The organism is Devosia limi DSM 17137, assembly GCF_900128975.1.
Taxonomy (GTDB): domain Bacteria; phylum Pseudomonadota; class Alphaproteobacteria; order Rhizobiales; family Devosiaceae; genus Devosia; species Devosia limi.
Genome location: NZ_FQVC01000001.1, coordinates 684643 through 730627, shown reverse-complemented (window position 1 = coordinate 730627; position 45985 = coordinate 684643). Strand labels below are relative to the sequence as shown.

Genomic DNA, 45985 nt, shown 5'->3' with positions numbered 1-45985 from the left:
CCCCAGCCATATCCAGCTTGCGGGTAATGCACGGAATGGATCCCGGCCTGGGCCGGGATGACATCGTGGGTGGGAGGGCTGCTGGTTTGTTCGCAGGGTCATTCCGGCGGAGGCCGGAATCCAGGTTGAAGGCCCCCAGCCACATCCAGCTTGAGGGTAATGCACAGAATGGATTCCCTGAGTTCTCAAACGAAGTGCAACACCCGTTTAGGGTGTTTGGATGGGAACACATTATCGCCACTTCGACCTTGATGAGCGGATTGAGCTTGCCCGCCTATCTGGGGCGGGACACTCGGTCCGGCAGATCGCGTCAGCTCTGGATCGCGCGCCATCCTCGATTGCTCGAGAGCTGAAGCGCAATCGCGGCAGCACGATTGGCTACAAGCCAGTCTATGCCGACCAACAGGCCAGGGCGCGCCGATGGTGCGGTTGCCGGCTGGAGCGTGACGAGCCGTTGCGCAACCAGGTGCTTGGCCAATTGGCGGCCGGCTGGTCGCCCGAGCAGGTGGCGGGGCGCTCCGGCCGGATCGGGGCCGAGAGCATCTACCGCTTCGTCTATGCCCAGATCACCCGCCACAAGGATTATCGCTGGCGCCACTATTTGCCGCGCGCCAAGTCCAAGCGGGGGCGGCGCGCTCGCCGGGGTGGCAGTTCGGTCCTGCATATGGCCCACCGGCTCAGCCTGGCCGAGCGCCCCGCCGAGGTGATGGGCGGGCTCACCCCGGACACTGGGAGGCCGATCTGATGGCCTTTTCGCGCTATGGGCAGAACATCCTGATGCTGCACGAGCGCACCAGCCGGGCGCTGCTGGGGTATCGGCTGGCCTCGAAACAGGCCGATCTGGTGGCCAGCATCATCGGGCGCTCCCTGGAGCGTTTGCCGCAAGCGGCCCGCCGCACCGTCACCTTCGACAATGGAACCGAGTTCGCCCGCCACTACTGGCTGCATCAGCTCGGTATCGCCACCTACTTCTGCGATGCGCACGCGCCCTGGCAGAAAGGCGGCATCGAAAACGCCATCGGCCGCATGCGTCGCTTCCTGCCCAGGAAGACCGATCTCGCCACTATCGCCGACAACAGCTTCAACGCCCTGATTATCCGCTATAACAACACACCACGAAAATGCCTCGGCTGGAAAACGCCAGCCGAGGTCTTCAATCACAACGTGTTGCACTTCGAACGAGAATCCACCTTCCCGCCTGCGCCGGGATGACATCGTGGGTGGGGAGGGCTCCGTGGACGGCCCCCCTACTCCATCCAGAACATCGGTTTGAGGTCGACCGAGATCGGTTCGTTCCGGGCGTTGGTGGCCATGAGGTCGGCCATGTGGGCCCACCAGCGTTGCATGACGGGGTGACTGGGCAGGTCGGCCATGGTGTGGTCGGTGCGGCGCCAGAGGACGCCGAACAGGATGTTGGTTTCCTCGTCGAGATGGATCGAATAGTCGCGGACGCCGGCTTCCTTGAGCAGCGTCACCAGCTCGGGAAAAATCTCGTCATGGCGCTTCTTGTATTCGGCGGCCATGCCGGGTTTGAGCTGCATCTTGAAGGCGTGTTTTTCCTCGTTCATCGACGGCTCCGCAATTGGCGATAGAGGATCGGCAGGGCGATGACGATGATCAGCAGCGCGCCAATGAAAATCGACATGACAATGCCGGGGACGTTGAGCAGGCCGAGGCCGAAGGTGACGAGGCCCATAATCAGCGCGGCGAGGACCACGCCAATGATGGTGCCGGCGCCGCCGAGGATCGAGACGCCACCCAGCACGACCATGGTGATGGCTTCGAGTTCCCAGCCCTCGGCAATGGATGGGCGGGTGGAGCCGAGGCGCGCGGTGAGCAGGACCGCTGCCATGCCGCTCATCAGGCCGGTGAGGCAGAACAGGATGAACTTGACGCGCTCGACGCGGACGCCGGAGAATTTGGCGGCGACGTCGTTATTGCCGATGGCATAGACGCGGCGGCCGAAATTGGTGCGGTGCAGCAGCACGTAAAACACCAATGCGGCAACGGCGAACAGTACCAGTTCGAACGAAATCACCCAGAACACATAGCCCTGACCGAACCAGGCGAAGCTGGCCGGATAGCCCTTGAAGCTCTGGTCGCCCAGGATGATGAAGGAAATGCCGCGGAACAGGCTCATCGTGCCGATGGTGACGACGATGGAGGGCAGCTTGAGCCCGGTGACCAGGAAGCCATTGAAGGCGCCGCAGGCAATGCCGGTGCCGATGCCAATGGCAACGAGAACCGGCGTATCGGCGCCATATTGCAGGGCAAAGCCCATCAGCGTCGAGGCCAGCGCGATGATCGCGGCCACCGACAGATCGATCTCCCCCGAAATGATCAGCAGCGCCATGGCCAGCGCGATCAGCGCCTTCTCGGTGAAGTTGAAGGTAAGATCGCTGAGGCTCCACGCATTGAGGAAATAGGGCGAGGAGAACGAATTGACGATGAAAATCGCCACGGCGACGAGGACCAGCAGGCTTTCCCAACTGAGGATGGCGGATTTCAGCGGGTTGTCGAGCCGGTCGGGGAGATGGCGGTGGGGGGTGTCGGTCATGGCAGTATCTCCCGAAGGCGAGAAGAGACCCCCACCCAACCTCCCCCTCTGAGGGGGAGGGGCTGATGGGTGTCTGCGACGAAAATTGTGCTCGCCTGCTGGGGGGACTCCTCCCCCTTCCAGGGGGAGGTGGGGTGGGGGTTGCTGCAATTTCGCACGATCAGGCCTCCGCCCGCTTGAGGATCACCCGCCCCTGGCGGCGTTCGCCGCGGGCGTTGAGGACGACGGCGAGGAGGATGGCGGTGCCGGAGATGGCCATCTGCCAGAAGGGCGAGATGTTGATGACCGGCAGGGCATTGTTGATGACGCCGAGGAACAGCGCGCCGAGCAGCGCTCCGGCGACGGTGCCGATGCCGCCGGCGATGGAAATGCCGCCGATGACGCAGGCGGCGATGATGGTCAGTTCGTAGCCGCCGGCGACTTCGACCGAGGCGATGACGTAGCGGGAAATCCAGAGATAGCCGCAGAGGCCCGAAACGGCGCCGGCAATGGTGAAGGCGAGGAACTTGGTGCGGCCGACATTGATGCCGGTATAGACCGAGGCCGTTGGATTGACGCCGATGGCATAGAGCGCGCGGCCGAGCGGGGTTCGGGTCATCAGGATGAAGAACAGCACGGCGACGACGATAGCGAACCAGCTCAGAATCGGCAGGCCGAGGAAGGCGCCGCGCTGCAGGGCGATGAAATCGGGGCTCATCTGCGCGGCATTGACCCAGGCGCCGCCGGAAATGACGAAGACCATGCCGCGGAAAATGGTCAGCGTGCCCAGGGTGACGACGATGGGCGGAATGTTGAGCTTCCAGACCAGCAGGCCATTGAAGGCGCCGAGGCCGGCGCCGACGACGACGCAGCCGGCGATCAGCAGCGGGATCGGTACGCCCGGAAAGGCGGCATTGGTCATGGCGACGATCATGCCGGTCAGGGCCAGGTTGGAGGCCATGGACAGATCGATCGAGCGGGTGAGGATGACGGTCATCTGGCCGAGGGCCAGCATCATCAGGATCGAGGTATCGTTGAAGATGGTCAGCAGGTTGCCCGGCTGGGAGAAGCGCGGAAAACGCAGCGTGACCAGAATGACGAGCACGACGATGACCAGCGCCAGCCAGATTTCGCGGTGTTTGGCGAGGGTCTTCATGCGGCCTGCTCCTCGGCGATGCCGGCAGCCAGCCGCACCAGGGTTTCGGGCTGGAGCCCCTTATTGTCGAGGGTGGCGATGAGCCGGCCCTCGCGCATGACGACGATGCGGTCGCTCATGCCGAGCACTTCGGGCAGTTCGGACGAGACCATGATGACCGAAAGCCCCTGCTCTACCAGCTCGCCCATGAAGCCATGGACCGCGGCCTTGGAGCCGATATCGATGCCCTTGGTGGGTTCATCGAGGATGATGACCTTGGGCAGGGTGGCGAGCCATTTGGCGATGACCACCTTCTGCTGATTACCGCCCGAGAGGGTCGAAACGTCCTGGCTGAGCGAGGAGGCGCGCAGGTCGAGGCGCTCGGTATAGGTGCGGGCCAGGGCGAATTCCTCGGCGAGGCGGAGGAAACCGGACGTGCTGGTCTTGTTGAGCGAGGGCAGCGAGACGTTCTGGTAGATGGGCTGGTTGGTGATGACGCCCTGCTTGCCGCGTTCCTCGGGGACATAGACGATGCCGGCTTCGACGGCGTCGGCGGCGGAGCGCGGGGTGATGGTCTTGCCATCGAGCACCATGGTGCCGGCGGAGGGATTGGTCATGCCGAAGACGGCCTGCATGACCTCGCTGCGGCCGGCTCCGACCAGGCCATAGAAGCCCAGGATCTCGCCTTTGCGGACGGAAAAGCTGATGTCGTCGAATTCGGTGGGGTGGCTGAGGCCCCTGGCCTCCAGCACGGTCTCGCCGATCACCGCATTGCGGGCGGGGAAGATGTGATCGACGGAGCGGCCGACCATCATCTGCACGATCTGGCGCTGGCTGGTGTCCGCAATCAGGCCGGTGCCAACCATTTCGCCATCGCGGAACACGGTGAAGCGGTCGGCAATGCGATAGATTTCATCGAATTTGTGGCTGATGAACAGGATGGCCTTGCCGTCCTCCTTGAGCAGTTCGATCAGCACGTAGAGCTCTTCGATTTCCTTCTGGCTGAGGGCGGCGGTCGGCTCATCCATGATGACGACCTGCGCGTCGATGGAGAGCGCCCGCGCCACGGCGACCAGATGCTTCTTGGCGATGCCAAGTTCCTTGAGCTTGATATTGGCGTCGATGCCCGAAGCCATGGAATCGAGGGTTTCCTGCGCTTCGGCGCGCATGGTCTTCCAGTCGATCAGGCCGAAGCGGTTGCGCGGCGCGTGGCCGAGATAGATGTTTTCGGCGACCGTCAGCTCATCGAACAACACGGTTTCCTGATGGATGGCGGTGACGCCGACCTCGAAGGCAGCGTGGGCGGTGGGCAGGGTCACGGGCTTACCGGCGACGGTGATCTGGCCTGCGTCGGGCTGGTAGATGCCGGTCAGGATCTTGACCAGGGTCGACTTGCCGGCGCCGTTTTCACCGATCAGCGCAGTCACCTGCCCGGGATAGAGCTCCAGCGACACATTGTGCAGCGCGCGCACGCCGGGGAAGGTCTTGGTGATGCCGGACAGGGTCAGGATGGGGTCGGTCATGGCAATGAATACTACCGCGGCTGTTTCGCCACCGTGTCATTCCCGCGAAGGCGGGAATCCAGTCTTGTGCCCGAACGCAAAGGCGAAGAGTGGATTCCCGCCTGCGCGGGAATGACGCCGTGGACTGTTACGAGAGCGAGGCCCGGCGCCGAAGCGCCGGGCCGATAGCGATCAGTAAATCTTGGAGAATTCTTCGATGTTCGACTTGTCGAACTGGAAGGGGGCGGCCATGGCACCGGAATTGGTGTCGTCCAGGGTCACTTCACCGACGCGGCCCATGGAGAGGGTCGCGCCGGGCTTGGCTTCTTCGCCCTTGACCAGATCATTGGCCAGCATGACGGCCGAATAGCCGAGATCGATGGGGTTCCACAGGGCCACGGCCTGCGAAGCGCCATTGTCGATGAACTGCTTGAACTCGGACGGCAGGGCGAGACCGGTGACGTTGACCTTGCCGATCAGGTTCTGGTCGGTGACGACCTGGGCCGCTGCCACGACGCCGACGGTGGTCGGGGCAATGATGGCCTTGAGGTCGGGATAGGACGCGATCAGGCCCTTGGCTTCGTCGGTCGACTTGACCGAGTCGTCATCGCCATAGACGACCGAGACGAGGTTGATATTGGGGAACTTGGCGGGAATGGCGGCCTTGGCGGCTTCGATCCAGGCGTTCTGATTGGTTGCAGTCGAGGCAGCCGACAGGATGGCAACGTCGCCGCCCTCTGGCAGGTAATCGGCGGCCAGTTTGATGATGGTTTCGCCGATCAGGCCGATATCGGACGGGTTGAGGTGAAGCTGGCGGCCTTCGGGAGCAACGCCCGAGTCCCAGGAAATCACCTTGATGCCGCGCTCCATGGCCTTCTGCAGCACCGGAACCAGCGCGTCGGGATCGTTGGCGGAAATGGCGATGGCATCGACCTGCTGGGCGATCAGCGAATTGACGACTTCGATCTGGGCCTCGGCGGTGGCGGCGGTCGGGCCGGTATAGATGACCTCGACGTCGCCGAGTTCGGCAGCAGCTTCCTGGGCGCCCTTGTTGGCCGCGTCGAAGAAGCCATTACCAAGCGACTTGACGACCAGCGCGATGCGGGTCTGGGCGTAGGCGGGAGCGGCGAGCAGCACTGCAACGGCGGTGGTCGCAGCCAGAATTTTGAGCAGTTTCATAGGATTTCCCTCCCTGGGACGTTTTGGTCTTGCGATTGGCTCAGGCGACCGTCGATTGCCGGTCGGCCCGCGCACTGGTTTCCGCCACGATGAGCTGCACACCTGCCGTTTCCAGCATCTGGCGGTCTTCGTCGCGGATACCGCTATCGGTGATGACAGCGGCAATCCGGTCGAGCCCGCACAATATGAGGCTCGATCTCCCCGAAAATTTCGATGAGTCAGCAAGGACGATCAGCTCGTCCGCCTGGCCGATGAGGCCGAGTTCGGACTGCACGATCATCGGATCGGTTTCCATTAGCCCGTGGCGGCCAATGCCCTGGCAGCCAATGAACATCTTGCGGGCGAAGAAGTGGCTGGCGACGACCCCGCCAAACGGCGACAGGATGACATTCTGCTCGCGATAGACGGTGCCGCCCGGAATGACGACGCTGTTGCGCGAATTGTGCAGCAGGAACTCGGCGATGGCGAAGGAATTGGTGAATACCGACAGGCGTCGCGCCGTCAGGTGATGCACCATCTGATAGGTGGTGGTGCCGCCATTGATGATAATCGGCTCGCCGTCCTTGCACATCTCGGCGGCGACGCGGGCAATGGCGCGTTTCTGCGCCATGTTGATGGTTTCATTGACTGAAAACGGCCGCCCCATCAGGCCGCCCTGCTCGGGCGGATTGACCGCTTCGGCACCGCCCCGCACCCGGCGCAGCTCGCCGCGCACATGCAGCGCCGCAATATCACGGCGAATGGTCGCCTCGGACGTCCCGGTGATATCGACCAGTTCCGTCACCGTCGCGACGGGGCGCGATTGGACGGCGGCCAGAATTACCCGGTGGCGTTCGGTTTCATGCACAGCTTGCTCTCCCTTGGGTCAATTGAGTTTCATCAAAACCAATCAGTGTCAATCATGATATTGCTGTGTTTGATTGTTTTCACGGCAACATGATTGTTACTGATCGTTTCTGATTGACAGTCATTGGCAATCTATGGCCATGTCCGGCCACACCAGACCACCATTTCCCTCGGGAGGAGCCCCATGTCCACATCCGCGCCCAAGCGCCTCGAAAACCTTTGGGACGACGCCAAGGCGGCGGCGATGAGTGAGCCCGAACGGCTGGTCTATCGCTCCAACCTGCTTGGCTCGGACAAGCGCGTGACCAATTACGGTGGCGGCAACACCTCATCCAAGATCATGCAGCAGGACCCGCTGACGGGCGAGACGGTCGAGGTGCTGTGGGTCAAGGGTTCCGGTGGTGACAGCGCTTCGATCAAGCTCGACGGGTTTTCCACGCTCTACATGGACAAGCTGCGGGCGCTGAAGGGGCTGTATCGCGGTGTGGAGTTCGAGGACGAGATGGTGGGCTATCTGCCGCACGCGACGTTCAACCTGAACCCGCGCGCCGCTTCGATCGATACGCCGCTGCATGCCTATGTGAACCACCCTTACGTGGACCACATGCATCCCGATGCGATCATTGCCATTGCCGCCTCGGTCAATTCCAGGGAACTGACCCAGCAGATCTTCGGCGATGCCATTGGCTGGTTGCCGTGGAAAAAGCCGGGGTTCGAGCTGGGCCTGTGGCTGGGCAAATATTGCGAGGAGAACCCCAATTCCAAGGGGCTGATCCTTGAGAGCCATGGCCTGTTCACCTGGGGCGACACGCCCAAGGAATGCTACGAAACGACGATTTCGGTGATCAACCAGGCGATCGAATGGTTCGAGCAGCAGACGGCGGGCAAGACCATCTTTGGTGGCGCGGCCGTCCAGTCGCTTGATGCTGAACAGCGCCGGGCCATTGCCGCCCAGCTGATGCCGAAAATCCGCGGCCTGATTTCGGCAGACAGCCACAAGCTGGGGCATTTCGATGATTCAGCGGCGGTGCTGGAATTCGTCAATTCCAATGACCTGCGGCCGCTGGCGGCTTTGGGCACCTCCTGCCCCGACCACTTTCTGCGCACCAAGATCCGCCCGCTGGTGATCGACTTTGATCCGGCCAATCCCGATGTGGATGCGGTAATCGCACGGATTCCCGAGGATATCGCCGCCTATCGCGTCGATTATCAGGCCTATTACGACCGCTGCAAGCACGACAATTCGCCCGCGGTGCGCGACCCCAATGCGGTGGTCTACCTGATGCCGGGCGTCGGCATGTTCACCTTCGCTCGGGATAAGGCGACGGCCCGCATTTCGGGTGAGTTCTATGTCAACGCCATCAATGTGATGCGCGGCGCCTCGACGGTTTCTACCTATGTCGGCCTGCCCGAGCAGGAAGCCTTCGATATCGAATATTGGCTGCTTGAAGAGGCCAAGCTCGCCCGCATGCCCAAGCCGAAATCGCTGGCCGGCAAGATTGCCCTCGTCACCGGCGGCGCCGGCGGCATTGGCAAGGCGACCGCAGTGCGGCTGCTGCGCGAAGGCGCCTGCGTGGTTCTCGCCGATATCGACGAGACGGCGCTGGCAGCGGCCAATGACGAACTCAGCGCGGTGTTCGGCAAGGACTTTGTCCGCCCGGCGATCGTCAATGTCACCAAGGAAGCGGCTGTGATCGCGGGCTTTGCCCATGCGGTGGTGGAATTCGGCGGGCTGGATATTCTGGTGTCCAATGCCGGGCTCGCCTCGTCGGCGCCGATCGAGGAGACGACGCTGGAGCTGTGGAACAAGAACATGGACATTCTCAGCACGGGGTATTTCCTCGTGTCGCGGGAAGCGTTCCGGCTGTTCCGCCAGCAGAAGATCGGCGGCAATGTGGTATTCGTGGCAAGCAAGAACGGCCTTGCCGCCTCGCCCAATGCCGCCGCCTATTGCACGGCCAAGGCCGCCGAAATCCACCTGGCACGATGCCTGGCACTGGAAGGCGCGGGCGAGCAGATCCGCGTCAATGTGGTCAACCCCGATGCGGTGCTGCGTGGCAGCAAGATCTGGGCCGGCGAATGGCTGGAGCAGCGCGCATCGACCTACAAGACCGACAAGGATGGCCTGGAGGAAATGTATCGCGTGCGCTCGATGCTCAAGCGCAGCGTGTTCCCCGAGGATATTGCCGAGGCGATCTATTTCTTCGCCTCGGAGGCCTCGGCGAAATCGACGGGCAATATCATTAATGTGGACGCGGGCAACGCTCAGTCGTTTACGCGGTAAGAAGAAAACGGTCCAACCCTACCCACAGTGTCACCCCGGCGAAGGCCGGGGTCCATTCTGAGATCTCAAGATGGATACCGGCCTTCGCCGGTATGACACCGAGTGGGTGGAGGTTGTGGAGGAACAAATGACCGATACGATTATCGACCCATCCGTGGTCGAAGCTGACAATGCCCGGCGCGTGGATGACCTGCACGCGGATTATGACAGCCTGGGCGAGCGGCTGGACCGGCGGGGCATTTCGATTGATGCAATCAAGGCCAAGGTGGCCGGGTTCAATATCGCGGTGCCCTCATGGGGTGTCGGTACGGGCGGCACGCGCTTTGCGCGGTTTCCGGGGCTGGGCGAGCCGCGCGATATCTTCGACAAGATCGAGGACTGCGCTGTCATCAGCCAGCTGACACAGGCGACCAAGACAGTGTCGCTGCATATTCCGTGGGACAAGGCCGACCCCAATCGCCTCAAGCAGGCCGCGAGCCGGTTTGGCCTGGGGTTCGATGCGATGAACTCCAACACCTTCTCGGACGCCAAGGGGCAGTTGCAGAGCTACAAGTTCGGCTCGCTCTCATCGGCCGATGCGGCAACGCGCCAGCAGGCGATCGAGCATAACCTCGAATGCATCGAGATCGGCAAGACCATTGGCAGCAAGGCGCTGACGGTGTGGATCGGCGATGGCTCGAACTTCCCCGGCCAGGTTAATTTTGCCCGCCAATTCGAGCACTATCTCAATTCGATGAAGGCGGTTTATGCTGCGCTGCCCGATGACTGGCGCATCTATACCGAACACAAGATGTATGAGCCGGCGTTCTATTCGACGGTCGTGCAGGACTGGGGCACCAATTACATCATCGCCAAGGAACTGGGCGACAAGGCCATGTGCCTGGTCGATCTCGGCCACCATGCGCCCAACGTCAATATCGAGATGATCGTTTCCCGGCTGGCCCAGTTCGGCAAGCTCGGCGGCTTCCATTTCAATGACAGCAAATATGGCGATGACGATCTCGATGCGGGTGCAATCGACCCGTACCGGCTGTTCCTGGTGTTCAACGAGCTGGTGGATATCGAGGGCCGCGATGCGGATTTCCATCCGGCGCATATGCTGGACCAGAGCCATAATGTGACCGACCCGATCGAGTCGCTGATGCTGTCGGCATCCGATGTTCAGCGGGCTTATGCGCAGGCGCTGCTGGTGGACCGCAAGGAGCTGGAAGCGGCGCAACAGGGCAATGATGCGCTGGCGGCAACGCAGGCGCTGCGTCTCGCCTATCGCACCGATGTGGAGCCGATCCTGGCATTGGCGCGGCTGGAGAATGGTGGCGCTATCGATCCGCTGGCGACATATCGCGCGGCTGGGTATCGCGCCAGGGTTGCGGAAATTCGTCCGGCCGTCGAAGGCGGCTCGGGCGGCATCGTCTGACCAATCCACGCCTCCCCGCGTGGAGCAGCAGAAGCCCGAGGAGCGATCCTCGGGCTTTTTGTTGTGTGGGGTGTGGCAGTCTCCGATGCGGTTGACGGCCAGCCTTCAGAATGGACCCCGGCCTTCGCCGGGGTGACATTGCGGGTGGGTTACACCGTCGATGGAGTGGGCCCTGCCCTACTTCATCGTGGGCATCTGGAATTCGGCGCCGTCCTTGATGCCGGAGGGCCAGCGGGCGGTGACGGTCTTGGTGCGGGTCCAGAACTTGATCGAGTCGGTGCCGTGCTGGTTGAGATCGCCGAAAGCGGAGGCCTTCCAGCCGCCGAAGCTGTGATAGGCGAGCGGCACCGGGACCGGGACGTTGATGCCGACCATGCCGACATTGACCCGGGCGGCGAAGTCGCGGGCGGCATCGCCATCGCGGGTGAAGATGGCGGTGCCATTGCCATAGGGATTGTCCATGGTCAGCTTGAGGGCGTCCTCATAGGTCTTGGAGCGAACGACCGAGAGCACCGGCCCGAAGATCTCTTCCTTGTAGATGTCCATTTCGGGGGTGACGTGATCGAACAGCGAGGGGCCGACGAAGTAGCCGTTTTCATAGCCCTGGAGGGTAAAGCCACGGCCATCGACGGCGAGGGTTGCGCCCTGCTTGACGCCGGATTCGACCAGGGCGGCGATACGGTCCTTGGAGGCCTGGGTAATGACCGGGCCCATTTCGGAGGCGGCATCGGTGGCGGGGCCGACCTTGAGCTTTTCGATGCGCGGCTTGAGCGCGGCAATGATGCGGTCGGCGGTATCGTCGCCCACCGGAACGGCGACCGAGACGGCCATGCAGCGTTCGCCGGCCGAACCATAGCCCGCGCCCATCAGGGCATCGGCGGCCTTGTCCATGTCCGCATCGGGCATGATGATCATGTGGTTCTTGGCGCCGCCAAAGGCCTGGACGCGCTTACCATTGGCGGCAGCGGTGGCGTAGACATAGCGGGCAATCGGGGTGGAGCCGACGAAGGAGACGGCGGCGATATCGTCATGGGCCAGGATGCCATCGACGGCCGACTTGCCGCCATGGATGACATTGAGGACGCCCTTGGGCAGGCCGGCTTCGATCAGCAGCTGGGCCAGCTTCACCGGAACGGAGGGATCGCGCTCCGACGGCTTGAGGATGAAGGCATTGCCGGCGGCGATTGCGGGCGACAGCATCCAGAGCGGGATCATGGCCGGGAAGTTGAACGGGGTAATGCCGGCGCCGACGCCGACCGGCTGGCGCATGGAATACATATCGATGCCGGGGCCAGCGCCTTCGGTGAACTCGCCCTTGAGCAGATGCGGCGCGCCGGCGACGAATTCGGAAACCTCGAGGCCCCGGACGATGTCGCCCTTGGCGTCCTCGATGGTCTTGCCGTGTTCGGCACTCAGCAGGGCCGCCAGTTCATCCATGTCGCGATTGATCAGCGCCACGAAATTGAAGAAGACGCGCGCCCGGCGCTGGGGATTGGTGGCGGCCCATTTGGGCTGGGCAGCGAGGGCGGAGGCGACGGCGGCGTTGAGATCAGCCTCGGTGGCGAGGGCGACACGCGCCTGCACTTCGCCGGTGGCTGGATTGAACACGTCCTGGAATTCGGCTGAATTGCCTGTGGTTTCGACGCCGTCGATGAAGTGGCCGATGGTGCGCATGGTGGTCTCCCTTGATGGGGAGCAGTCATCGCGCTACAAATTGAAGAGCGCAACGTGATAGATTTCGGAGCGGTTGTGCGGAAATTGAAGTGCGTGGAGAGTGCCCCCACCTAGCCTCCCCCTGAAGAGGGGGAGGGACACGGGCGGTGGGTTTGGGTGGATGGTGCCCGACACAGGATCGGGTCCCTCCCCCTCTTCAGGGGGAGGTTAGGTGGGGGTGCTACCCCAGGGAAAAGCATGAACTGGGATGACGTTCGCATCTTTCTCGCTGTCGCCCGAAGTGGGCAGATCCTTGGGGCGGCCAAGGCGCTGGGGCTCAACCACGCAACGGTGGCGCGGCGGCTGACGGCGCTGGAGGAGGCGCTTGGCGCCAAGCTGATGGCGCGCAAGACCAATGGCTCGGAACTATCGGCGGAGGGCGAGCGGTTCCTCGTTCATGCGGAGCGGATGGAAAGCGCCATGTTGGCGGCTGCGGAATCGACCGGCAGCGGCAGCGAGATCGCCGGGACGGTGCGCGTGGGCGCGCCGGATGGGTTCGGGGTGGCGTTTCTTGCGCCGCGCATTGGGGAATTGACCGAGCGGCATCAGGGCTTGCGGATCGAGCTGGTGCCGGTGCCGCGCACCTTCTCGCTGTCGCGGCGCGAGGCCGATATTGCGGTGACGCTGGAGCGGCCGCGCGAGGGGCGGCTGGTGGCGCGCAAGCTGACTGATTATCGGCTGGGGCTTTATGCGGCGCAGAGCTATCTGGACCGGCATGGGGTGCCGGAGGCGCTGGCTGACCTGGCTCGGCATCGGCTGGTTGGCTATGTTGACGACCTGCTGTTTTCGGCGTCGCTGGATTACACTAGCGAATATCTCAGGGAATGGACCTCGACGCTCGCGGTGTCATCGGCGATGGGGCAGACCGAAGCGGTGCGGGCGGGCGCCGGGATCGGGATTTTGCATGGCTTCATGGCGCGACGCGACGCGGCGCTGGTGCCGGTGCTGCCCGAGCACACCTTGACCCGCAGCTATTGGACAGTGGTGCATGAGGATCTGCGGGCGATCCGGCGAGTGGGGCTGGTGGCGGAGTTTCTGGCGGAGATTGTCGGGCGGGATCGGGGGATTTTTGGGTAGGTTCTTGCTCCAGGCCATCTGCGCCCTGAGCTTTAGCCGCAGGCTCGATGGGGTGGCTCACCTTCAGAATGGATCCCGGCCTGCGCCGGGATGACCCAGTGGGTGGGGTGGCATTGGAGCTACGAGATTTCAGCGCTGCACGGGGTAGCGAATGGCTTCCATGGTGCCGCGGAGGGGGGCGGTGGCGGGGATGAGCCAGTCGCGGAAGGCGCGGATCTTGGGGCTGTTGCGGCGGGCTTCGGGATAGACAAGGTAATAACCGTGGCCGTCGGAGGCGAGGATATCGAAGGGCTGGATCAGGCGACCGGCGGCGATGTCGTCGGCGTAAAAGGCCGGCGTGAGCATGGCGACGCCACGACCGGCAATGGCGGCGGCAGCTTCGAGGTTTTGCGCGCCCAGGCGGCTGATCGGTCGCTTTTCAATGCTGTAGTCGGGCACGCCGGCCCGCTCGAACCACATGCTGAACCATGGATCATCGGCATCGACCATTGGCAGTCTTAACAGGTCGGCCGGCGTCTGGATGCCGCCAATGGAGGCGGCAAGGCTGGGGCTCAGCATGGGGGTAAAATCACCCGAGAGCAGGAAATGACTGGCAAGGCCGCGCGGGACGCCATTGCTGCCGCGAAGGCCAACATCGAACTCCTCGGTGGCGAAATCGACGACACCGGGCGTGCTTTCGAGGCGAACGGCGAGATCGGGATGGTCAACCTGGAAGTAGCCGAGATTCTGCACCAGCCAATGGCTGGCAAAGGTGGGGACGGAGGTGATGCTGAGTGTACCATCGATGCGGCCGCGGGTATCGGCAAAGGCGCTGCGCAGGGTTTCAAAGGCGTGGGTCACTTCGGGCGCCAGGCGTGCGCCGGCCTCGGTCAGGGCAATCTGGCGGGGGCGGCGCAGGAACAGGCTGGCGCCGACCCGCTCCTCGAGCAGCTTGATCTGATAGCTCACCGCGGCCTGGGTCATGCCCAGCTCTTCCCCGGCTCTGGTGAAGCTGAGATGGCGGGCGGTGGCCTCAAATGCGCGAATGGCGGTCAGCGGCGGCAACGCGCTCATGGATCAAATCTCCTTATGCACCCTGCCTGAGCTTTAGTTGGAGAAAGGGCCGAATGCCAGCCAAATTGGCACCATGGACTTCACGACAGGAGCCACCAGCATAAGGGTGGTAGACGCCATGACTGCAATATCCAAACCGCTTTTCGCCTATTTTCGTCTGCCTCAGATCCGTTGGACCCGCCCATTGCGGATCTCCCGTCGCCACAAGCGCACGACGATCGATCTCCTCACCAGTTCGCCCTATCTGCAGCGTGATATCGGGCTGATGGACACCCATTGCATTCGCCGCAAGCCCTAGCGGCACTCTTGCCTCGGCGCGGCGATGGCTTAAAAAAGAGCCATGTCCAAAACCACGCCCGCCACACTGGCCCTGACCAAATCCGGCGTCCCGTTCGCCCTCGCCAGCTATGACTATGACCCAGACGCCGACCGGGTCGGGTTACAGGCTGCCGAGGCGATGGGCGTTTCGCCGTCGATCGTACTCAAGACGCTGATGGCGGAAGTCGATGGCAGGCCGGTCTGCGTGGTGGTGCCGTCGGACGAGGAAGTGAACATGAAAAAGCTCGCTGCCGCGTTTGGCGGCAAGAGCGCACATATGATGAAGCCGGTCGATGCCGAGCGGCTGACTGGCTACAAGGTGGGCGGGATCAGCCCGTTTGGACAGAAGAAGGCCGTGCCGACGGCGCTCGAAGAACTGGCGACGCTCGAGGACGAGGTGTTCCTCAATGGCGGTCAGCGCGGGCTGCAGGTGCGGATGAAGCCGGACGACGCTTTGGCTGCACTGGGGGCCAAGGCGGCGGATTTGATCCGGTAGAGGGCGATGGCCCATCGTTGGAACGCGCGTGGGGAAGAATGGATTCCCGCCTGCGCGGGAATGACTCCGTGGGGGTGTGGCGCCCGGTGTTTGCGGGTACGGCGGAGGTCTAGCGCTGTCGCTGCCGCTACGGCCAGCGTAAGGCGCGGTGCGGCTGTCAGCAGGGCGGTGGCTGTCAGCAAGGCACGTGCGGCGGGCACCGAAACAAGCTGCCTATTTGAGCGGCAGAAAAGACAAAAGGCGCCCTGCAGGACGCCTTCATCTTCAGACTGGCAGTTAAAGGCTAGTCTATTAGAGAGTCTTGCCGCGGGCGATATTCTTGATATCGGCGCGGGTAATGCCGAGGTCGGTAAGCTGGCGGCTGTCGAGAGCATTGAGCTCACGGACGGTGCGCTGGTACTGGGCAAACTGGGCGATACGCTGACGGATGTTCATTTGTTAATTCCCCTTCGTTTTGATGACCTATATGTATAGTTGGTCTGTCGTGATTAGAAGATGGACTCTGTGCACATCCGTTATGCAGCCAGCGCAAACGAAATAGGCAAACTGTCATACTCCGTTCAGCTTTACCGGCTGGCCGCTTAGCCCTGCCGCCGCATGCCGAACGCAATCATTACTTTTCAAGTCATTGATTATACATAACAAAATTGCCGGGCACGGGCCCGGCAATCGAAGTTGGTCGAATTGTGAGCGCCGAGCGGACCCATGCGGTCCGCGCAGTGTCAGCCTGCGACAGACGCCTTGCCAGCGCGGCGGGCCTGCAGGGCCAGTCGGCGGTCCTCGCGCATTTCAAACCACATGGCGTTGAGAATGGCGAAACTGCAGGCCAGGCCAAGACCGAGGATCCAGGAAAAATACCACATGCGATTGATCTCCTAGTAGGCGTTGGGGTTCTTTTCCAGACTCTCGGCGGTGACCGGTCCGCGCATGACGCGGAACACCCAGGCGGTGTAGAGCAGGATGATGGGCAGAAAGACCACGGTGACCAGCAGCATGATGAACAATGTCAGGTGGCTGGACGAGGCATCCCACAGCGTCAAGCCGGAGGACAGGCTGGTCGAGGATGGCAGCAGGAACGGAAACAGCGACACGCCGGCGGTGGCAATGATGCCGAAGATCCCGACGCTGGAGGCCAGCAGGGTGGGCACGCCAAGGCGACGCTGCAGACCGACAAAGGCACCTGCCATGCCCAGGAAGCCGAGCACCGGCGCGGCGATGGTCCAGGGATGTGCCGAGTAATTGGCCAGCCAGCCGCCGCGCACCAGTTCGACGCTCTTGCTGAGCGGGTTGATCGGTGCGCTGGTATTGACGACGCTGGTGATGACGTGACCATCCAGGCCAAAGGCAACCCACAGACCGGCAATGGCGAACAGCACGATGGTGGCAAGGGCCGACAGAGTGCCATAGAACCGCGCCCGATCAGCCAGCAGACCATTGGTACGGCCCGTGATGACGGCAGCGCCCTGGGTGACGATCATGCCGAGGCTGACCAGGCCGCACAGCAGTGCGAAGGGCGTCAACAGCATGAAGAAATTACCCGAATAGAAGATGCGCATGGTGTCATCGAGCGCGAAGGGCGCCCCCAGCAACACGTTGCCCACGGCCACGCCGAAGATCAGCGACGGCACGAAACCGCCGATGAACAGGGCCCAGTCCCAGGCCGCGCGCCAGCGCGGATCCTTGATCTTGCCGCGAAACTTGAAGCCAACAGGCCGCAGGATCAGCGCCAGCAGGATGACGATCATCGCCAGATAGAAGCCGGAGAAGCTGACGGCATAGAGCGGCGGGAAGGCAGCGAAGATGGCGCCGCCCCCCAGCACCAGCCACACCTGATTGCCTTCCCAGGTCGGGCCGATCAGGTTCAGCAACTGGCGGCGTTCCTGGTCGGAACGGGCTGCGAAGGGGAGCAAGGCCCCAACGCCAAGGTCGCGGCCGCCCATGATAGCGAAGCCGATGAGCAGGATGCCCAGCAAGGCCCACCAGATAAGGCGCAGGATTTCGTAGTCGAGTGGTATGGAGGTCATGAGCCCAGTCCCTGATTGGCGGGGGTCGGCGGCAGGGCCGCGATAACGAAGTCTTCTTCATCATCGTCGGCAGCCTGCAGCAGATTGTCCTGCGGGCCGGCCTTGATGATCTTGACCATCAGCATGACCATGATGGCCAGGAGGACGGTGTAGAGCGTCATGAAGAAGCCAAGCGAGATGATCAGGTCAGACACCTTGAGACCGGAGGCGGCATAGAAGGTTGGCAGCACCCCTTCCACCGCCCATGGCTGTCGCCCGTATTCGGCGATGAACCAGCCAGCCTCGATGGCGACCCAGGGCAGCGGCAGCGCGACCACGGCCACCCAGAGCAAGGGGCGGTTGGTATCGAGCTTGCCCACCGAGGCGCGATAGAACCAGAAGGCAAAGAAGGCGATGAAGAAGAAGCCCACACCCACCATGATGCGGAAGCTCCAGAACAGGGGCCACACATCCGGCACGGTATCCATCGAGGCCAAGGCGATTTCCTCGCCGGTCGCGTTCTCGATATCGGTGCGATACCGCTTGAGCAGCAGGGCATAACCCAGGTCCGGCCAATGCTCGTCGAAGGTTGCCCTTGCAGCGGCATTGGTGCCGTCGGCGCGGATTTCCTGAAGGGCATTGTAGGCGATGAGGCCAGTCTGGATGCGGCCGGCGGCGTGTTCCACCAGTTCGGTGATGCCGGGCAGTTCCATATCCAGCGAACGCGTGGTGATCAGGCCCAGCACCCAGGGCAGCTGCACCTGGAAGGCGGGCTCACCGGGCGTGCTGCTCGGAATGGCGAACAGGGTCAGCGCGGCGGGGGCCGGTTCGGTGTGATACATCGCCTCCATGGCGGCGATCTTCATCTTCTGATGTTCGGTGGCGACATAGCCGCTTTCGTCACCCAGCACGACGACGGAGAGCGCCGAGGCCAGACCGAAGCTGGCGGCGACGACCATCGAGCGCTTGGCCAGCTCAATATGCTTGCCCTTGAGCAGGAACAGCGCCGAAATGGCGAAGATGAACACTGCGCCGGTGAGATAGCCGGCGCTGACGGTGTGGACGAACTTGGCCTGCGCTACCGGATTGAACACCACCGCGACGAAATCGGTGACTTCCATGCGCATGGTATCGGGATTGAAGATCGCGCCGACGGGATTTTGCATCCAGCCATTGGCAACCAGGATCCAGAGCGCCGAAAGATTGGTGCCCAGCGCCACCAGCCAGGTGACGACAAGGTGACCCACCTTGGAGAGGCGGTCCCAGCCGAAGAAGAACAGGCCGATAAAGGTGGCTTCCAGGAAGAACGCCATCAGGCCTTCGATAGCCAGCGGCGCGCCGAAGACGTCTCCCACATAGTGGCTGTAATAACTCCAGTTCATGCCGAACTGGAATTCCATGACGATGCCGGTGGCGACACCCATGGCGAAATTAACGCCAAACAATGTGCCCCAGAACAGGGTCATCTTGCGCCAGATTTCGCGACCGGTCATCACGTAGACGCTTTCCATGATGGCCATCATCACGGAAAGACCGATCGTCAAAGGCACGAATATGAAGTGATACATGGCGGTGGCGGCGAATTGCCACCGCGAGAGTTCGACAACAGTCATGTCGATCATGGCGCTATTGCCCCTATGCTTTTGGCGGCTCTTGAGTCGTGGCCGTCCCCGCGCACTATATCCCGCGGCAGGGCGACGGCCGCATTGATTCAGATCAAGGGCCTGGAGGGCAACCCCTTATAGGAGAGAGCAAAAGCCTGATGCCAACAGATCGAGAGCCCATGTCGACGCCCGCCCCGCTGCGAGAGAAGGCCCAGACCCGCTGGATGATGGGGCAGCGCCGCCAGGGGGGCATGGCCCTCGGACTGGCCGTGGCTGCGCCGCTGCTCGGGGGGGCATTGCTGCTGTGGCAAGCCTGGACGCTGGCCGATATCCTTGGTCGCGCCGTGGAGATGGGCGAGCCGATGGCGGCTTTGATGCCGGCAATCCTATTGGTCGCGACCCTGCTGGTCGGGCGCACCCTGCTTGGCATGATTGGCGAGCGCGCCGGAGCGGCGGCGGGAGAGGCCATCAAGCTGCATGTGCGCCAGGCGCTGTTCGGCCAGCTGCTGTCGCGCTCGCCACGCGCCGGCGACCAGCCCGCTTCGGGTGCTGCCGCCTCGGTGGTCATCGACCAGACCGAGGCGCTGGACGGGTTCTTTGCCCGCTACTTTCCCGCCATGATCCAGGCGACCATATTGCCGCTGGCCTTTGGTGCGGTGATCCTGCCGCTCGACTGGCTGGCCGGATTGCTGTTCCTGGTGACGGCGCCGCTGATCCCCCTGTTCATGGCGTTGGCCGGCTGGGGCGCGCAGATTGCCACCGAACGACAGGCGACGGCGCTGTCGCGGCTATCGGGGCGTTTTGCCGACCGGCTGCGCGGGATGCTGACGCTGAAACTGTTCGGACGGGCGGACGCCGAGACTGCAGGCATTGTCGCGGCCAGCGACGAACTGCGCCGGCGCACGCTCAAGGTCTTGCGCATCGCCTTCCTGTCATCAGCGGTGCTGGAATTTTTCGCGGCGCTCGGGGTGGCCGGAATCGCGCTCTATGTGGGGCTGACCTTCATCGAGTTCCTGCATCTGCGCTCGACACCCCTGACGCTGCAGGCCGGCCTGTTTCTGCTGCTGATGGCGCCCGAGATCTACAATCCGCTGCGCCTGCTGGCGGCGCACTACCATGACCGGGCGGCAGCCAAGGCAGCAATTGCCGAGATCGAAAAGCAGTTGGGTGCCCTGCCCGAGGCCATCGTGCCGCTGGCTGATGCCAAGGCGCCGAGCCACACGGGGGCGCTGGCGGTGCGGATCGACGGGCTGACGCTGCGGACGCCGGATCGGTCGCGCACCATCCTGAGCGATGTGGCGCTGACGCTGGAGCCGGGTCAACACCTGGCCATTGTCGGGCCGAGCGGCATCGGCAAGACGACGCTGCTGGAGGCAATCGGCCGGTTGCGCGCGCATGAGGGCGAAATTGGCCTCGATGGGCTGGCGCTGCAGGACTGGCCGGAGGCCGAGTTGCGGGGGCGCGTCGCGGTGCTGGGGCAGAAGCCGCGGATTTTTCACGGCAGCATCGCGCAGAATATCGGGCTGGGCCGACCGGGCGCCAGTCGCGCCGAGATCGCCCGCGCGGCCGAGCTGGCCCATGTCGCCGCCTTTGCCGACGCGTTGCCGGACGGGCTGGACACGCTGCTGGGCGAGGATGGCGTAGGGCTTTCGGGTGGGCAGGTGCAGCGGGTGGCGCTGGCGCGGATCTTCCTGCGCGATGCCGGGCTGATCCTGCTGGATGAGCCGACGGCGCATCTGGATGGTGCCCTGGAAGGCGACGTGATGGATACGCTGATCAGCTATGCGGCAGGACGGACATTGATCATTGCCACCCATTCGATGGCTGCGGCCGGCCGGATGGATCGGGCCTATCGCATTGCGGCGCAGAGCCTGGTGGAAATGCCGCTGCCCCATCGGCGCGACAGGAAAGGCAGCGCAGCATGAAGGCGCTTTTGAAATTTCGGCCGCTGTTTGCCAATCGGGCCAAGGGGCTGTTGCTGGCACTGGCGCTGTCGCTGGTGACGCTGGCGGCGGGCGTGGCACTGCTGGGCACATCGGGCTGGTTCATTACCGCGGCGGCGCTGACGACTTTGGGCGTGAGCTTCAATCTGTTCGTGCCCTCCTCACTGGTGCGCGGGTTCTCCTTCATCCGGATCCTGGCGCGCTATGGCGAAAAACTGGTGGGGCATGACGCGACCTTGCGCCTGCTCGCCGACATCAGGGGGTGGTTGTTCGGCAGGCTGTTTCCGCGCATTCCATTGGCCGACCGCAGCCTGCGCCATGGCGATCTGGTCAGCCGGTTGACGGCGGATGTCGACGCGCTGGATACGGCCTTCCTGGTGGCCATCGGCCCGATTGCGGCGGCAGTGGTGGTCGGGACGGTGATGACGGCGGTGCTGGCCTGGCTGATTCCCGGCGCGGCGCTGGTCTATGGCTTGTGCTTTGCCCTGGCAGCATTGGCGGTCCCTGCCCTGCTGGTGGTGAGCAGCCGGCGGGCCGGCACCGAAGTGGTGCAGCGCGCGGCCGCCACGCGAATGGCGGTGCTGGATGGCATAGACGGCCACGCCGATCTGGTGGCGTTCGGCATTTTGGGCACGACGCAGGCCGACTTTGCCGACAAGGCCGGAGCGCTGGCCGCTGCGCGAGGCCGCCTGGCAAGCTATGCGACGGCGGCGTCTGGCAGCGTGCAGCTGCTATCGGGGCTGGCGCTGGTCAGCGTGCTGTGGGCGGGGCTGCTGGCGTTTGACGCAGGCGCCATAGATGGCCCGGTCATGATCGGTCTGCTGCTGGCGGTATTGGGGAGCTTTGAGGCCACCGGCGCCATTGTGCGCAGTGTGGCCAAGCTGAGCACGGCAATGGCGGCGGCAGAGCGGCTGAGCGAAGTCGCGGAGGCGCCAATCGCGATTGCCGACCCCGCCCGGCCGATGGCGCTGCCCGAAGACGGGGCCATCGCCTTCGCGGACGTGACCTTCTGCTATGGCGGCAATGCCCCGGTGCTGCGCGACATCGATCTGGCTATCGCGCCGGGCCAGCGGCTGGCGATTACCGGGCCCAGTGGCAGCGGCAAATCGAGCCTGCTCAAACTGCTGTTGCGACTGGCCGATCCGCAATCGGGCCGGGTGACGCTGGGCGGTGTGCCGCTGACGGCGCTTCGGCAGGCGGACCTGCATGCCCATATCGCGCTGCTGAGCCAGGACAGCCCCGTCTTCAATGACAGCATCCGCAACAATCTGCTGATCGGGCGGGCCGATGCCGACGATGTGGCCCTGTGGGCGGCGCTGGACGCGGCGCAGATCGGCGCCTTTGTGCGCAGCCTGCCGCGGGGGCTGGATACGGTGCTGGGGGAAATGGGCCGGACGGTTTCGACCGGCCAGTCGCGGCGGCTCTGCCTGGCGCGCACGCTGGTGTCGAATGCGCCGGTGCTACTGCTGGATGAGCCGACGAACGGGCTGGACCGCGCGGCCGAGCTGGCGTTTTTCGAAACGCTGAAGACGGCGACGGCAGGGCGCACCGTGGTGCTGGTGACGCATGCGGAAATTCCAGAGGGAACCGTGGATGCGGTGGTGGAACTGCGCAATGGGGCGGTTGTGAGGTGAGGTGCCCCTACCCTTTCGGCAGCGACGATTGGGCAGATGACTTGGGGGGAGATCGGGGCGCGGTTGCGCGATTGTGCGGAGGAGAGTGGCCCACGGATCAAGTCCGTGGGCAGCGCGGTGGGTGTGAGGGGCGCAAAGATCGCCGCCTAGCAAGTGCCTAGCCGCAGCGGATGCGGAGGCGGGCGAGATCGGGGACGGCGACGTGACGGTAATTGGTGATTTCGATGACGCCATCGGCCTTGAGCTTGCTGATCTGGCGGGAGACGGTCTCGATGGTGAGGCCGAGGAAATCGCCAATATCGTTGCGGCTGAGCGGAAGATCGAAATTGGCGCAGGGTTCACCATGGGCCGGATCGATATGGCTGGCGATGAGGTAAAGGAAGCTGGCGACCTTTTCCTGGGCAGTCTTGCGGCCGAGCGTCACCATCCATTCGCGCGCTTCATCGAGCTCGCGCAGGGTTTGCAGCATGATGCGGTGTTCGAGCGCGGGGTTCTCGCGGATAATGTTCTCCAGCGCCGACTTGGAAACCACGCAGAGCGCCACATCGGAGGCTGCCTCGGCCGCGACGCGGCTTTCGGTGGCGAACAAGCGCCCCAGCAGATCGGGCGCGAATTGCAGGCCGACAACCTGCTGGCGACCGTCTTCAAGCACCTTGGAGAGCTTGATGACGCCCGACAGGACATTGGCATAACTGGTGATCGGCATCGCATCGGCGAGGAGTTCCTCGCCCGCGGCGTGATGGACGCGGCGCGTGTGGCGGGACAGGCTGACCAGCTGTTCCGGGCTCAATGCGCCGCACATTCCCTGATGCCTGGCCTCACAGCTCTGGCAGAGGATCGGAAGTTCCGAGGAATGAATATCTTTGCGGACGGGCTGCATGGCGGCTCCTGACAACACCGGTATAGGCAAGTCACGGCACGGCGGTTAGTGGCGCTAACGTCGCAGCGCCAAGGCGCCGCACGGCAGAAGGTCGCAGATTCCTGTCCAGAAAGCACCCCTTGACCTTCCCATTACAGGAACCTTTATAAGCAGGCTCAGAGGTCAACATGATGGACGCAGCGCGAAGCGGGCCAAGCTATCTGTGCCTATCGGCACTGAACAGCTCGCCGACAATGCTGGAACCGGGCGATCTCGCGGTGAGAAATATGCTGCTGTCGCGGGGTTTGAGCTTGTTGGACCGAGTAGGAGAGACGACATGAATATCGGCGAAGCCTCCACTGCATCGGGCGTTTCGGCCAAGATGATCCGCTATTACGAATCTATCGGCCTGATCCGCGCGCCACAGCGCAGCGGGAGCAATTACCGGGTCTACAGCATCGATGAGGTGCACACACTGCGCTTCGTCAAGCGGGCGCGGAACCTGGGATTTTCGGTGGACGAGACCGCCACCCTGCTCGGTCTGTGGCAGGACAAGGCCCGCGCCAGCGGCGAGGTGAAGGACATTGCCACCAGCCATATCGCCGCGCTGGAGACCAAGATTGCCGAATTGCAGGGGATGGTCAAAACCCTCAAGCACCTGGCCCATTGCTGCGGCGGCGACCACCGGCCGGACTGCCCCATACTTGACGACCTCGCCGGCCTGAGCCCGCCAGAACCGCGAAAAGGCCACTGAGATGAACGGAGAACTGGAATGAACGACAAGGCGACATTCACTGTCAACGATATGACCTGCGGCCATTGCGTCGGCACGGTGCGCAAGGCGCTGAACACGGCATTCCCAGGAGCCGAAGTTTCGGTGGACCTGGCGACGCACCGGGTCGAGGTTGCAGCCGATGCTGACAAGGCGGCGGGTGTGATCCGTGAGGCCGGGTATACGCCAGAGCCGGTTTAGGACTTTGCCTTCCATCCACTTGCTGCCCACGAGCTTAACCCGTGAGACATTGTCAGCGCGGCAGGCGTCGAGAGTGGTCCCCGGGTCAGGCCCGGGGACAGCGCGGTGGGTGTGGATTGGTGGTGGAGCTGCCGTTTGGTGAAAAGACCCCCAGCCTTGATCCCTCCCCGCAGGGGGGAAGGTGTCGACTGAGGGACTTAGTCAAAAACAAAGGGCGCCCGGCGGGCGCCCTTTGCGTAGATGGATTGCAGGCAGATCAGAACGGGCTGTCCGGGAAGTAGAACTGGGCAGCGTTTTCCTGGGTGATCAGGGGAGAGCCGAGGATATAGCTGCCACGGACCGGGCCATTGGAGACGAAGTGGGCGACGGTGACATCCATGGCGGTGGCGATCTGTGCCGGTGGATAGAGCACGTCGACTGGCACGAGTTCGTCGCCGTCCATCACACCCTTGACGATTTCCTTCATGCCGGCGCCGCCGACGATGAACAGTTCCTTGTCGCGGCCGGCAGCCTTGACGGCTTCCACCACGCCCAGCGTGATATCGTCGTCCTGGGCCCAGACGCCATCGATGTCGGGGAAGCGCGACAGGAAGTCCTGCATCACCTCGAAGCCGTCATCGCGGTTCCAGTTGGCAAACTTGTTGTCGAGCACGTTGATGCCCGAGCCTTCGATTTCGGCCATGAAGGCGTCGAAGCGCTCGGTATCCAGCACGGTGGGAATGCCGCGCAGGATGACGATGTTGTCGCCTTCGCCCAGACGCGTCTTCATGTACTCCGCCGAAACCTTGCCCATTTCGGTGTTGTTGCCCGAAACATAAACGTCCTGAATCGACGGATCGGTCAGCCCGCGGTCAACCACGGTGATGAATGCACCCGAATCCTTGACGGCGCGGACCGGCTCGGTCAGCGGCTCGGATTCGAACGGCAGCACCACCAGGGCCTGGATGCCATGGACCGAAACCAGATCCTCGAGATCGCTGGCCTGATCGGCCGGACCATCAGCGGTGACGATGATCAGATCGATATTGGGATTGGCCGCTTCCAGGCGCTTTTCAGCTTCGGCGGCATGCCAGTTCAGCCCGCCCATGAAACCATGGGTCGCGGCGGGAATGGACACGCCGATCTTGATCTGGTCCTGCGCGATGGCCGAACCGGCCAAGACGCTGGTGGCCATCAGGCCGATTACGATTGCCTTCAAAGTCATAGATTAGTCCTCCCTAGCTTCGTTCTGGCGCCGTAACCGGCCCCGGTGATCCCGCCCATTGAGGGCGTGGAATTTTGCTGGCTGGAGCTGGGCTCCAGCATTTCGCCTATTCGGCAGCCTTCCGCTTGCCGGCGCGCAGGCTCCCGCGCTGCAGATAGACGGCGGCGATGATGATGACGCCCTGCACCGCCCCGTTGAGATAGTTCGAGATGATCTCGGTCAGGTTCAGGATATTGCCGATGGCGGTGAGGATCAGCGCGCCGATGACGGTGCCGCCGACCCGGCCGAAGCCGCCCTTGAGCATGGTGCCGCCGATGATCACCGCAGCAATAGCTTCCAGCTCCCAGAGCACGCCGGTGGCCGACGAGGCCGAACCCAGGCGCGGCACATAGATGATGGTGGCCAGCGAGACGCACAGACCCTGCAGGATATAGGTGGCGGTCTTGACCCGATCGACCTTGATCGCCGAATAACGCGCCACATGCTCGTTGGAGCCGATGGCCATGCAATAGCGGCCGAAGGCTGTGCGGTTCATCAGCACCCAGCCGATGATGGCGACGGCGATGAAGACCCAGACGGGAATGGGGATGCGCAGGATGCTGTCGTAGTAGATCGGGCGGTAGATTTCACGGGCCGAGGAATTGAGCGACAGGGTGCCGCCATCGGCGAAATAGGTAACCAGCGAGCGATAGATGCCCATGGTGCCCAGCGTGACGATGAAGGCTTCGATCTTGCCCTTGGTGGTGAGGAAGCCGTTGATGAAGCCGGCGCCAATGCCCAGGATCAGCGACGAGCCGCAGCCGAGCAGCACGGTCCAGATCGAGACGCCGAAGGCTTCGACCGCCGAGTTCATGATGATGATCATGACGCCGGCAATGAAGGCGGCCATGGAGCCGACCGACAGGTCGATGCCGCCGGCGGTGATGACGAAGGTCGCCCCGACCGCGATGATGCCGATAAAGGCCGAGCGGGTCAGGATATTGGCGATGTTGCCTTCACTGAGAAAGGCCGGATTGAGCGAATAGCCGATGATGCACAGCGCGATCAGCGCAACGAGCGGACCGGCTGTCTTGAGGTCGATGCGGAAGCTCCTGCCGGGCTTCCCAGTTTCATGCGCTGATACGCTCATCGTCCCCACCCTGCTTGATGCCAGCGGCGTACCGCATGATTTGTGCCTCCCCGATTTCGGCGCCTTCGAGCACGCCGGCCATCCGGCCTTCGCGCATGACCAACACGCGGTGGCTGAGGCCGATCACTTCCTGCATCTCCGAGGAGATGAGAATGATCGCCTTGCCCTCCGCAGCCAGCGCCGCAATGATGTGATAGATCTGCTGCTTGGTGCCGACATCGATGCCGCGTGTCGGCTCGTCCATGATGATGATCTCGGGCTCGCTCTCCATCATCTTGCCCAGCATCAGCTTTTGCTGATTGCCGCCCGAGAGCTGGCCGACCCGCACCGAGGCGTCGCGGGCACGAATATCGAACCGCCGGACGGCGCGATCGAGCGCCTTGACCTCGCTCTTGCCGTCGAGAAACCCAGAGCGCATGTGCTTGGCGAGGGTGAGCAGGGTCAGATTGGGCTGCAGGCCGACATTGAGCAGCAGCCCCTTTCCCTTGCGATCCTTGGTCATATAGGCGAGCCCGGCCGCCACCGATTGCGAAACTTCGGTGAAATTGACCGGCGCGCCCCTGAGCTCAACGGCGCCACCCGTGCGGTGGATGAGCCCGACAATGGCTTCGGCGGCGGCGGTGCGGCCGGAGCCGATGAGGCCGGCGAAGCCCAGGATTTCGCCCCGGCGCAACTCGAAGGAAATCTCCTTGAGGCCAGGGGCGCTGAGATTGGTCACCGACAACAGCAACGGCGCATCGACATCGGGCTCGTGCTTGGGCGGATAGAGATTGGACAGCTCGCGGCCGACCATCATCTGGGCGATGGAATCGGGAGTGAGGTCCTGGTTGCCGACGGTGGCGATGAGCTGGCCATCGCGCAGCACGGTGACGCGATCCGCCAGTTCCATGATCTCGTCGAGCTTGTGGGAGATGAAAATCACCGCCACGCCCTTGGCGCTGAGGCGCCGGATCTGGGCGAAGAAGGTCTCGGTTTCGGCCACCGACAGCACCGCCGTCGGCTCGTCCATGATGAGGACGCGGGCATCGCGGCTGATCGCCTTGGCGATTTCGACCATCTGCTTGTCGGCGACAGAAAGCGTATTGATACGCGCGTCCGGATCAACATGGACATGCAGGGTATCGAGGATTTTGGCGGCCTGTTCGCGCATTTCGCGCAGCCGCAGGAAGCCGTTCCTGGTCAGCTCGCGGCCCAGAAAAATCGAGTCAGCCACCGTGAGGTGTTCGGCGAGCAGCAATTCCTGATGGATGACGACGATACCCATGGCCTCGGCTTCGCCATTGGGCGGCAGCGTCACGGTCTGGCCATCATAGGTGATGGTGCCGGAGGTGGGCTGTTCGAGGCCGGACAGGATCTTGATAAGGGTGGATTTGCCGGCGCCATTTTCGCCGATGATCGCGTGCACCTCGCCAGGATGGATGTCGAAATCGATGCTGAACAGCACCGGAATCTCACCGAAAGACTTGCTGATCCTGTTGGCTGCAAGGATAGCGGGCGCGGTCTCGCCGGCAGCGTTGGCCATGATCCTCAGTCCCCTCCCCGACGCGGCCGGCTTGCTGCTGGCTCTTCGTCTTGTGGCTACCGATGTAAAGGTTTTCATGAATCATGTAAAGGTTTACATAGACGGAAAAGTGTATAGCTTGGCGCGGAAGCTGTGGCGCCTTTCCTGCCTTCTGCTAGAGGCATGAGCGCCCGTGGGTTACAGCCTGAACGCGCGGGGCGGAGCGCAGCGTGCAACACCAGAAATTAGCCACCATCGAGGACGTTGCAGCAATCGCCGGCGTATCCATCGCCACGGTGAGCCGCGCTATCAACGAGCCCGGCAAGGTCGCGGACGAGACCCGCCGCAGGGTGACCGAAGCCGTCGCCAAGACCGGCTACACCACCAATGCCATGGCCCGGTCGCTGCGCATGCGCCGCAGCAACATGATCCTGATCCTGGCGCCGGATGTGGGCGACCCGAACTTTTCCAATATCCTGGTCGGCCTCGAGACCGAGGCCAGCAAGCGCGGCTATGGCGTGCTGATCGGCAATACGCAGAACGACCCGTCGCGCGAGACCGACTATCTGCGCTTCATCAGTTCCAACCAGGCCGATGGGCTGATCCTGTTCACCGGGCACCTGCCCTATGGCTTCGGCCAGCAGCATGGCGAGGCCCGGCTACCGCCGATCGTCGCCGTCAACGAGCCGGTGCCCAACAGCGATGTCCCATATGTGGGCGTCGACAATTTCGAGGGCGCCCGCGTGGCGACCGAGCACCTGATTTCGCAGGGGCACAAGCGGATTGCCTTTATCGGGCACTCGACCAGTAAGGCGGTCAACGTGCTGCGGGAGAAGGGTTATCGTGCGGCGCTGGATGGCGCCGGAATCAGCATCGATCCCCGACTGATCCTGGACGGCGATGGCACCACGGAAAGCGGCCGCGCGGCAGCGGAGCATATGTTTGTGCGCGACGTGCTGCCATCGGCGTTCTTCTGCGTCAATGACGCAACGGCGCTCGGCGTCATCATCGCGCTCAACACGCGGCAATACGTATTGCCGCGGGATTTTTCGATCATGGGGTTCGACGACATTTCGTTTGCCAGCTTCGTGACGCCGGCGCTGACGACAATGAAGCAACCGCGCCTGAAGATCGGCGAAGCGGCAATGAATGTGCTGCTGGCACTGCTCGAGGGGAAGCCATCGACGCAACCGGAAACGCTGCTGCGGGCGGAGTTGATTGTGCGCAGCTCGGTGTCGCGAGCGGGCCGCGGGGAGTAGGCGGGGGAGACGGGGGCCGTTCGCGCGGGGGGTGGGAGTCGTGCGTAGTTCTGCGGTCACCAAGGCAAAGAATGGATTCCCGCCTGCGCGGGAATGACTCCGTGTTTTTGGGGACAGGGCGGCGCTGGCGGAGGGTGGCCCTCGGGTCGAGCCCGAGGGCAGCGGCGGTGGGTGGGACGCGTGGGGGCAGCCTCAATGCGCGGAAACCTGAAGATCTGAAATTTCACCGGGTCATTCCCGCGGAGGCGGGAATCCATTCTTGGCCGGCCGGGTTCAGGTCCGCTGCAGTTCCATAAGCAAGACAGAGTGGATTCCCGCCTCCGCGGGAATGACTCCGTGTTTTGTGAAGACAAGGCGGCGTGAGCGGGAGGTCCTCTCCTAAGCTCTGGGGCTCTGGGGCTCTTGCCCCTCCGCCCCAGCCCCAAGCCCACCCTCCCCGATCAGCCGCCGTTCTTGGCGAGCCAGTCCTGCATCCAGGCGATTTCGCCTTCCTGGGCGGTGATGATCTCTTCGGCGAGTTTGCGGATTTCGGCGTCGGCGCCGTGCTCCAGAACCACCTTGGCCATGGCGATGGCGCCCTGGTGATGGGGAATCATGCCGCGAACGAAGTCGATATCGGCCGAGCCGGTGTAGTCGATGGCCATGTCGGCGTGCATCGCGTCGGCGGCGTCCTTGTAGGCCGCGGTGGAGGCAGTATCGGCGGCACTGGCGGCGGCTGCGGCGCCATGGCCGGCATGGGCGTCCTGCGCGGCGGCCGGCAGAGCCAGCGCGACAACAGCGACAGCGGCAAGGATCAGGGTCTTCATCTTCATGCTCCAAGTCAAAGGGCGGGCCCGTCAGGACGGAACCGATGGCCGCAGGCTGGCCGTTTCCCAAGTGGGAAGGTCAAGCTGTTCCCGCATCGGTCGGTTCACGTTAAAATTATCACTACACCCAGATGCTTGAATTACATGAATACATGTTCATATGTTCGTTTATCACCGAAATGAAGGAATGGTCTGATGACGGCGCACGACAGCAGCAAGCATAAGCAGAAGGGGCAGACCCACCACGATCATGCCGACCACGATCATGCCGGGCACGATCATGCCGGGCACAGCCATGCCCCGGCGGTGAGCAACAATAATGAGCGCGTGGTGCTGCTGGGGCTGCTGCTGACTGCCAGCTTCATGGTGATCGAGGTGATCGGCGGTGTGATGTCGGGCTCGCTGGCGCTGATTGCCGATGCCGGGCACATGCTGACCGATGCGCTGGCGCTGGGACTGGCCTGGACCGGGTTCCGGCTGGGGCGGCGGGCGCCGGATGGGCGACGGACCTTTGGCTATCTCCGGCTGGAAGTGGTGGCGGGCTTCGTCAATGCGCTGGCGCTGATGTTGCTGGTGGCCTGGATTGCCTATGAGGCGGTGCTGCGGCTGCTGGAGCCGTCGCCGGTGCTGGCCGGGCCGATGATGATCGTCGCGGTGGCGGGGCTGATCATCAATATCGTGGTGTTCTTCATCCTGTCGCGCGGCGATAAGGACCATATCAATATCAAGGGCGCGATGCTGCATGTGCTGGGTGACCTGCTCGGCTCCGTGGCGGCGATCGTGGCGGCTATCGTCATCTGGCTGACGGGGTGGACGCCGATCGACCCGATCCTGTCGGTGCTGCTATCGGCACTGGTGCTGCGCAGCGGCTGGGCGCTGCTGAAGAGTTCGCTCAATATCCTGATGGAAGGCGTGCCGGGCAATGTGGTGATCGACGAGGTGCGCGGCGCATTGTCCGCCATCCCCGGCGTCAAGGCGGTCAGCCATGTGCATGTGTGGTCAATCACGTCGGGCCGGCCAGCGGCAACGCTGGAACTCGCGCTGGCGGGCGGAGCCGATCCGGCCGGGACGACGGCGGCGGTCAAGGATGTACTGGCCGACAAATATGGCATCGGCCATGCGACGGTAGAAATCGACTGGGCCAAGACGGCGGGCACGGGCGCCCTGCCCGCTGCGGACGATTGACACTATGGCAGGCGATTGTTAGTTAAGGCTATGCTTAACCAACAATCGCCCAATCTCGATCTGATGTTTCAGGCGCTGGCAGACCCGACCCGCCGGATGATGGTGGATCGGCTGAGCCGTGGCCCTGCCTCGGTCAGCGAACTGGCCAAGCCGTTTGCCATGTCCCTGCCCGCCGTAGTGCAGCACCTGCAGGTGCTGGAAGCCAGCGGGCTGGTGAGTTCGCAGAAGCTGGGGCGGGTGCGAACCTGCCAGATCCAGCCGGAGGCGTTGAGCCTGGCCGAGCAATGGATCAACGAGCGGCGCACCACCTGGGTGCGGCGGCTGGACCGATTGGGCGAGTTCCTGGCCCAGACTGAAGACGAACCCGAGAGCAAGACATGACCAAGCACAGCATTGCCCATGGCAGCTTTACTTTGGAGCGCCGCTACCCGGCCAAGCCGGCGCGGGTATTCAAGGCCCTTTCCGATCCCGCGGCCAAGAAACACTGGTTCAATGGCCCGGAAGAATGGGGCCCGGACCAACACGAGATGGATTTCCGCATTGGCGGGCGCGAGACCAGCGTGGGCGGGCCACCCGAGGGGCCAGTGCACAAGTTCGAGGCGATCTACCAGGACATCGTGAGGGATCACCGGATTATCTACACCTATGAAATGTCGCTGGATGACACCAAGATTTCGGTGTCGCTGGCGACGTTCGAGATTACCCCGGACGGCGAAGGCTCGCGGCTGGTGCTGACCGAGCATGGGGCGTTTCTGGACGGATTTGATGATGCGGGCGGGCGCGAGCGCGGCACCAGCGACTTGTTGGATGCGCTGGGGGCGTATTTGACCAGGCAGGCGGCGAACTAGATGGACGGCAAGCATATCGAGGCGGGCGGCCTCCGGATTTTCTATCGCGACGAGGGCCAAGGGCAGCCGCTGGTGCTGCTGCATGGCGGGCTGACGACATCGAATAGCTGGAAGGGGCAGATCGAAAAGCTGGCCGAGCGCTATCGCGTGCTGGCGCCCGATACGCGCGGGCATGGCGGTACCGACAATCCGGCGGGGGAGCTAAGCTATCCGCAGATGGCCGATGATGTGGTGGCGTTCTGCGCCGCGCTTGGGATCGAGCGGCCATTGATCGTTGGCTATAGCGATGGCGGGCAGAGCGCGCTGGAAATCGGGTTGCGGCACCCCGGCTTTGCCAGAGCGCTGGTCATGGGCGGCACAGTGAGTGCGCCGGTGGAAAGCTATCTGGCAGGGTTGCGGAGCTGGGGCTTCACTCGGCCGGGTGAAGCTGACCTCGTGGTGATGGAACAGGCGTTTGGTGGTTTCTTCGAGGTGATCAAGGCCTCGCATAGTGCAGTTTATGGACCGGACTATTGGCGGGATTACCTCAAGCAGATTTCGACGCTGTGGCTGGGCCTGCCGAGCTACAGCGCCGAGCAGCTGGCCACGATCACCGACCCCGCGCTGGTGATCATGGGGGATCGGGACGAACTGGGCGGCGTCGATGCGGCGGCGCGGCTGTTCAAGGGGATTGGCAGGGGGGAATTGTCGATCATCGCCAATGCCGACCACAGTGCGGTGAATACGGGGCTGTTCTGGGACGCGGTGGGGGAATTTCTGGCGCGGCAGGTGTGAGGGCGCCTGAGCCAGCCTGAAGGAAGGAGATTCCTGCCTGCGCGGGAATGACCCAGTGGGTTGAGAGCGATCAGTGCGTCGGGAGAGAGGCCCACGGATCAAGTCCGTGGGCAGCGTGGCGGGGAGGCGAGACGGAACCGGGCTACGGTCCAATCCCGGCTACTTCTTGAGGCGTTCGAGGAGTTCGTCGACCTTGGCCATGGAGGCATTGGCGCCCCATTCCATGCCGCTATCGATGACGCCCTGGCGGCTCTCGAAGTTTTCGAGGCGGGTGATCGAATGGTAGTGGACCTTGCCGTCACGCTCCTCGAAATGGTGCTCCTCAAAGAAGCGGTCGTCTTCCTCGAACATGCCTTCGACGACGAAGGTGTTCTTGATCAGCGATTGGGGCTGTACGTCGAGATAGGTGCCGAAGAACACCACCGGTCCGCCATCGCCCATGGATGACTTGATGCGCCATTTGCCGCCGGTGCGGACATCATAGTGGACAATTTCATTGTCCTGTCCGGGCCCCCACCAATAGGCAACGTGCTCGGGCTGGGTCCAGACTTTCCAGACCAGTGCCAGCGGCGCATCGAAGGTGCGCGACATGATGATGATCGGCTCGTCGGCGGGCAGTTCGGTTTTGAACGGGTTGGCGAATGCGGTCATTGGATTGCTCCTTCAGTTCTTGGGCCGGGTGGGGTCGGGAGTCTGCAGCTGCTTGAGGTAAGCATCGAGATTGTCGAGGTTCTGTTCCCAGAACCGGCGGTATTGCTCGAGCCAGCCCACGACATCGCGCATGGGGGCGGCTTCGAGCTTGCAGGGACGCCATTGGGCGGACTTGCTGCGGCTGACGAGACCGGCTGACTCCAACACCTTGATGTGCTTGGAGACGGCAGCCAGGGTCATGTCGAATGGTTCGGCGAGCTCGTTGACGCTGGCCTCGCCCTGCGACAGACGGGCGAGAATGCCGCGGCGGGTTGGATCGGCGAGCGCCGCCAGGGTCAGGCTGAGTTGGTCTGTAGCCATCTTTATTCAACCATTTTATATAATACTAACTGGTTGAGTATATCCGACTGGGGCGGAAGTCAACTGCCTTGTGGCCGGAAGCGGTCCGTGGCATCTGCCGGAGGTAACCAGCGCGAGGCGGCAACGATGAAAACAGTCGAGATCGTGGGGATCGGCACCGGCAATCCGGAGCATGTGACCATGCAGGCCATCAATGCGCTCAACCGCGCCGATGCCCTGTTCATTCCCGATAAGGGAGCGGGCAAGAGCGAATTGGCGGATGTGCGGCGCGAGATCTGCCGGCGCTACGTGACCAATGCGGCCGGGATCATCGACTATGAACCGCCGGTGCGGAACCCGGCGATTGCCGACTACAAGGCGCGCGTGGACGCCTGGCATGAGGCGCTGGCGGGTCAGTTTGCGGAGCTGCTGGCACAGGTGCCGGACGGGGGCACTGGGGCGTTTTTGGTCTGGGGGGATCCAGGGCTTTATGACAGCACGATCCGCATATTGGAACGGGTGCGCGCGGCGATGCCGGGGGCGTTTCGCGTCTCGATCATTCCGGGGATTACCAGCATCCAGGCGCTGACGGCAGCGCATGGCATTGCGCTCAACCGGGTGGGTGAACCGGTGCAGATGACCACCGGGCGGCGGCTGGCGGAGCTGGGTCCGCAAGGCGATAGCGTGGTGATGCTGGACGGGCAGACGGCGTTTCTGGGCCAGGACCCGGAGCTGGAGATTTTCTGGGGAGCCTATCTGGGGACGGCGGACGAAATTTTGATCAGCGGCCGGTTGGGGGACGTGGCGGGGGAGATCATCGACACGAGGCAAGCGGCGCGGGACCAGCATGGGTGGATCATGGATGTGTATTTGTTGCGGGAGCGGGGGTGATTGCGCTTGGCGCAGCGCCCCCACCCTAGCCCTCCCCCTCGAGGGGGAGGGGACAGATCGGAGGGTGGGAGGGATCGGGTTGGTTTGGTTCATCCGGGTCACTCCCGCGTAGGCGGGAGTCCATTCTTGGGTGCACGGAAGAGGTGGAATGGATTCCCCCGCCTGCGCGGGAATGACGCCGTGGTTTAGCAGCGTGGTTGGGCGCGGAAGGGACCGGCGCGTGGCAGGCGCTTTGTGTGCCCTGCCCTGATCGTATACAGATCGGGGAGATGAAGTGGACCTGTGATGTGAGCCAGACAGCATTGCTATCGCCAGGGCGGCGGCGGGGGGAATGTCCGACGCTGCGGGCGCCGATGCAAACGGGTGACGGGCTGCTGGCGCGGCTGCGGCCGGTGGGTGGGGAACTGACGCCGGAGCAATTGGCTGGGATTGCCGGGCTGGCGGGCCGCTATGGCAATGGGCTGGTCGAGGTGACGGCACGGGGCAATCTGCAGGTGCGGGGGCTGCGCGCCGAGAGCGTGCCGGAATTTGCCAGTGCGGTTGAGAGCGTGGTGGCGATCGAGACGGGGATACCGATCGAGATTGGGCCACTGAGCGGGCTCGATCCCGACGAGCGCGGCGATGCGCTGGCCATGGCGGCGATGGTTCGGCAGGGCAGTGCTGGATTGCAGGCGCGGCTGGGGCCGAAGGTGACGGTGGTCATCGATAGCGCCGCTGGATCGGGATTGGCGGCGCTGGCTGCGGATGTCCGGCTGGTGGCGATTGATCGGGACAATTGGCGGATTGGGTTGGCGAAGACGCCGCTCGGGATCGTGGCGACAGAGGATGCGGCTGGGGCGGTAACGGCATGGTTGGCGCTGATTGCGGAGCTTGGACGGCAGGCGCGGGGGCGAACCGTTCCCGTCGATGCGGCGCGAGCGGCGGTTGCGGGAATGGTGCGGGCCGATGATGATTTTGTGGCGGGAACTGCCCTGCCCCGCACGATCACGGCGCTCAAGGATGGACGATGCGCGGCGCGGGTGACGCTGAGTTTTGGGGCGGCGGATGGCGTAGCGCTGGCGCGATTGGCTGAGGCGGCGCGGGCGCGTGGGATCGACGAATTCAAGCTGGCGCCGGATCATTGCCTGCTGGGGCTGACACAAGATGAAACCGCAGCCCGGGGATTTCTGGCCGATGCGGCAGGGCTGGGTCTTATCACCGCCGAGCGGGATGGGCGGCTGAAGATCAGCGCCTGTATAGGTAGCGCGGGCTGTGCATCGGGCCTGGTGCCGGCGCGGGTGGTTGCGGGACGCCTGGCGGCGCTGGAGCAGGAATTGTTTGATGGCTCGTTTGAGCTGCATGTTTCGGGTTGCGCCAAGGGCTGCGCGCATCCGCGGGCGGCACTGCTGACGCTGGTTGGGGGCGAGGTGGGCTGCGGGCTTGTCATCGGGGCCACGGCAGGCGACAAGCCGCTGGCGCAATTCGGCGCTGACGCTATCGAGCCGGTCATAATGCAGCTGGCGGGCCTGTGGCGCGACAATCGCGCGCTGGGCGAAACGGTGGCAGCGTGCTTCAAGCGGCTCGGCGACGCGGCCATAGTGGCGGCGGTCCGGCAGGGATGACAATGACCGACTACGACTACATCAAGGATGGCGACGCCATCTACACCCAGTCCTTTGCCATGATCCGGGCCGAGACCGATCTGAGCGGCTTTGCGCCTGATGAGGCCGAACTGGCGGTGCGCATGGTGCATGCCGCCGGCATGGTCGAAGCGGCGCAGTTTTTTGAATTTGGCCCCGGCTTCGTGGCGGCGGCGCGGGCGGCTCTCGGGGCCGGCGCGCCGATCTTTTGCGATGCCGAAATGGTGTCGCGCGGGGTGACGGCAGCGCGATTGCCGGCGAACAATGCAGTGATCTGCACGCTGCGCGATCCGCAGACGCCGGTGATCGCGGCCGAGATCGGCAATACGCGCTCGGCGGCGGCGCTGCATCTGTGGGTTGAGCGGCTAGCCGGATCGGTGGTGGCCATCGGCAATGCGCCGACGGCACTGTTCCACCTGCTGGAAATGCTGCGCGATGGCGCGCCCAAGCCGGCGGCAATCCTGGGAATGCCGGTGGGCTTTGTCGGCGCGGCGGAATCCAAGGCGGCGCTGGCGGAGAATTCCTATGGCGTGCCCTATGCCATCGTGCGCGGGCGGCTGGGGGGCAGCGCGATTACGGCGGCGGCGCTCAATGCATTGGCGAGGCCCGGTCTATGAGTGGCCAGCTTTATGGCGTGGGCACCGGGCCGGGTGATCCGGAGCTGCTGACTTTCAAGGCGGCGCGGGCAATCGAGCGGGCCGATGTGGTGGCGTATTTCGCCAAGGCGGGCAATGCCAGCAATGCGCGGCGGATCGTGGCGGATCTGATCGCTGCCGAGCAGATCGAGGAGGCGCTGGACTATCCGGTGACCACCGAGATCGAGCGCCATCACGACGATTACAAATCGCAGATGGAAGCGTTTTACGAGGCCTCGGCCGCGCGGATTGCGGCGCATCTGGATGCGGGGCGCAATGTGGCGGTGCTGAGCGAGGGCGATCCGCTGTTCTATGGCTCCTATATGCATCTGCATGTGCGGCTGGCGTCGACTTATCCGACCGAGGTGATACCGGGGATTACGGCGATGTCGGGATGCTGGTCGGCGGCGGGGCTGCCGCTGGTGCAGGGCGACGATATCCTGGCGGTGCTGCCGGGCACACTAGATGAGGCCGAGTTGCTGCGCCGGCTGGGTGATAGCGATGGGGCGGTGATCATGAAGGTGGGGCGCAACCTGGCCAAGATCAGGCGGGCGATTGCGGCGGCGGGGCGGCTGGAAACGGCGGTCTATGTCGAGCGCGGGACCATGGCCAATGGGCTATCGATGCGGCTGGCTGACAAGGCCGATGATGTGGCGCCGTATTTCGCGCTGATCCTGGTGCCGGGCTGGAGCCACAGGCCATGAGCGGCAAACTGGTCGTCGTCGGGCTGGGGCCCGGCAGTCCCGAGCAGGTGACACCCGAGGCCAGCGCGGCCGTGGCGGCAGCGAGGGTGTTTTTTGGCTATGGGCCCTATCTCGACCGGCTGGAGCTGCGGGATGATCAGCGGCGGGTGGCCTCGGACAATCGCGAAGAGCTGAGCCGGGCCAAGGCGGCGCTGAAGGCGGCGGCGGCGGGCGAGCATGTCTGCGTCATTTCCGGGGGCGATCCCGGGGTGTTCGCAATGGCGGCGGCGGTGTGCGAAGCGATTGAGGATGGGCCGGGCCCGTGGCGCGAAATCGACCTCGTGATCGTGCCGGGCGTGACGGCGATGCTGAGCGTGGCAGCCCGCAGCGGGGCGCCGCTGGGGCATGATTTCTGCGCGATTTCGCTGTCGGATAATCTAAAGCCCTGGACGGTGATCGAGCAGCGGTTGCGGGCCGTGGCGACGGCGGGGCTGGTGATTGCGCTCTATAATCCAATCAGCAAGGCGCGGCCGTGGCAGCTGGGGACGGCTTTTGCGATCCTGCGCGAAGTGCTGCCATGGACGACGCCGGTGATCTTTGGGCGGGCGGCGGGGCGGCCGGATGAACGCATGAGCGTGGTGACGCTGGCCGATGCCGATGCCAAGCAGGCTGACATGGCGACCTGCGTGATCATCGGCTCGGCGGAAACGCGGGTGATCGAGCGGCCGGACCGGGCGCCGCTGGTCTATTCGCCGCGCTCGATTGGAGAGCGGCGATGAAGTGGCTGTCGATCGTTGGCATTGGCGAGGATGGCCTCGCCGGGCTGGGCGAGCGGGCGCGGCAGGCAATTGCCGGGGCAGAGATCGTGTTTGGCGGCGAGCGGCATCTGGAATTGGCGGCGGCGGCGATCACGGGCGAGAGCCGCAGCTGGTTGAGCCCGTTTTCGCGGTCGGTCGAGGCCGTGGTGGCGGAACGCAATCGGCGCGTCTGCGTGCTGGCATCGGGCGATCCATTTCACTATGGCGTCGGGGCGACACTATCGCGGCATATCGATGCATCGGAGATGGATGTGATCCCGCAGGTTTCGGCGTTCACGCTGGCGGCGGGGCGATTGGGCTGGCCGCTGGCCGAGGTGGTGAGCCTGTCGCTGCATGGGCGGCCGCTCGATCTGATCCGGCCGCATCTGCATAATGGCGCGCGGATATTGGCGCTGACCTCCGATGAGCATGGACCGGCGGCGCTGGCGCAACTGCTCAATGCCGCAGGATTCGGGATTTCGATTGTCACGGTGCTGGAAGCGCTAGGCGGGCCGGATGAGCGCATCCGTTCGCAGGTAGCGATGGGCTTTGCGCTGGATGATGTGCAAACGCTCAATGTCTGCGCAGTGACGGTAGTGGCGCTGCCGGGGGCGCGGGTGCTGCCGATGGCGGCGGGGCGCGATGACGGGCTGTTCGAGCATGACGGGCAGATCACCAAGCGCGAAGTGCGGGCGCTGACGCTATCGGCACTGGCACCGCGGCGGGGCGAATTGCTGTGGGATATCGGGGCCGGATCGGGCTCGGTGGCGATTGAATGGATGCTGGCGGACCCAAGCCTCAAGGCGATTGCCATTGAGGCGGATGGCGAGCGGGTGGCGCGCATTGGCCGCAATGCACAGGCGTTTGGGGTGCCGGATTTGCGGGTTGTTGAAGGCACTGCGCCAGGGGCGCTGGTGGACTTGCCACAGCCGCATGCGGTGTTCATTGGCGGCGGCGGCAGCGAGCCGGGACTTGTGGAGGCTGCCATAGCCGCCCTGCCCGCTGGCGGCCGACTGGTCGCCAATGCGGTGACCACCGAAATGGAAGCAGTGCTGCTGGCGCGGCATGCGGATCTGGGTGGGGGCCTGACGCGGATTGATATTGCGCGGGCGACCGAGATCGGCAGCATGACGGGCTGGCGGCCGGCCATGCCGATCACACAATGGGTTTGGACCAAGCCATGACGGTACATTTCATCGGCGCCGGCCCGGGCGCGGCCGACCTGATTACCGTGCGCGGGCGCGATCTCTTGGCGCGGTGCCCGGTGTGTCTCTATGCGGGCTCGATTGTGCCGGCTGAGATGCTGGGCTGGTGCAAGCCGGGGGCGCGGCTGGTGGACACGGCGCCGCTCTCGCTGGACGAGATCGAGGCGGAATATGTGGCAGCAGATGCCGCCGGGCTGGATGTGGCGCGGCTGCATTCGGGGGATTTGTCGGTGTGGAGCGCGGTGGCCGAGCAGATCCGGCGGCTGGAGCGGCTGGGGATCGACTATACGCTGACGCCGGGCGTGCCGGCTTTTGCGGCGGCAGCGGCGGCGCTGGGGCGTGAGCTGACCATTCCGGCCGTGGCGCAAAGCCTGGTGCTGACGCGGGTTTCCGGGCGGGCATCGCCCATGCCAGGCAGCGAGACGCTGGCGGGGTTTGGCGCGACGGGGGCGACGCTGGCGATCCATCTGGCCATTCATGCGCTGGACCGGGTGGTGGCGGAACTGACGCCGCTTTATGGCGTGGATTGCCCGGTGGCGATCGTGGTGCATGCGTCATGGCCCGATGAGCGGATCGTGCGGGGGACGCTGGGCGATATCGAAGCCAAGGTGGCGCAGGCGCCAATCGAGCGGACGGCCATAATCTTTGTGGGGCAGACTTTGGCCGCCGAAGGGTTCCGTGAAAGCGCGCTGTACGATCCCGATTATCAGCGCCGCTTCCGCTCGCGCGAGAGCTAGAAACGGCAAGGCCCGGCGCCGCAATGGCTTCATGCTCCGCTCGGCTGGGGCAGAGCCAGCGCTCGGCCGGGCCAGAGCCAAGGCTCGGCCGGGGCTACAGAGCGCGGACGAGTGTGATGCGGAACAGGTGCATGCGGCCGTCGTCCTCGCGGATGGAGACGTATTCACCTTCAAGGAACTTGTCGCTGGAGAGACGGAAGCCGACCTCGCCGTCGTGGCTATTGTGATTGAGGAAATCGAGCGCCCAGGTCCCGCCATTGACGAACAGGATCCGTGCCCGGGTCGCCGCTTCGCCGGGACGGATGCGGGTAACCTGGCAGCGCGCGGGGTCGCGACGCCAGTCTGACACATCAATCCGGCCCGCATCGGACAGTGGCAAGTGCAGGTCATAGGCGTGGCTTTCCACCTCCGCCCTGTCAGTCAATTCGCGCGCCAACTCCAGTCTGACGAGAGACATCGTCGATGGCATAAGAAATATCCAGATCCCATGGTCGCTTGAAATAACAATTCTCGTTGCCGCCGCATCATTGCGGCGACCGCGTATCTCTCAAACCTGCCAGATCAATCACTATCCAACCTTTGCGGATTACAAGGCAATAAGCCAGCGGCAAAAGTGATCAATTACCGAGGCCGGAAAATACTGCGTGGCGGGATGAGCCAGACATCCGGCATATGACACGCCGAAGACATCTTGCCGGTCCATGGGGGCATGGACCGGCAAGACTGAGCTGCGCCGAACTGATTGCGGTCAGTTCTCTCTAAAGGCACGGCTCATGCTGTCGGCGACCGGCTTCATCAGGTATTCCAGGAAGGTGCGCTCGGTCGTCTGGATCATGATTTCGGCGGGCATGCCCGGGGTCGGGCTGAACCCCGGTACGCGGGCGATCTGCTCGGCGGAGACGCTGACGCGGGCCAGATAGACTTCGCGCCCACTCTGGCCGGCGCTGGTATCGGGCAGCGAATCTGCCGAGACGTAGAACACGGTGCCACTTAGGACCGGAGTGACGCGCTGATTGAGGGCGGTGAGGCGGACCGTGGCCTCCTGCCCCTGTTTGACGTCATCGATCTGGTTGCGGGAAATCGGGGCTTCGATGATCAGCGGCACGCCGCTGGGCAGGATCTCCATGATCGGCTTGCCGCTTTCCACGACGCCGCCGGTCGTGTGGTAATAGAGCCGAATGACGGTGCCGGCGACCGGCGACTTGATCTGGGTGCGGGAGAGAACGCTGCGGGCCTGCCGCATCTGTTCGCTGACGGTGTCCAGCTCGGTTTCGACGGCCTGCATCTCCTGCAGCGAGGCATTCTGGGCCGCGCCGGTCGTCTGCACCATCTCACCGCGGAACTTGAGGATCTGGGCTTCGATCTCCTGCATTTCGGCCTGCAGCCGGGCAATGTCGCCGTCGGCATCGGCGACGGCGCGCTGGACTTCAAAGACCTCGGAACGGGTGACCAGGCCCTTATCGAGCAGCGTGGCCTTGGACTGCATCTCTGCGATCAACAGGTCACGCTGCGCCATCATCGAGTCCAGTTGGGATTGCTCGCCAGCATGGCGGAATTCCAGGCCGGCAATGTTCTGCTCGTAGAGTTGCAGGTCATTGTCGAGCTTGTCGCGCCAGGCCTGGAAATGCGCCCGCTGGCTGGCTGCGATTTCCGCGACCTCGATCTGCAGATCGGCATCGACGGCAATGTCGGGGGAAGCATATTGACGAGCACCCGAGACCTGCGCCGCCAGGCGTGCGCGGATGGCTTCGAGTCGCACCTGACGCAGGCGCAATTGCTGTTCGCCCGAAAGTGCAGAGGTTTCATCGAGGGTCATCACCACCTGATCGGCGGCGACCAGATCGCCTTCGCGGACCCCGAGATCCTTGATGATGCCGCCTTCGAGATGCTGGATAATCTTGTTTTCCCCGGTAGCGACAAAACTGCCGGCGGAAATCACAGCAGCAGCCAGTGGGGCGGTGGACGCCCAGACGCCGAAGCCGCCAAAGGCCACTCCGACAATGGCAAGGCCAAAAATCATCGGCCGCCTGATCGAGCGCGGGACTTCGCCGTACCAGGTCAATTCGCTGGGGCCGCTGGCTGGAATATCACTCATCGCCGCCTCCATTGTCTTCATTGGCAGCAGAAGGCGGAGCGATGTCGGAATTGCCTTTGCGCTGGCGGGCCAGACTGCGCATGACGTCGTTGCGAGAACCGAACAGGGTCACGCTGCCATTGTTGAGCACCATGATCTTGTCGACGCAGTTCAGCAGCGAGGGGCGCTGGGTGATGGTCACCACAGTGATGTTGCGGCTCTTGGCGCTTTTGAGGGCGTTGGCGAGAGCCATCTCGCCCTGCGTGTCGAGATTGGAATTGGGCTCGTCGAGCACCACCAGCTTGGGATTGCCAAAGAAGGCGCGGGCCAGGGCGACGCGCTGCTTCTGCCCACCAGACAGCGGCGATCCATCGGCGGCGACGAAGGTTTCGTAGCCCTGCGGCAGCGTCGAAATCAGCTCATGGACGTCAGCGAGCATGGCCGCCTCGTAGATAGAGGCATCGGAGACGTCGTCGCGCATGCGGCCGATATTGGCCTTGATGGAGCCAGGGAAGAGCTGCACGTCCTGCGGAAGGTAGCCGATGCTCTCGCCGAACTGGCGCTGGTCCCAGTTGCGCAGGTCCATCAGGTCGAGCCGCACATTGCCCGACGTGGGCAGGATGGAGCCGACCAGCATCTTGCCAAGCGTGGTCTTGCCGGCGCCGGAATTGCCGATGACCGCCATGGACTCGCCGGGCTTCAGGGAGAACGAAATGCCGTTGAGGATGACGCGTTTGTTGGGCGGCGGCACGAACAGGATGCGCTCGACATCGAGGCGGCCCTGCGGATTGGGCAGGCGCAGGCGGGCGAAGTTGAGGGGCGAGCTCTGCAGCAGCGTCTTGATGCGGCCCATGGCAGAGCGGGCCTGGATTACATGGTTCCAGCCCTCGATGGCACCTTCAATGGGAGCGAGGGCGCGACCGGCGATAATCGAGGCGGCAATGACCATGCCGCCGGTAATGCTGCCGGCGAGTGCGAGATAGGCGCCCCAGCCGAGAACGGCCACCTGCGTGGTGAGGCGGGTGACCTTGGACATGCCGGCAAACATGATGTTGAGGTCCTGGGCTTTCACCTGGGATTTGAGCGAGCCGGCCGTATCCTTGCCCCAGATGCGCACGGCTTCGGGGATCATCGCCAGGGCGTTGATGATCTGGGAATTGCGCGACATGGATTCGAGGTGGGAATTGGCGCGGCTGAGATAACCATTGGCCTCGCCAAAGGGCTTGGCGGTGACCCGCTGGTTGATGACCGCAATGACCAGCAAAACCAGGGAGGAGACGATGATGATGAAGCCGAGCTGGGGGTGGATGATATAGACCACCGCAACGAAGAGCGGCGCCATGGGCGCATCGAGAAAGGCCAGCAAGGTTCCAGAGGTGAGGAACGAGCGGATCTGCTGCAGGTCGCCCAGGGTCTGATATTCACGGCCATTGCTGCCGAGCGAGGCGCGGGCAGCGGCGCTGAGGACGGGGGCGCCCAGTTGCACCTCAGCTTCGACGGCGGTGCGCATCAGGATGAAGCGGCGCGTGGAGTCGAGCAGAACCTGAATGATCACCGCGCCCATGACAAACAGGGTCAGCATCACCAGCGTATCGGTGGAGCGACTGGTGAGCACGCGGTCCGACATCTGGAACAGATAAATCGGGATGGCGAGCACCAACACATTGACGAACACAGTGAAGAACAACACCAGGGCCAGGTTGCGGCGGACCGTGGTGGCGGCGTTATGGTAGGCCTGAGCGAAGCTGACAGGCTGCATGCGGCGATGGAAATTGCCGCTGCCATTGCCATCGCCACCCCCGCCGCCACCATTGGGCCCTTTGGGGCCGACGGGGCCGCCATCGTCGGTTTCATCCTCATTGATGCGGATGGGACCACGGTCAAGATCAATGGTTGGCGCCAGTGGGGCGCCGGGCCGCTGGGGCTCGGCGAAGCCGTCCTGGCGTTGTTCCTCACGAGCCTCCGGCTGCGAAACCCGGGCCGTTGCCGCGGGGGTCGCAGCGACGGCTACGGGTATGGCTTCTGGCTTGGGTTGAGGCTGCTCGACCCTTGCCTGGGCCTCCCGCGGCGATGGCGGCATGGGTGAAGGCGATAGCGGCATGGGTGAAACCGAAACCGGAGCGCCATGGTCCGGCTTTGCCTCGATAGGAGGGGGTGCCATTTCGGTTACTTCGCCGACATGAGCGACCGGCTCAAAGACTGGCCATGGCGTGCGCCATGGCTCAGGCGTGGGAATTTCCGGGGGCTCGTAAAGTTCGTCGGGCGTCTGGGTTGCTGGTTCGGCGGCGGCAGGAGCCGGTGGCGGTTCAGGTGGTGGCGGCTGCACTGGCATGCCGGCCAATGATTTCAGCACCGTGGTGGCCGCCTCGATCTGATGCATCAGATTGTCGGCTTCGTCATGGGCCCGTTGCGAGCCTGCCGCAGGAACCGGAACACCGGTCATTGCAGTTGTGTCGTCCAGATCAAACCGGCGCATATTTTCCCCCATCGCCTAAGCAAGAACCGATTGCATCACGTCGAGCGTTGGACTGTCGGCGTGCGGCGTCACGGTCTGGTCGTCGTCACAAGTGTCGTGAGTGTCATTGTCACCAAGAAAGGCCACCGCTTCATTGGCGAGGGCTTCAGGATTATTGGAGCTGAGATCGGTGTAATCACCCAGGATTTCGGCCTGGATCAGGATGGCATCGGAGTAGACATCGCCGCCGACATAGGCGACGTCGCCCATGGTATCGACGTCGACAATGGCCGCGATATTGAGCAGGGCATTGGAGCCGGTGCTGATGTCCCAATCGCTGGTCGAGGGATCAAGCAGCGCCGCTTCGGCAGTGGCGACATGGTCGGCATCACCCAGGACATTGACCTGCTTGATGTAGTGCAGATCGTAGACATCGCCGGTGATGATCAGCACCGAGAGCCCCTCGATACCGGCAAAACCGGCGTCGTCGCCAAAGCCGGCGGGCATCTGGTAATTGCCATGGCCGAAATTGGCCATGGCCTCCAGATAGTGTGCCGGCAGGCCTTCGATCCAGTTCTGGGCGCCGATATTGGCGATGGTGGCGGAATTGTAGAGCAGGTT

The 45985-nt window shown here is 63.6% G+C and carries 43 protein-coding genes and 1 pseudogene (1 of these 44 cut by a window edge); 21 read left to right on the top strand and 23 right to left on the bottom strand.

Features of this window, described 5'->3' with window-relative positions; all coding sequences use genetic code 11:
• Nucleotides 1-220: 220 nt before the first annotated feature.
• Nucleotides 221-1212, top strand: a pseudogene (locus BUA69_RS21525) (IS30 family transposase).
• Between the two features lie 35 nt (nt 1213-1247).
• Here the strand turns inward: BUA69_RS21525 and rhaM are convergent.
• The 6 genes from rhaM to BUA69_RS03220 form a co-directional block, all read right to left on the bottom strand.
• Nucleotides 1248-1568, bottom strand: a complete 321-nt coding sequence (rhaM, locus tag BUA69_RS03245) for an L-rhamnose mutarotase (RefSeq protein ID WP_046133633.1) — start codon at nt 1566-1568, stop codon at nt 1248-1250.
• Nucleotides 1565-2557, bottom strand: coding sequence for an ABC transporter permease (locus tag BUA69_RS03240; protein ID WP_046133634.1), 993 nt, complete (start codon nt 2555-2557; stop codon nt 1565-1567). The genes rhaM and BUA69_RS03240 overlap by 4 nt, the downstream gene beginning before the upstream one ends.
• A gap of 160 nt (nt 2558-2717) precedes the next feature.
• A complete protein-coding gene (locus BUA69_RS03235; RefSeq protein WP_046133635.1) occupies nt 2718-3692 on the bottom strand; it encodes an ABC transporter permease in 975 nt (324 codons plus the stop codon).
• Nucleotides 3689-5194 (bottom strand): sugar ABC transporter ATP-binding protein, encoded by a 1506-nt coding sequence (locus tag BUA69_RS03230; RefSeq protein ID WP_046133636.1) that lies wholly within the window; start codon nt 5192-5194, stop codon nt 3689-3691. The genes BUA69_RS03235 and BUA69_RS03230 overlap by 4 nt, the downstream gene beginning before the upstream one ends.
• A 171-nt stretch (nt 5195-5365) precedes the next feature.
• The gene (gene rhaS, locus BUA69_RS03225; RefSeq protein ID WP_046133637.1) at nt 5366-6352 is read right to left on the bottom strand and encodes a rhamnose ABC transporter substrate-binding protein; all 987 of its coding nucleotides are present in this window, start codon (nt 6350-6352) and stop codon (nt 5366-5368) included.
• Nucleotides 6353-6392: 40 nt separating this feature from the next.
• Nucleotides 6393-7199 (bottom strand): DeoR/GlpR family DNA-binding transcription regulator, encoded by an 807-nt coding sequence (locus BUA69_RS03220; protein WP_046133638.1) that lies wholly within the window; start codon nt 7197-7199, stop codon nt 6393-6395.
• Between the two features lie 183 nt (nt 7200-7382).
• On the opposite strand from BUA69_RS03220, the gene BUA69_RS03215 reads away from it, so the two are divergent.
• Together BUA69_RS03215 and rhaI are read left to right on the top strand one after the other, a co-directional pair.
• Nucleotides 7383-9482, top strand: coding sequence for a bifunctional rhamnulose-1-phosphate aldolase/short-chain dehydrogenase (locus tag BUA69_RS03215; RefSeq protein WP_046133639.1), 2100 nt, complete (start codon nt 7383-7385; stop codon nt 9480-9482).
• Nucleotides 9483-9609: 127 nt separating this feature from the next.
• Nucleotides 9610-10899 (top strand): L-rhamnose catabolism isomerase, encoded by a 1290-nt coding sequence (gene rhaI / locus BUA69_RS03210; RefSeq protein ID WP_046133656.1) that lies wholly within the window; start codon nt 9610-9612, stop codon nt 10897-10899.
• A 177-nt stretch (nt 10900-11076) separates the two neighbouring features.
• On the opposite strand, the gene BUA69_RS03205 is transcribed toward rhaI, so the two are convergent.
• Nucleotides 11077-12573 carry a CoA-acylating methylmalonate-semialdehyde dehydrogenase gene (locus BUA69_RS03205; RefSeq protein ID WP_046133640.1) on the bottom strand — a complete coding sequence of 499 codons (1497 nt, stop codon included), beginning with the start codon at nt 12571-12573 and terminating at the stop codon, nt 11077-11079.
• A 237-nt stretch (nt 12574-12810) separates the two neighbouring features.
• Here BUA69_RS03205 and BUA69_RS03200 point away from each other — a divergent pair, with 237 nt between their 5' ends.
• Entirely contained in the window at nt 12811-13689 is an 879-nt protein-coding gene (locus tag BUA69_RS03200; protein ID WP_046133641.1) for a LysR family transcriptional regulator, read from the top strand.
• A 129-nt stretch (nt 13690-13818) separates the two neighbouring features.
• Here BUA69_RS03200 and BUA69_RS03195 read toward each other — a convergent pair whose 3' ends face one another.
• Nucleotides 13819-14742, bottom strand: coding sequence for a LysR substrate-binding domain-containing protein (locus BUA69_RS03195; RefSeq protein WP_046133642.1), 924 nt, complete (start codon nt 14740-14742; stop codon nt 13819-13821).
• Nucleotides 14743-15082: 340 nt separating this feature from the next.
• On the opposite strand from BUA69_RS03195, the gene ybaK reads away from it, so the two are divergent.
• Nucleotides 15083-15556: a Cys-tRNA(Pro) deacylase gene (ybaK, locus tag BUA69_RS03185; RefSeq protein ID WP_046133644.1), complete on the top strand. Its 474-nt coding sequence runs from the start codon at nt 15083-15085 to the stop codon at nt 15554-15556.
• Between the two features lie 291 nt (nt 15557-15847).
• On the opposite strand, the gene BUA69_RS03180 is transcribed toward ybaK, so the two are convergent.
• The 4 genes from BUA69_RS03180 to BUA69_RS03165 form a co-directional block, all read right to left on the bottom strand.
• On the bottom strand, nt 15848-15991 hold the full coding sequence (locus BUA69_RS03180) for a DUF1127 domain-containing protein (RefSeq protein ID WP_072866449.1): 144 nt from the start codon (nt 15989-15991) through the stop codon (nt 15848-15850).
• Between the two features lie 287 nt (nt 15992-16278).
• A complete protein-coding gene (gene cydX, locus BUA69_RS03175; protein WP_072866448.1) occupies nt 16279-16419 on the bottom strand; it encodes a cytochrome bd-I oxidase subunit CydX in 141 nt (46 codons plus the stop codon).
• Between the two features lie 12 nt (nt 16420-16431).
• A complete protein-coding gene (gene cydB / locus BUA69_RS03170; protein WP_046133645.1) occupies nt 16432-17580 on the bottom strand; it encodes a cytochrome d ubiquinol oxidase subunit II in 1149 nt (382 codons plus the stop codon).
• Complete coding sequence (locus BUA69_RS03165; protein WP_201777427.1) at nt 17577-19178, bottom strand: cytochrome ubiquinol oxidase subunit I; 1602 nt, start codon at nt 19176-19178, stop codon at nt 17577-17579. The genes cydB and BUA69_RS03165 overlap by 4 nt, the downstream gene beginning before the upstream one ends.
• Before the next feature lie 164 nt (nt 19179-19342).
• Between BUA69_RS03165 and cydD the strand changes: the two genes are divergently transcribed.
• Nucleotides 19343-21088: a thiol reductant ABC exporter subunit CydD gene (gene cydD / locus BUA69_RS03160; RefSeq protein WP_072866447.1), complete on the top strand. Its 1746-nt coding sequence runs from the start codon at nt 19343-19345 to the stop codon at nt 21086-21088.
• An 8-nt stretch (nt 21089-21096) separates the two neighbouring features.
• On the top strand, nt 21097-22740 hold the full coding sequence (gene cydC / locus BUA69_RS03155; RefSeq protein ID WP_244468678.1) for a thiol reductant ABC exporter subunit CydC: 1644 nt from the start codon (nt 21097-21099) through the stop codon (nt 22738-22740).
• Between the two features lie 157 nt (nt 22741-22897).
• Here the strand turns inward: cydC and BUA69_RS03150 are convergent, their stop codons facing one another.
• The gene (locus BUA69_RS03150; RefSeq protein ID WP_046133648.1) at nt 22898-23620 is read right to left on the bottom strand and encodes a Crp/Fnr family transcriptional regulator; all 723 of its coding nucleotides are present in this window, start codon (nt 23618-23620) and stop codon (nt 22898-22900) included.
• Between the two features lie 316 nt (nt 23621-23936).
• On the opposite strand from BUA69_RS03150, the gene cueR reads away from it, so the two are divergent.
• Complete coding sequence (cueR, locus tag BUA69_RS03145) at nt 23937-24353, top strand: Cu(I)-responsive transcriptional regulator (RefSeq protein ID WP_046133649.1); 417 nt, start codon at nt 23937-23939, stop codon at nt 24351-24353.
• 18 nt (nt 24354-24371) lie between these two features.
• On the top strand, nt 24372-24572 hold the full coding sequence (locus BUA69_RS03140) for a heavy-metal-associated domain-containing protein (RefSeq protein WP_046133650.1): 201 nt from the start codon (nt 24372-24374) through the stop codon (nt 24570-24572).
• 256 nt (nt 24573-24828) lie between these two features.
• Here BUA69_RS03140 and BUA69_RS03135 read toward each other — a convergent pair whose 3' ends face one another.
• From BUA69_RS03135 to BUA69_RS03125, 3 genes are all read right to left on the bottom strand, one after another.
• Nucleotides 24829-25776, bottom strand: a complete 948-nt coding sequence (locus BUA69_RS03135; protein ID WP_046133651.1) for a substrate-binding domain-containing protein — start codon at nt 25774-25776, stop codon at nt 24829-24831.
• A 106-nt stretch (nt 25777-25882) separates the two neighbouring features.
• Nucleotides 25883-26905, bottom strand: coding sequence for an ABC transporter permease (locus tag BUA69_RS03130; protein WP_046133652.1), 1023 nt, complete (start codon nt 26903-26905; stop codon nt 25883-25885).
• A complete protein-coding gene (locus tag BUA69_RS03125; protein ID WP_046133653.1) occupies nt 26886-28427 on the bottom strand; it encodes a sugar ABC transporter ATP-binding protein in 1542 nt (513 codons plus the stop codon). Before BUA69_RS03125 ends, BUA69_RS03130 begins: the two co-directional genes overlap by 20 nt.
• A 209-nt stretch (nt 28428-28636) precedes the next feature.
• On the opposite strand from BUA69_RS03125, the gene BUA69_RS03120 reads away from it, so the two are divergent.
• Complete coding sequence (locus BUA69_RS03120; RefSeq protein ID WP_046133654.1) at nt 28637-29665, top strand: LacI family DNA-binding transcriptional regulator; 1029 nt, start codon at nt 28637-28639, stop codon at nt 29663-29665.
• A 440-nt stretch (nt 29666-30105) separates the two neighbouring features.
• Here the strand turns inward: BUA69_RS03120 and copM are convergent, their stop codons facing one another.
• On the bottom strand, nt 30106-30477 hold the full coding sequence (gene copM / locus BUA69_RS03115) for a CopM family metallochaperone (protein ID WP_143154391.1): 372 nt from the start codon (nt 30475-30477) through the stop codon (nt 30106-30108).
• A 189-nt stretch (nt 30478-30666) separates the two neighbouring features.
• Here copM and BUA69_RS03110 point away from each other — a divergent pair, with 189 nt between their 5' ends.
• Genes BUA69_RS03110 through BUA69_RS03095 form a run of 4 tightly spaced genes read left to right on the top strand, consistent with a single transcriptional unit; the run spans nt 30667 to nt 33278 of the window.
• Nucleotides 30667-31656 (top strand): cation diffusion facilitator family transporter, encoded by a 990-nt coding sequence (locus BUA69_RS03110; RefSeq protein WP_046137322.1) that lies wholly within the window; start codon nt 30667-30669, stop codon nt 31654-31656.
• A gap of 30 nt (nt 31657-31686) precedes the next feature.
• On the top strand, nt 31687-32037 hold the full coding sequence (locus tag BUA69_RS03105; protein WP_046137323.1) for an ArsR/SmtB family transcription factor: 351 nt from the start codon (nt 31687-31689) through the stop codon (nt 32035-32037).
• Nucleotides 32034-32504, top strand: a complete 471-nt coding sequence (locus BUA69_RS03100; RefSeq protein WP_046137324.1) for an SRPBCC family protein — start codon at nt 32034-32036, stop codon at nt 32502-32504. The genes BUA69_RS03105 and BUA69_RS03100 overlap by 4 nt, the downstream gene beginning before the upstream one ends.
• Nucleotides 32505-33278, top strand: coding sequence for an alpha/beta fold hydrolase (locus BUA69_RS03095; protein ID WP_046137325.1), 774 nt, complete (start codon nt 32505-32507; stop codon nt 33276-33278).
• 159 nt (nt 33279-33437) lie between these two features.
• Here BUA69_RS03095 and BUA69_RS03090 read toward each other — a convergent pair whose 3' ends face one another.
• Nucleotides 33438-33929 (bottom strand): SRPBCC domain-containing protein, encoded by a 492-nt coding sequence (locus BUA69_RS03090; protein WP_052950807.1) that lies wholly within the window; start codon nt 33927-33929, stop codon nt 33438-33440.
• Nucleotides 33930-33941: 12 nt separating this feature from the next.
• On the bottom strand, nt 33942-34289 hold the full coding sequence (locus BUA69_RS03085) for an ArsR/SmtB family transcription factor (protein WP_046137326.1): 348 nt from the start codon (nt 34287-34289) through the stop codon (nt 33942-33944).
• Between the two features lie 126 nt (nt 34290-34415).
• Here BUA69_RS03085 and cobF point away from each other — a divergent pair, with 126 nt between their 5' ends.
• The 7 genes from cobF to cobM all read left to right on the top strand — a co-directional run bounded on the left by cobF (nt 34416) and on the right by cobM (nt 40835).
• A complete protein-coding gene (gene cobF, locus BUA69_RS03080) occupies nt 34416-35159 on the top strand; it encodes a precorrin-6A synthase (deacetylating) (protein WP_046137327.1) in 744 nt (247 codons plus the stop codon).
• Nucleotides 35160-35512: 353 nt separating this feature from the next.
• Nucleotides 35513-36760: a nitrite/sulfite reductase gene (locus BUA69_RS03075; RefSeq protein ID WP_052950691.1), complete on the top strand. Its 1248-nt coding sequence runs from the start codon at nt 35513-35515 to the stop codon at nt 36758-36760.
• Between the two features lie 2 nt (nt 36761-36762).
• The gene (locus BUA69_RS03070; RefSeq protein WP_046136345.1) at nt 36763-37395 is read left to right on the top strand and encodes a precorrin-8X methylmutase; all 633 of its coding nucleotides are present in this window, start codon (nt 36763-36765) and stop codon (nt 37393-37395) included.
• Nucleotides 37392-38117, top strand: a complete 726-nt coding sequence (locus BUA69_RS03065) for a precorrin-2 C(20)-methyltransferase (protein WP_046136346.1) — start codon at nt 37392-37394, stop codon at nt 38115-38117. The genes BUA69_RS03070 and BUA69_RS03065 overlap by 4 nt, the downstream gene beginning before the upstream one ends.
• A complete protein-coding gene (locus BUA69_RS03060) occupies nt 38114-38875 on the top strand; it encodes a precorrin-3B C(17)-methyltransferase (RefSeq protein ID WP_046136347.1) in 762 nt (253 codons plus the stop codon). The genes BUA69_RS03065 and BUA69_RS03060 overlap by 4 nt, the downstream gene beginning before the upstream one ends.
• Nucleotides 38872-40077, top strand: coding sequence for a bifunctional cobalt-precorrin-7 (C(5))-methyltransferase/cobalt-precorrin-6B (C(15))-methyltransferase (locus tag BUA69_RS03055; RefSeq protein ID WP_046136348.1), 1206 nt, complete (start codon nt 38872-38874; stop codon nt 40075-40077). The genes BUA69_RS03060 and BUA69_RS03055 overlap by 4 nt, the downstream gene beginning before the upstream one ends.
• Entirely contained in the window at nt 40074-40835 is a 762-nt protein-coding gene (gene cobM / locus BUA69_RS03050; RefSeq protein ID WP_046136349.1) for a precorrin-4 C(11)-methyltransferase, read from the top strand. Before BUA69_RS03055 ends, cobM begins: the two co-directional genes overlap by 4 nt.
• 94 nt (nt 40836-40929) lie before the next feature.
• Here the strand turns inward: cobM and BUA69_RS03045 are convergent, their stop codons facing one another.
• The 4 genes from BUA69_RS03045 to BUA69_RS03030 all read right to left on the bottom strand — a co-directional run.
• Nucleotides 40930-41259 (bottom strand): hypothetical protein, encoded by a 330-nt coding sequence (locus tag BUA69_RS03045; protein WP_143154390.1) that lies wholly within the window; start codon nt 41257-41259, stop codon nt 40930-40932.
• Nucleotides 41260-41583: 324 nt separating this feature from the next.
• The gene (locus BUA69_RS03040; protein WP_046136470.1) at nt 41584-42930 is read right to left on the bottom strand and encodes an HlyD family type I secretion periplasmic adaptor subunit; all 1347 of its coding nucleotides are present in this window, start codon (nt 42928-42930) and stop codon (nt 41584-41586) included.
• On the bottom strand, nt 42923-45070 hold the full coding sequence (locus tag BUA69_RS03035; RefSeq protein ID WP_425283951.1) for a type I secretion system permease/ATPase: 2148 nt from the start codon (nt 45068-45070) through the stop codon (nt 42923-42925). The genes BUA69_RS03040 and BUA69_RS03035 overlap by 8 nt, the downstream gene beginning before the upstream one ends.
• A 330-nt stretch (nt 45071-45400) precedes the next feature.
• On the bottom strand, nt 45401-45985 hold the 3' portion of the coding sequence (locus tag BUA69_RS03030) for a hypothetical protein (RefSeq protein ID WP_143154389.1). 1365 nt of this gene lie beyond the right edge of the window; 585 of the gene's 1950 nt are visible here — the last part of the coding sequence; the start codon falls outside the window, past its right edge; its stop codon occupies nt 45401-45403.

Coding starts and splice junctions, on each gene's coding strand:
- rhaM (WP_046133633.1), bottom strand. CDS start 1,568: ATGAACGAGGAAAAACACGCCTTCAAGATGCAGCTCAAACCCGGCATG.
- BUA69_RS03240 (WP_046133634.1), bottom strand. CDS start 2,557: ATGACCGACACCCCCCACCGCCATCTCCCCGACCGGCTCGACAACCCG.
- BUA69_RS03235 (WP_046133635.1), bottom strand. CDS start 3,692: ATGAAGACCCTCGCCAAACACCGCGAAATCTGGCTGGCGCTGGTCATC.
- BUA69_RS03230 (WP_046133636.1), bottom strand. CDS start 5,194: ATGACCGACCCCATCCTGACCCTGTCCGGCATCACCAAGACCTTCCCC.
- rhaS (WP_046133637.1), bottom strand. CDS start 6,352: ATGAAACTGCTCAAAATTCTGGCTGCGACCACCGCCGTTGCAGTGCTG.
- BUA69_RS03215 (WP_046133639.1), top strand. CDS start 7,383: ATGTCCACATCCGCGCCCAAGCGCCTCGAAAACCTTTGGGACGACGCC.
- rhaI (WP_046133656.1), top strand. CDS start 9,610: ATGACCGATACGATTATCGACCCATCCGTGGTCGAAGCTGACAATGCC.
- BUA69_RS03205 (WP_046133640.1), bottom strand. CDS start 12,573: ATGCGCACCATCGGCCACTTCATCGACGGCGTCGAAACCACAGGCAAT.
- BUA69_RS03200 (WP_046133641.1), top strand. CDS start 12,811: ATGAACTGGGATGACGTTCGCATCTTTCTCGCTGTCGCCCGAAGTGGG.
- BUA69_RS03195 (WP_046133642.1), bottom strand. CDS start 14,742: ATGAGCGCGTTGCCGCCGCTGACCGCCATTCGCGCATTTGAGGCCACC.
- ybaK (WP_046133644.1), top strand. CDS start 15,083: ATGTCCAAAACCACGCCCGCCACACTGGCCCTGACCAAATCCGGCGTC.
- BUA69_RS03180 (WP_072866449.1), bottom strand. CDS start 15,991: ATGAACATCCGTCAGCGTATCGCCCAGTTTGCCCAGTACCAGCGCACC.
- cydX (WP_072866448.1), bottom strand. CDS start 16,419: ATGTGGTATTTTTCCTGGATCCTCGGTCTTGGCCTGGCCTGCAGTTTC.
- cydB (WP_046133645.1), bottom strand. CDS start 17,580: ATGACCTCCATACCACTCGACTACGAAATCCTGCGCCTTATCTGGTGG.
- cydD (WP_072866447.1), top strand. CDS start 19,343: ATGTCGACGCCCGCCCCGCTGCGAGAGAAGGCCCAGACCCGCTGGATG.
- BUA69_RS03150 (WP_046133648.1), bottom strand. CDS start 23,620: ATGCAGCCCGTCCGCAAAGATATTCATTCCTCGGAACTTCCGATCCTC.
- cueR (WP_046133649.1), top strand. CDS start 23,937: ATGAATATCGGCGAAGCCTCCACTGCATCGGGCGTTTCGGCCAAGATG.
- BUA69_RS03140 (WP_046133650.1), top strand. CDS start 24,372: ATGAACGACAAGGCGACATTCACTGTCAACGATATGACCTGCGGCCAT.
- BUA69_RS03135 (WP_046133651.1), bottom strand. CDS start 25,776: ATGACTTTGAAGGCAATCGTAATCGGCCTGATGGCCACCAGCGTCTTG.
- BUA69_RS03130 (WP_046133652.1), bottom strand. CDS start 26,905: ATGAGCGTATCAGCGCATGAAACTGGGAAGCCCGGCAGGAGCTTCCGC.
- BUA69_RS03125 (WP_046133653.1), bottom strand. CDS start 28,427: ATGGCCAACGCTGCCGGCGAGACCGCGCCCGCTATCCTTGCAGCCAAC.
- copM (WP_143154391.1), bottom strand. CDS start 30,477: ATGAAGATGAAGACCCTGATCCTTGCCGCTGTCGCTGTTGTCGCGCTG.
- BUA69_RS03110 (WP_046137322.1), top strand. CDS start 30,667: ATGACGGCGCACGACAGCAGCAAGCATAAGCAGAAGGGGCAGACCCAC.
- BUA69_RS03105 (WP_046137323.1), top strand. CDS start 31,687: ATGCTTAACCAACAATCGCCCAATCTCGATCTGATGTTTCAGGCGCTG.
- BUA69_RS03100 (WP_046137324.1), top strand. CDS start 32,034: ATGACCAAGCACAGCATTGCCCATGGCAGCTTTACTTTGGAGCGCCGC.
- BUA69_RS03095 (WP_046137325.1), top strand. CDS start 32,505: ATGGACGGCAAGCATATCGAGGCGGGCGGCCTCCGGATTTTCTATCGC.
- BUA69_RS03090 (WP_052950807.1), bottom strand. CDS start 33,929: ATGACCGCATTCGCCAACCCGTTCAAAACCGAACTGCCCGCCGACGAG.
- BUA69_RS03085 (WP_046137326.1), bottom strand. CDS start 34,289: ATGGCTACAGACCAACTCAGCCTGACCCTGGCGGCGCTCGCCGATCCA.
- cobF (WP_046137327.1), top strand. CDS start 34,416: ATGAAAACAGTCGAGATCGTGGGGATCGGCACCGGCAATCCGGAGCAT.
- BUA69_RS03075 (WP_052950691.1), top strand. CDS start 35,513: ATGCAAACGGGTGACGGGCTGCTGGCGCGGCTGCGGCCGGTGGGTGGG.
- BUA69_RS03070 (WP_046136345.1), top strand. CDS start 36,763: ATGACCGACTACGACTACATCAAGGATGGCGACGCCATCTACACCCAG.
- BUA69_RS03065 (WP_046136346.1), top strand. CDS start 37,392: ATGAGTGGCCAGCTTTATGGCGTGGGCACCGGGCCGGGTGATCCGGAG.
- BUA69_RS03060 (WP_046136347.1), top strand. CDS start 38,114: ATGAGCGGCAAACTGGTCGTCGTCGGGCTGGGGCCCGGCAGTCCCGAG.
- BUA69_RS03055 (WP_046136348.1), top strand. CDS start 38,872: ATGAAGTGGCTGTCGATCGTTGGCATTGGCGAGGATGGCCTCGCCGGG.
- cobM (WP_046136349.1), top strand. CDS start 40,074: ATGACGGTACATTTCATCGGCGCCGGCCCGGGCGCGGCCGACCTGATT.
- BUA69_RS03040 (WP_046136470.1), bottom strand. CDS start 42,930: ATGAGTGATATTCCAGCCAGCGGCCCCAGCGAATTGACCTGGTACGGC.
- BUA69_RS03035 (WP_425283951.1), bottom strand. CDS start 45,070: ATGGCACCCCCTCCTATCGAGGCAAAGCCGGACCATGGCGCTCCGGTT.